Here is a 55,525-nt window from a genome sequence, read left to right as displayed (position 1 = left end):
GAGGTAATCCTCCATCATCGTCAGGACGCGCGCCGCGCCGCCGGTGGTGGTGGTGACGTGGAACAGGTCGGGTGACAGCCGACCGATCACGCCGTCGTCGCGGATGAAGCCGTCCTCGCCCAGCAGCAACCCGTAACGGCAGCGGCCCGGCGCGAGCTTGGTCCAGGGGTTGGTGTACATGCGGTTCATGAATTCGACCGCGTCGGGGCCTGCGACCTCGATCTTGCCCAGGGTCGAGGCGTCGAAGATGCCCAGCGACGCCCGCGTGGCCTTGCATTCGCGCAGCACGGCGGCGTGCATGTCCTCGCCCGGTTTCGGGAAATACCAGGCGCGGCGCCATTGGGCGACGGGTTCGAAGACCGCGCCGTTCGCCTCGGCCCAAGGGTCGATGGGGGTCTTGCGGGTCAGCTGGAAGGTCTCGCCGCGCAGGTAGCCGCAGAAGGCGCCGAAGCTGGTCGGCGTATAGGGCGGGCGGAAGGTGGTCAGGCCCACCTGCGGCGGCTGTTTCCCAAGCGCATCGGCGGCGATCATCAACCCGTTGATGTTCGACATCTTGCCCTGGTCGGTCGCCATGCCGTTGGTGGTGTAACGCTTGACATGCTCGATCGAGCGCATGCCTTCGCGCACGGCCAGGCGGATGTCCTTGGCGGTCACGTCGTTCTGGAAGTCGATGAAGGCGCGCGCCTTGCCCGCATTGCCGTCGGTCGGCAGTTCGGTGTGGCTGACCCCGGTGCCGGGGCGGTCGTTCGCCACCGTGAAGCGCCCCTCGTGGCCCGCACGACCCAGCCCTTCAAGGGCACGCAGCCCCGCCGCCGCGCCGTCGGCCAGAACCGCTTCATAACCCCAAAGGCCGCGACCCGCGCCCGCGATCTCGCATTCCTCGGTCTTGCGGTCGGGCAGGAAGGTGTTGCTTGCGCCGTCCCAGGCCAGCGAGCCCTTGGTGTGGGAAAACAGATGCAGCGAGGGCGTCCAGCCGCCCGACATCAGCAGGCAGTCGCACGGGATGGAACGCCCGGTGCCGACATGGGTGCCACGCACAGGTGCGGCACGGACGGATTTCACGCGCAACCGGCCCTTGGTCGTGGTGACGGTGTGGCCGTTCAGAACCTCGATCCCGCGCTTGCGGGCGCCTTCAGCCAAGTCGGGGCGCACCGAGTCGCGCGTGTCGATGATCGCCGCCACCTTGGCGCCGTTGTCGGACAGGTCAAAGGCCGCATACCAGGCGCTGTCATGGCTGGTGATAACCGCCGGGTTATTGCCGACCTTGACGCCATACTTGTGCAGATATGTCTGCGCGGCACTGGCCAGCATCACGCCAGGGCGGTCGTTGCCGTCAAAGACCAGCGGCTTTTCCAGCGCGCCCTGCGCCAGCACCACCTGGCCCGCGCGCACCCGCCACATGCGTTCGCGCGGCGCGCCCTTCGGCGGGTTGTCCAGGTGATCCGTCAGCCGCTGGCACAGCCCCACCATGTTCTGGTGATAGTATCCGATCGCCGTGGTCCGCGTCATCAGCCGCACGCCGGCGGCGCGCAGGCGGCCCAGTTGCCCCTCGACCCAGTCCCAGGCGGGCTTGCCATCGATCTGCACGGCAGGATCGGACAGCAGCGATCCGCCCATCTCGGGGTTCTCATCGACCAGCGTCACGTCGGCGCCCGACTGCGCCGCCGACAGCGCCGCAGCGATCCCCGCCGGACCCGCGCCGACGATCAGCACGTCGGTATGGAGGTAGCGGCTGGCATAGTGGTCGGGATCGGGCTCGGTCGGCGACTTGCCAAGGCCCGCCGCGCCCCGGATCACGGGTTCATAGATCTTGTCCCAGAACGACTTGGGCCACATGAAGGTCTTGTAGTAGAACCCGGCCGAAAACAGCATATAGGCCCGGTCGTTGATCGCGCCCACGTCGAAGGACAGGTTCGGCCACTTGTTCTGGCTTTCCGTGACCAGGCCCGCGCGCAGTTCCTGGACGGTGGCGCGCGTGTTCGGCTCAAACCGGCCTGCGCCGCGGCTGGTGCCGATCAGCGCGTTCGGCTCCTCGGACCCGGCGCTGACTGCGCCGCGCGGGCGGTGATACTTGAAGGACCGGCCCATCAGGTGGACGCCATTGGCCAGCAGGGCGGATGCCACCGAGTCGCCGCGCAACCCGCGATAGGTCTTGCCGTCGAAGGTAAAGGAAACGGGCGCGGAATGATCGACGCGGCCCTTGCCCGGAATGCGATAGCGGCTCATTCGGCGGCCTCTTGGGTCAGGGTGGGACGGGCTTCGCCCGCCTTGTAGGTCATCAGGAAGCGGTCGCTGACCGTGTCGCGCAGCGCGTTGAAGAAGCGCCCGCAACCGACATGGCGCCAGCGTTCGTAATGCGGCCCGCGCGCGTTGGTGCGGATGAACAGGAAGTCGCGCCATTCCTCGTCCGACAGGGCCGAGGGGTCGGCGGGCCGGGCGATATGCGCCTCGCCCGCATAGGTGAACTCCAGTTCCGGCAGGGTGTCTTCGCAATAAGGGCAATGGATCAGCAGCATGGCGGGTTCCTCAATGCGCGACGGCAGCGGCGGCGGCTTCGTCGATCAGACAGCCGGTGGTGAAGCGTTCCAGCGTGAAGGGCGCGTTCAGCGGGTGCGGCTCGTCCTTGGCAATCGTCCAGGCCAGCAGATGCGCCGCCCCCGGCGTGGCCTTGAAGCCGCCCGTGCCCCAACCGCAGTTGACGTAAAGCCCCTTGACCGGCGTCTTGCCCAGGATGGCGCTTCGGTCGGGCGTCACGTCCACGATGCCGCCCCATTTGCGCAGCATCCGCATCCGGGTGAAGATCGGGAAGACCTCGCAGATCGCGGCCACGGTATGCTCGATCAGCGGCAGCCCGCCGCGCTGGCTGTAGCTGGTGTACTGGTCGGTGCCCGATCCGATCACCAGCTCGCCCTTGTCGGACTGGCTGATATAGGCGTGGACGGTGTTCGACATGACCACGCAGGGGAAGATCGGCTTCACGGGCTCGCTGACTAGGGCCTGCAGCGGGAAGCTTTCAAGCGGCATCCGCAGCCCGGCGCTGTCCATCACGACACTGGTGTTCCCGGCGGCAGACACGGCGACCTTCTTCGCCCGGATGAAGCCCTTGGCGGTATCGACGCCGATCACCGCGCCGTCCGGCCCGCGCCGGATCGCGTTGACCGCGCAGTTCTGGATGATGTCTACGCCACGGGCGGCCGCCGCGCGGGCATAGCCCCAGGCCACCGCGTCATGCCGCGCCGTGCCCGCCCGCATCTGCAGCGCGCCGCCCATCACCGGATAGCGGGCATCGGGGCTGATGTTCAGCGGCGGGCAGAAGGCCTTGCATTCCGCCGCGGTCAGCCAGCGGTTGTCCACGCCGTTCAGGCGGTTCGAATGGACGTGGCGCTGGAAGGACTGCACGTCATGGACGTTGTGCGCCAGCATCAGCACGCCGCGCTTGGAATACATGATGTTGTAGTTCAGCTCCTGCGAAAGGTTGTCCCACAGGTCCAGCGCGTGGTCGTAGAGCTTGGCGCTTTCGTCATAGAGATAGTTCGACCGGATGATCGTGGTGTTGCGGCCCGTGTTGCCGCCGCCCAGCCAGCCCTTGTCGATCACCGCGACATTGGTGATGCCGTGTTCCTTGGCCAGGTAATAGGCCGCGCCCAACCCATGCCCGCCCGCACCGACGATCACCACGTCGTATTCGGCCTTGGGCTGGCTGTCAGGCCATTGTTCGCGCCAGCCCTTGTGGCCGTTGAGCGCCTGTTTCAGCAGCGAGAAGGCGGAAAAATGGGTCATGCGGGGCGAACCTTCTGGGCGATTCCGGGATGTCCTGGAAAATGCCAGAAAGGACGCTTCGCCGACTGGATCCCTGCGCCAGTGCAGTGTTACATTTGCGTCATGCGCGACACTCCTGCCCCCCATGATTCCCTGCGGCTGCGCGTCGGCTTTCTGCTGGCGCGGCGCTTCACCCTGTCGGCCTTCGCCAATTTCGTGGACGTGCTGCGGCTGGCTGCGGATGAAGGCGACCGATCCCGCCCGATCCGCTGTTCATGGCGGGTTCTGGCGACCTCGGGCCAGCCGGTGCAGTCAAGCTGCGGCATCAGCGTCACCCCGGATGAAAAGCTGGGCGATCCGGCGCGCTTCGACTACATCGTCGTGGTCGGCGGCCTGATCGACGAGATCGAGCGGCTGGAGCCGGAATACACCGCCTTCCTGCACCGCGCCGCCAAGGCAGGCGTGCCGCTGGTCGGCGTCTGCACCGGCGCCTTCATCCTGCACCGCGCCGGGCTGATGAACGGATACCGCTGCTGCGTCAGCTGGTTCCACCACGAGGATTTCCTGGAACAGTTCGACGGGCTGCGCCCCGTATCCGACCGCATCTTCGTGGTGGACCGCGACCGGCTGACCTGTTCCGGCGGGGCCAGTTCCGCGCATCTGGCGGCCTTTTTGATCGACCGGCACATCGGCCGGGCTGCGGCGCAGAAAAGCCTGCACATCATGATCATCGACGAGGCGATGGCCGCCGACGATCCCCAACCTGGCCTGCCGCTGGAGCTGAAGACCCAGGACACGCTGGTCCGCCGCGCGCTGCTGATGCTGCAACAAAGCATGGATTCGCCCCCCGCCGTGGCCGATGTCGCGGCCCAGTTGCAGGTCAGCCGCCGCAAGCTGGAGCGCCATTTCGCGGCATCCCTGTCCATGTCGCCCGCCGAGGCCTTCATGCGCATTCGCTTGTCCCAGGTGCGGATGCTGCTGGCGCGTCCCGACCGCACCATCAGCCAGATCGCCGCCGAGACGGGCTTCTGCGACGCGTCCCACCTGATCCGCGTCTTCCGCGACATGATGGGCGTGACGCCGGAACAATGGCGCAGAGGCGCGCGGGAAACCGCTTGAAGGCTGGCGCCCGCCGGCATCGGTAGGGTGGGGTGAAACCCTACCCTACCGATGCTTGCCCGTTCCGTAGAATCTAGCTTGCCAACGCCAGCACCGGCCCCGCCTCGGCCCTGCCCGGCATTGCCACCACCGCCCCCTTCTGCACCCCGCGTTCGCGATAGGGCGACGTCCCATAACGTTCCCGGTAGCATTTCGAGAAATGCGAGGAACTGGAAAATCCGCAGGCAATGGCGATCTCGATCAGGGGCAGGTCGGTGTTCAGCAGCAATTGGCGCGCGCGGGTCAGGCGAGCTTCCAGATAATAGCGTTTCGGGCTGCGGTTCATATATCGCATGAACAGCCGTTCAAGCTGACGGGTGGACATGCCGGCGTCAGCCGCCAGTTGCGAAGGGCTGACGGGATTTTCCAGGTTCGCCTCGATCCGGGCGACCACGGCGGCCAGGCGGGGATGGCGGATGCCGATGCGGGTGGCGATGGACAGCCGCTGGTGATCGCGCCCGGTGCGGATGGTGGTATGCAGCATCTGGTCGGCGATCTGGGACGCAAGATCCGCCCCCTGCGCCCGGCCGATCACATGCAGCATCATGTCGATCGAGGATGTGCCGCCCCCCGCCGTCAGCCGCGCACCGTCATCCACGAAGACCTGCCGGTGCAGACGCACCTCGGGGAAGGTTTCGGTGAAGGAATCGTGGTTTTCCCAATGGATCGTGGCACACCGTCCATCCAGCAGCCCCGCCTTGGCCAGCACATGCGCGCCCGTGCAGACGGCGCCCAGCGTCACCCCCGCCCGCGCCTGTCTGCGCAGCCAGGCCAGCACCGGCCGCGTCGCCTGTGCGGTGATCGCATCGCCGCCGCAGACGATCACCGCGTCGTCGCGCCCCAGGGCGATATCATCGCCGAATCCGCCATCAAGCCGGATTTGCGAGCCGTTGGAGCAGGTGGCGAACCCCCCTTCGGCCCCGATCAGACGCCAGTCGTAAAGCCGGGCGCAGGCCATCTTGTTGGCCAGACGCAGCGCATCCAGGGCCGCAGCGAAGGGCAGCATGGTAAAGCGGTCCAGAAGCAGGAAGGTGAAGCGCCGGGGGGTAGAAGACTGTGCCATGGATCCTCTGTCGCGGGATGCTGCGGACCGTTCGTGACGCGAGCGTGACAGAGAGCGCCGCCGATGCGATGGATATTCGCGGCAGATCCATATGAAGCTTGCGGCAGAGCCCCTCGGACCGCAGATGCGTTAAGGTCCATGATGCCCCAATGGACCTCTTGGCCCTGCTGCTGTGCGGCCATACCCAACAGGCTGACCTCTGACCAGGCGGCGGATCTTGGCGGGTCCACAACCTGACCCGGGGCGACTAGCGCAGCACGCGCCGCAACCCGTCCTGCACCTTCAGAAGCGGCTCCAGATACAGGCGCGGCAGTTCGCCCGCATCGGCCTGCACCGCCGCCACCCCGGTGTTCAGCGCGGCCACCACCCGGCCATGCACGGAATGAAGCGGGACCGCGATCGACCGCAGGCCCAGTTCGACCTCCTGGTCGATGACCGCGTATCCGTCCCGGCGGGCGGCATCGACGCGGGCCATGATCTCGGCAGGGTCGGTCAGGCTGTGGGGGGTGCGCGGCGTCAGGTCCGAGGCATCGATGACGGCGCGTGCCCGGTCGGGGGGCAGGGCCGCCAGCAGCACCCGGCCCATCGACGTGCAATGGGCGGGCAGGCGCGATCCCGGCATCAGGCCGATGGACATGACCCGCCGCTGCGCCGCGCGGGCCAGATAGACGATCTCGGTCCCGTCCAGGATCGACACGGAGGTGGACTGTCCGATCCGGTCCGACAACTGGTCCAGCCAGGGCTGCACCATCTGCGCAAGCGGCATCGCGGCCAATGCCCCCATGCCCAGACGCAGCACGCGGGCGGTCAGCGTGAAGAACTTGCCGTCGTAATCGGCATAGCCCAACTGGTGCAGGGTCAGAAGGCAGCGCCGCGCCGTGGCGCGGTCCAGTCCCGTGGCATCCGACATATCGGAAATCGACATGCGGGGGTTCTCGGCGCGGAACGCCTCGATCACGCGCAGGCCCTTGGCAAGCGATCCGATGGTGTCCTTGTTCGTCATGCGCACAGGTTCATGCGCATTGCGGACAAAAGTCAAGATGCGCACAAAATGGTTGTCCGTTGTGTCCTTGAAGCCCTAATGCGGTCCAAACGCAGGAGGACCCATGGACAAGCGCATTGCGACCCTGGCCCAGGCCGTGGCGGAGATTCCCGACGGCGCATCGGTCATGATCGGCGGTTTCGGGGGATCGGGCGCGCCGATCGAACTGATCCACGCCCTGATCGACCGATATCTGGCGACCGGCAGCCCCCGGAACCTGACGGTCATCAACAACAACGCAGGCAATGGCCATGTCGGCATCGCGGCGATGATCGAACAGGGCATGGTGGCAAAGATGGTCTGTTCCTTTCCCCGGTCTGCCGATCCCCGCGTCTTCACGGAAAGATACCTGGCCGGAGAGATCGAGCTGGAACTGGTTCCCCAAGGCACGCTGGCCGAACGCATCCGCGCGGGCGGGGCAGGGATCCCGGCCTTCTATACCCCCACGGGCTTTGGCACGGATCTGGCCCACGACAAGCCGGTCGCGGAGTTCGACGGACGCAGCTATGTCCAGGAACGCTGGCTCAAGGCGGATTTCGCGCTGATCAAGGCGGAAACCGGCGACCACCTGGGCAACCTGACCTATCGCATGGCCGCGCGGAACTTTGCGCCCCTGATGGCCATGGCTGCGGCGCGCACGGTCGTGCAGGTCAGCCATGTGGTCGAACCCGGCGGCATCGACCCCGAGGCGGTCGTCACCCCTGGCATCTTCGTGGATGCCATCGTGACTGTTCCCCACCCAGCGCAGGAAGAAGACCTGAACCGCGCCAACGCATATTACCCAAAGGTGACGGCATGACCGCCAAGCTTTCGAACGCCCAGATCGCCTGGCGCGCGGCCCAGGACATCCAGGACGGCGCCTATGTGAACCTCGGGATCGGCTTTCCCGAAGTGGTCGCCCGTTTCCAGCCGCCCGGACGGCAGGCGATCTTTCACACGGAAAACGGCATCCTCGGCTTTGGCGAGGCGCCCGCGCCGGGCGAGGAAGACTGGGACCTGATCAACGCGGGCAAGAAGGCCGTGACGATCAAGCCCGGCACCGCCTTCTTCCACCATGCCGACAGCTTTGCCATGGTGCGGGGCGGGCATCTGGACGTGGCGATCCTGGGCGCCTATCAGGTCGCGCAGAACGGCGATCTGGCGAACTGGTCCACGGGGCCGAAGGGCGTGCCCGCCGTGGGCGGCGCGATGGATCTGGTCCATGGCGCAAAACGCGTGGCGGTCATCACCGATCATGTCACCAAGGACGGCAAGCCGAAGCTGCTGGAGGCTTGCACCCTGCCGCTGACCGGGGTGGGTTGCGTGACCCGTGTCTATACCAGCCTTGCCGTGGTGGACATCGTGGATGGCCGCTTCGTGCTGCGCGAAAAGCTGGCCGCGCTGTCCTTCGACGACCTGCAATCCCTGACTGGCGCCGCCCTTCACCTGGATGGTGACGTGGCCGACCTGACCTGTCCCGAGGTGTGACATGACCGACGTTTTCATCTGCGACTACATCCGCACGCCGATCGGCCGCTTCGGGGGTGCGCTGGCGATGGTGCGAGCCGACGACCTGGGCGCGGTTCCCCTGCGGGCGCTGATGGCGCGGAACACGGGCGTGGACTGGGCGGCGGTCGATGACGTGATCTTCGGTTGCGCCAACCAGGCGGGCGAGGACAACCGCAACGTGGCGCGCATGTCCTCGCTTCTGGCGGGCCTGCCGGTCGAGGTGGGCGGCACCACCATCAACCGGCTTTGCGGCTCGGGCATGGACGCGGTGATCGGGGCCGCCCGCGCCATCAAGGCGGGCGAGGCCGATTTGATGATCGCGGGCGGGGTCGAGTCGATGTCGCGCGCGCCCTTCGTGATGCCCAAGGCGGAAAGTGCCTTCTCGCGGTCGAACGCGGTCTACGACACCACCATCGGCTGGCGCTTCGTCAATCCGCTCATGGAGGCGCAATACGGCGTGGACTCGATGCCCGAGACGGCCGAGAACGTCGCGGAAGATTTTTCCATCAGCCGCGAAGACCAGGACGCCTTTGCCCTGCGCTCGCAGCAGAAGGCGGCGGCAGCCCAGGCCAATGGCCGTCTGGCCCAGGAAATCACCCCGGTCGAGATCGCGCAGCGCAAGGGCGATCCGAAGATCGTGGACCGCGACGAACACCCGCGCGAAACGACGTTGGAGACGCTTGCCGCGCTGAAGGCGCCCTTCCGCAAGGGCGGCACGGTGACGGCGGGCAATGCCTCGGGCGTGAACGACGGGGCGGCGGCGCTGATCCTGGCCTCGGAAGCGGCGGCACGAAAGCACGGGCTGACGCCGATCGCGCGCGTCCTGGGCGGGGCACGGCAGGCGTTGCGCCCCGCATCATGGGCTTCGGCCCGGCGCCTGCGTCCAGAAAGCTGATGGCGCGGCTGGGCCTGGACCAGGCAGACTTTGACGTGATCGAACTGAACGAGGCTTTCGCCAGCCAGGGCCTTGCCACGTTGCGCGATCTTGGCATCGCCGACGACGACCCGCGCGTGAACCCCAACGGCGGGGCCATTGCGCTTGGGCATCCCCTGGGCATGTCGGGCGCGCGCATCACCGGAACGGCGGCGCTTGAACTGATCCGCACCGGGGGCAGGCGGTCATTGTCCACGATGTGCATCGGCGTGGGCCAGGGCATCGCCATCGCCCTGGAACGGGTCTGAGGCGCCGGGGCGGGGTTGCATGCCCGCCCCGGACAAAAGGTCAGACTGCGGTGGCAGTCATCTCATAGGCGAAGGACTTGGCGTCCAGTTCGTCCAGCCGGTCCGACCCGACCTGGCCCTGCGGATACATCAGGAAAGGCAGGGTGCCGCCCGCCCCGCCGGGCAGGGTCAGGTCGCTGGCGCTGTTGAAGGCCACCCAGTTGCCTTCCCAACTGCCCTGCAGCGCGGCGTTCACCGGGGCGACAAGCGGATCGGCGGGATCCTTGATCCAGGTGTCGGCTTCCGCGCGCATGACCTTCAGCACGTCCGCCGGGTCCATGGCCACCCAGCCCAGGCCCGACAGCCAGACCTCGGCCCGGCAATGCTGCGCCGCCGTCACGCTGGGGCTGTTTGCGCCCAACTGCTTGTAGCCGAAATCCGACGGCGCCACCCGCACGCCATAGATGTCGCGCGCAGGCACCCCCGAGGCGCGCGCAAGCCCCACGAACAGCCCGTTCAGGTCGGCGCATTTGCCGCCGAAATTCGCCGTCGTCACCGTGGCCCGGATATCGCCCGACCCGCATCCCGCCACGTCCATGTCGCGGTGGCAGGTCCGGGCGATCCAGGCATAGATCGCGGCCACCTTGTCCCGATCGGTCCTGGCACCCTGGGTAATGCGGGCGGCCAAGTCGCCCACCACCCCGTCCAGAGGCTTCAGCGCCGTGCCTTGCAGCGCGGCCTGCAGGACGGCGGGGTCTTCCTGCGGTTCGGCTGCCGCCGACCAGTCGGTCGCGCGGCCACGCGTCTCGACCCGGCTGGTCAGTTCGACCGTCGGCCGGACGGTGTCCGCGTCAAATCGGGCGTGCAGCATCCGGGCGCCGGTCCCGGGATCGGTCACGATCTCGGCCTGCGCGGCATTGCCGGTGAAACTGTCCCCGACCGACCGCTGCCAGTCGGTCTGCACCGAAGGCACCGGCAGCCACACCTGCGCGGGGCCACCCTGGGCCAGGGTGACGCGGGTGCGCAGGTCGAAGCCGCGCCATTCGCCCACCTGCGGGGCATAGACGGGACCGGCCAGGGCCGGGCGCAGGATCCCGGGAATGGCAGGCAACAGCCCTGCGGCCAGTGACAGCTTCAACAGGGAACGGCGGGAGGGATGGGGCATGGGAAAGGCCTTTCGTGGTCGCTTTCCCGTCATGATGCGTCATTTCTTGCAAGTTCGAAAGCGCGGAACACGCATAAACGCTGGAAAGCACAGCCGTCGCTGGTATGCTGGCGACAGGCCGCGATGCAGGACAACGGCGGCCACGCTCTCCCCCCCCCTGAAAAATAAATTGCATTTTATTGTGAAGTTGTGCACCCTTGTTCGGATCGCACATATGCGACATCAGGGAGGATACAATGACGTTCTTTCGTTCCCGGCTGGCCGCAGCCTGGCTGATCGCGGCTGGCGCCGCATCCTTCGCCCCTGCTGCCATGGCACAGGATCTGGAATTGACCATCATGGCCCCCGCGGGCGCCGGCGGCGGTTGGGATTCGGCGGCGCGTGCCCTGCAAGAGGTGATGATGGCCACCGGCAACGCCCGCAGCGTGCAGGTGGTCAACGTCCCCGGTGCCGGCGGCACGGTCGGCCTGGCGCAGTTCGTACAAAGCGCAGAGGGCAGCCCCAACCAGCTTCTGGTCGGCGGCATCACCATGGTCGGCGCGATCATCACCAACAAGGCGCCCTATGACCTGACCGCCGTCACCCCCCTGGCGCGGCTGACCGGCGATCCCCTGGTGGTGGTGGTCCCTGCATCCTCGCCCTATCAGACGATGGCCGACCTGATGGAGGGCATCAAGGGGGATGTCGAACGCACCATCTGGGCGGGCGGATCGGCGGGCGGCGCCGACCACATGCTGTCGGCGCTGATCACCCAGGCGGCGGGCGCGGACCCGGCCAAGGTGAACTATGTCGCCTATTCCGGCGGGGGCGAGGCCCTGGCCGCGATGCTGGGCGGGCAGGTCACGGCGGGCATCTCGGGCTATGGCGAATGGCAGGGCCAGATCGAATCGGGCGACCTGCGCGCGCTTGCGATTTCCTATCCCGAACCCATCGAGGGGATCGAGGCCCAGCCGCTGAAGGCGCAGGGCATCGACATCGAACTGGTGAACTGGCGCGGCATCTTCGCCGGACCCAATATCAGCGACGAGGACAAGGCAAAGCTGGAACAGGCCATCGCCCAGACCGTCCAATCGCCTGAATGGCAGGAACTGCTGAAGGCGCGTGGCTGGTCCGACTATTATGCGCCGTCGGAGGAATTCGCGGCCTTCATCGCGTCCGAATCCGAACGTGTGAAGTCCATCCTGACCTCGATCGGCCTGGCCGAATGACCGCAGCGGGGGCCTTGCGCCCCCGTTTGCCTTGACCCATTGGGGGACCGTCCGTGACCACACCGACCGCACGGGGCCTGCACCGGCCAACGCTTGTCATCGGCCTGGCCTTGTTCGCCCTGGCCTTCATCACCTGGCGCGACGCCAGTGCCATGCAGATCCGCGCCACCTATGGCATGGGCGCGGATGCCGCGTCCTATTTCGTGGCGCTGTTCCTGGCGCTGATGGGGGCGGGCCATCTGGTGGCCGCCTTTCGCTGGCAGGACGATCCCGGCCCTACCGACTGGAAGGCCGTGGGCTGGGTGGCCCTTGGCCTGGGCAGCCTGATCGCCGCGCTGTGGTTCGGGGCGGGGTTCATCATCGGATCCACCCTGCTGTTCGTCTTTACCGCCCGCGCCTTCGGGCGCCGGGCGTGGCTGGCCGACCTGGCCCTGGGCCTGATCCTGGCGACCGGGATCTTCCTGCTGTTCAACAAGCTGCTGACCCTGTCCCTGCCGATGGGACCGGTCGAGCGGCTGTTCTGAGGAGGTCGGGCCATGGAATCGCTGACCTTTCTGATGCAGGGCTTCGGCACCGCGCTGGATCCGATGAACCTGGCCTTCGCGGCCATCGGCGTGCTCTTGGGCACGGCGGTGGGCGTGCTGCCGGGCATCGGGCCTGCGCTAACCGTGGCGCTGCTGCTGCCCATCACCTTCAAGCTGGATCCCGGCGGGTCGCTGATCATGTTCGCGGGCATCTATTACGGCGGGATGTATGGCGGATCGACCACGGCGATCCTGCTGAACACGCCCGGCGAAAGCGCATCCGTCGTCACCGCGCTTGAAGGCAACCAGATGGCCCGGCGCGGGCGGGGCGGCCCGGCGCTTGCCACCGCCGCCATCGGGTCTTTCGTGGCCACCCTGATCGCCACGATGGGCCTGGCCTTCTTTGCGCCCCTGCTGGTCAAGGTCGCGATCCAGTTCGGACCTTGGGATTACTTCGGGCTGATGCTGATCGCCTTCGTGACGGTGTCGGCGACCTTTGGATCCTCGCCCCTGCGCGGGCTGACCAGCCTTGCCATCGGGCTGTGGCTGGGCCTGATCGGCATCGACCAGCTGACCGGACAGGCGCGACTGGCCTTCGGCGTCCCGAACCTGCTGGACGGGGTCGAGGTCACCACCCTCGCCGTGGGCCTGTTCGCCATTGGCGAGGCGCTGCATGTCGCGTCCCGCCACCTGTTCAACGACGAAAAGCCCATCGCGATCAAGGGGTCCATCTGGATGTCGCGCCAGGACTGGAAGCGGTCTTGGAAACCCTGGCTGCGCGGCACCGCGATCGGCTTTCCGATCGGCGCCTTGCCCGCGGGCGGTGCCGAAATCCCGACCTTTCTGTCCTATACCACCGAACGCAAGCTGGCCGAAAAGCCCGAGGAATTCGGCCAGGGCGCCATCGAGGGCGTGGCAGGACCCGAGGCCGCGAACAACGCATCCGCCGCGGGCACGCTTGTGCCGCTGTTGACGCTGGGGCTGCCCACGTCGGCCACGGCGGCGGTGATGCTGGCGGGGTTCCAGCAATACAACCTGCAACCCGGCCCGCTGCTGTTCGTGCAGCACCCGGCGCTTGTCTGGGGCTTGGTCGCCTCGCTGTTCATCGCCAACGTGATGCTGCTGGTCCTGAACCTGCCTTTGGTGGGGCTTTGGGTGCGGCTGCTGAAGATCCCTCTGCCCTGGCTTTATGCGGGGATCCTGGTCTTCGCCTGCATGGGCACGATCGCCGCCAATCCGTCGGTGGTGGAGTTGATGATGCTGGTGGCCTTCGGGGTGCTGGGCTTCATCATGCGGCGATACGACTATCCCATCGCGCCGGTGGTCGTGGGCCTGATCCTGGGACCGATGGCCGACAGTGCCCTGCGCCGGTCCCTGCAGATGAGCCTGGGCGACCCGATGGTCCTGCTGCAGCATCCGGGATCGGCCATCATGATCGCCATCGCCGCCGTGGCCCTGCTGGCGCCCTTCGTCTTCAAGGGCCTGGCGCGGTTCCGCCACGACGAGGACTGATCCTGCAGGGCGGCGCGGTCGCGAACCGCGCGGCCCGTTTCCAAGGGGGGTTCCATGGCACGCGCCAGTCTTTCGCCTCAGATCATGGCCCGGATCGTCGAGCATGTGCGGCAGACCGACATGAAGGCGGGCCAGCACCTGCCCGCGCAGGCCCTGGCCGACAGCTTCAAGGTGTCGCGCCAGCCCATCGTCAGCGCGCTGAAGAAGCTGCAACAGATGGGCATCGTCGCAGCCGCGCCCAATCGCGGCTATTTCCTGGCCTGCGATGCCAACGAGATCCCGGACCTTGACTGCGACGCGGCGGGCGATGACGTCCTGTATGACCGCATCGCTGCCGACACCCTGGCCGGCCACCTGCCCGAGCGGCTGAGCGAGAACGAACTGATGCGCCTTTACGGCGTCACGCGCGGCCGGCTGCTGCGGGTTCTGCGCCAGATCGCGGACGAAGGCTGGATCGAGCGGCTTCCCGGCAATGGCTGGGAATTCCGCGAGATCCTGACATCGCGCAAGGCCTATGCCGACGCCTATCAGTTCCGCGCCGCGACCGAGATGCAGGCCCTGCTGCTGCCAAGCTTCCGCATCGACCCGGACGCCTTTGCCGCCGCCCGCCGCCATCAGCAGCAGCTTCTGCAAAGCTATGACGGCGAGTCGCGGGAAAAGGTCTTTGGCACCAACATCGAATTCCATGAAATGCTGATGACCTGCGCCAACAACGATTTCTTTCTGGACGCGGTCCGGCGGATCAACCGCGTCCGGCGGCTGATGGAATACAGCATCACCCATGACCGCAGCCGGATGCCGCAGCAATGCCGCGAACATCTGCAGATCCTCGACCTGATCGAGGACCGCGACATGCAGGGCGCCGCCACCTTCCTTTACCGCCACATCCGGGAAGCCGGGAACATCAAGTCAGCCCTGTTCACCTGATTGCATTTAATGTCGAAGTAATGCTATATTGTCCCTGTTTTGGGGGCATGGCCATGCAGTTTGCGGTAACATTCGACGGACGAACGATCATCGACCTGCCCCAGGCGGCCGGGGATGCGCTGCGCCGCCTGCCGCATATCCACCGCCTGCTTCTGGAAAACGTGCTGCGGGCGGGAAATGACCCCCAGGCCGGGCGTGCCGCGATCCTGGCCTGGCTGGCTGCGGGCCGCAGCACGGCCGAGATCGCCTTTCAGCCGGGCCGCGTGCTGATGCACGACACGACCTGCGGTCCCGCGCTTGTCGATATCGCGGCGATGCGGTCGGCCCTGGCCGAGGCGGGGCATGACGCCACGCTTCTGAACCCCGTTCTGCCCGTCGATGTCTCGACCGACCATTCGCTGGCGGTCGATGCCTATGCCCGCCCTGACGCGATGGCCCGCAACATCGAAAACGAATACCGCCGCAATGCCGAGCGGTATCGCTTCATGAAATGGGCCACGAACGCGCTGTCGAATTTCCGCGTCCATCCGCCCGGCACCGGCATCATGCACACGCTGAACCTGGAACGGCTGGCCACCGTGGTGACGGCGCGCGACGGCTGGATCATGCCCGACACGCTGATCGGCACCGACAGCCACACGCCCATGATCAACGGCATCGGCGTGCTGGCCTGGGGCGTCGGCGGGATCGAGGCCGAAAGCGTCTTCTTCGGGATGCCCGTGATGCTGCGCGTCCCCGACGTGATCGGCGTGCGCCTGAGCGGCCGACTACCCGAGGGCGTGACGGCGACCGACCTGGCGCTGACGGTGACGGAACGGCTGCGCCGCGTCGATCTGGCCGACCGCTTTGTCGAGTTCTTCGGGCCGGGGGTCGCCACCCTGTCGGCGGGCGACCGGGCGGTGATCGCCAACATGACACCGGAATTCGGGGCCAATACGGGCTTCTTCCCCGTGGATGCGGCGACCGTGGTCTATCTGCGCCAGACCGGGCGCAGCGCCGATCATTGCGCCCTGGTCGAAGGATACTGCCGCCGCCAAGGCCTGTGGTTCGACCCGCATGAGACGCCGGTCTTCACCGATGTCGTGGACCTGGACCTGTCGGGGGTTCAGGTCAGCGTCGCCGGTCCCCGCCGTCCCCAGGACCGCATTCCGGCCCAGGCCACCGCCCAGGCCGCGGCGGCGATGCGCGGCGTGCCCAAGCCCGCGCCTGCGGGCCATGCCCCCGACGGCGCGGTCGCCATCGCGGCGATCACCAGTTGCACCAACACCAGCGACCCGCGCCTGCTGGTGGCCGCCGGTCTGGTCGCGCGCAAGGCCCGCGCCCTGGGCCTGGCACCGCCGCCCCATGTCAAGACCTCGCTGGCGCCGGGATCGCCGACGGCGGAACGATATCTGCGCCGCGCCGGTCTGCTGGAGGATCTGGAGGCCGTGGGCTTCGGCATCGTCGGATACGGCTGCACCACATGCATCGGCAATTCCGGCCCCTTGCCCGACGCCGCCGTCCAGGCCCAGGCCGAGGGCCGGTTGCAGGTCGCGGTGCTTTCGGGAAACCGCAACTTCCCGGGCCGCGTGCATCCGCAACTGGAGGCGGGCTTCCTGGCCTCGCCCCCCCTGGTCGTGGCCTTCGCGCTTGCAGGCGATGTCGAACGCGACATCCTGGCGGATGAGATCGCGCCGGGCGTCCGCCTGTCCGACCTGTGGCCCACGGGGGCCGAGATCGACGCAGCCCTTGCCCTGGCCCAGGACAGCGCCGATTATGCCGCTGCCTATGATCAGGCCGAGGCGAATGAACGCTGGCGCGATCTGGACGCACCTGCGACGCCGCTTTTTCCCTGGAACGAGGAATCGACCTATATCCGCCGCCCGCCCTTCGCCGATTTCGCCGCGCCGCGAGACAGCCATATTTGCGCGGCCCCGATCCTGGTTCTGGGCGACGACATCACCACCGACCACATCTCGCCCGCAGGGGCGATCCCGAAGGACAGCGAGACGGGCCGGTATCTGATCGAAAACGGCGATGCCCCGCATGACCTGAACGTCTTTTCATCCCGGCGCGGGAACTGGGAAGCCATGCTGCGCGGGCTGTTCACCAACGGCGCGGTCACGAACCTGCTGGCCCCCGGCATACCCCCCGGCAGCACGATCCTGCCCGACGGAGAGGTCCTGCCCTTGTGGCAGGCGGCCCGGCGGTATCGGGACATGGACACCCCCGTCGTGATCGTCGCGGGCGAACGCTATGGCATGGGGTCGTCGCGCGATTGGGCGGCCAAGGGGGCCGCGCTTCTGGGCACGCGGGCGGTGCTGGCGGTCGGCTTCGAACGCATCCATCGGTCGAACCTGATCGGCATGGGCATCCTGCCCCTGCGCCTGCCCGATGACGTCACGCCAGGATCGCTGGCCCTGACCGCGCAGGACAGGATCGAAATCGACCTCGATCCCGCCCGCCTCGCACCACGCGCACCCGTCCGCGTGCTGCTGCACCGGCCGGGTCGCCCGGCCGAGGGTCTTGACGCGACGGCTGCCATCGAAACCAGCCTCGAAATCGAAACGCTGGCCAGGGGCGGGTTGATGCCGCTGATCCTGGACCGGGTGACGAGAGGGAAGGCCGGCGCCTAGGCCCGGCTGGCCGCGAACATCGGTCCGCCGCGCCAGCGGGGAAAGCCATAGCCGTGGATTTCCACCAGGTCGATGTCGGCGGGGCTGGCGGCGATGCCTTCGTCCAGGATTGCCCGGCCCTCGGCGGCCATTTCGCCGACCAGATGGCGGGCGATGGCTTCAGGGTCCATTTGCGTGCGACCGGTGATCCGGTCCGCCAGCAGCTCCGCCACGGCGGCAGATGGCTGCGGCCTGCGCTCGCCCGGGGCATAGTCGTACCAGCCGCCGCCGGTCTTTTGCCCTTTGCGATTTGCGCGGACCAGGATGTCGCCCAGGGTTTCCGGCACATCCTGCCCCGCCGCCCGCGCGCCTTCGCGTTGCAGGAAGGCGATGTCCAGGCCCCCCAGATCCTGCGCCTCGAATGGTCCCATGGCGAAACCATAGGCGCGCATGGCGGCGTCAATGTCGGCGATGGCGACGCCTTGACGGACCAGCGTCTCGGCCCCGGCGCGGTATCGTTTCAGGATGCGGTTGCCGATGAAGCCTTCGCAGATGCCGGACTGCACGGGGACCTTGTTCAGCATTCGGCCAAGCGCAAAGCCGGTTGCCAGCGTCCGGTCGGATGTTTCCGGCACCGGCACGATCTCCAGCAGGCGCATGACATTGGCAGGGCTGAAGAAATGCAACCCGATGAAGCGATCCGGGTGGGGCAGCCCCTCGGCGATCAGTCGCGGGTCGAGGTAGGAGGTGTTCGTGGCCAGCACCGCATCAGCGCGGCAGGCCGTGGCAAGCCGGTCGAAGACGGCGCGCTTCACGCCGATCTCCTCGAACACCGCCTCGATCACCAGGTCGGCGTCGGACAGGGCGGCATAGTCGGTGGTGGCGGTGACGCCTGCCATGTGGGCCTCGGCCTGCGCCTCGGACAGCTTGCCGCGCTTGACGGCGCCGTCGAAGATGCCGCGCAGGTTGGCCATGCCACGGGCAAGCGCCTCGTCGTCGCGCTCGATCAGGGTGACGGGGATGCCGGCGTCGCGCAGGGCCGCCGCGATGCCGGCGCCCATGGTGCCGCCGCCGATCACGCCCGCGCTTCGCAGCGGCAGGGGGTCCGCGCCCTTTAGATGCGCAGGCCGGGGCGCGGCGCGTTCGGCGAAGAACACGTGGCGCAGCGCGGCCGCCTGATCGGACGCGCGCAGGTCGAGGAAGGTCTGGCGTTCAAAGGCCATCGCCTCGGCAAAGGGCGCTTCCGCCGCCTTGCGCAGGCAGTCGAGCGCGCGCAGCGGCGCCTCGGCCCCCTTGGCGGCTTTCGCCACCGCCTTGCGCTTCTCGTCCCAGAAGGCGGCATCCGGGGCGGCCACAGGCCGGGCCAAGACAGGGGGCGGCAACTCGCGGGTCAGCGCGTCGCGCGCGAAGGCTAGGGCATTGGCTTGCAGGTCACCTGCGAAGACCGCATCCACAAGACCCAGCGACAGGGCCTTTGCAGCCTTCACCGGCTTGCCGGACGTGACCAGATCCACCGCAGCCTCTACCCCCGCCAGACGGGGCGTGCGCACGGTGCCGGATGCGCCCGGCACGATGCCCAATGACACCTCGGGCAGGCCGACCGAAGCGCCTTCGACCGCCACCCGGAAGCGGCATCCCATCGCGACCTCGAAGCCGCCGCCCAAGGCGGAACCGTGGATCGCGGCCACCCAGGGCTTCGCGGCAGCCTCAATCCGGTCCACCAGGTCGGGCAGGTGCGGCTCAAGCGGGGGCTTGCCGAACTCGGTCACGTCGGCCCCGGCGATGAAGGTGCGGCCCGCACAGATCAGCACTACGGCGCGGACCTGGGGGTCAGCGTCCAGCGTTTCCACTGCATCCCACAGCCCTCGCCGCAAGGCCTGCGACAGGGCGTTCACGGGCGGGTTGTCCACGGTGACAACGGCGATGTCGCCGTTTCGGCTGATGGTCACGACTGACATCTCAGATCCCCAGGTAAGCTTCGCGGATGCGCGGGTCGGCGATCAGGTCCGCCGCCGCGCCCGACATGGTGATGCGGCCGGTTTCCATGACGTATCCCCGGTCGGCGATCTTCAGCGCACCGAAGGCGTTCTGTTCGACCAGCAGCACCGTGACCCCAAGCGCCTTCAGCCCGCTGACCACGTCGAAGATCTGCTGAACGATGATCGGGGCCAGGCCCATCGACGGCTCATCCAGCAAAAGGCAGGACGGGCGTCCCATCAGCGCGCGGGCCATGGCCAGCATCTGCTGCTGCCCGCCCGACAGCCCGCCCGCGGGCAGGTTGCGTTTCTCGCGCAGGATCGGGAACATCGCGAAGGCGTCCCCCATGTCCTTCTCCACCCGGTCGTCGGTGAACAGGTAAGCGCCAAGGCGCAGGTTCTCCTCGACCGTCAGGTTGGTGAAGATCTGGCGGCCTTCGGGCGATTGGGTCAGCCCCCGCGCCGGGCGGCGATGCGCGGGCACGCCGGTCAGGCTTTCACCCCGGAAGGTGATGGTGCCGCCCGACACGGGCTGGGTGCCCGACAGGCATTTCAGCAGCGTCGTCTTGCCCGCGCCGTTGGCGCCGACCACCGTGACGATCTCGCCCGACTGCACGGTCAGGTCGATGCCGTGCAGCACCTCGATCCGGCCATAGCGCGAGCGCAGCCCTTCAACCGTCAGCATGGGCGGCCTCCGTTCCGAGGTATGCGGCGATGACAGCCGGGTTGCGGCTGACGCTGGCGGGGTCGCCCTCGGCGATCTTTTCGCCATGGTCCAGCACGACGATGTGGTTCGATATGCGCATGACCATCTTCATGTCGTGTTCGACCAGCAGGATCGCCACGCCGGATTTCGCGACCTCGGCGATCAGGTGGTCGATCTCCTCGGTTTCGACCGCGTTGCAGCCGGCGGCGGGTTCGTCCAGCAGCAGGATCCTGGGCGACAGTGCCAGGGCGCGTGCGATTTCCAGCCGTTTCAGCGCGCCATAGGACAGGTTCCCGGCTTCACGCTCCGCTGCGCGGTCCAGGCCCACGCGGGCCAGCAACTCGCGCGCGCCTGCCTGTGCCTGGGCCGCGCGGCGGCGGGACGAGGGCAGGTTGAACAGATCCGCCAGCACCGGCCCGCGTTCCCGGAGGTGATAGCCCGAGATGGCGTTTTCCAGCACGGTCATGGACTGGAAGATCTGCAGGTTCTGGAAGGTCCGCGACATGCCGCGCCGGGCCAGCAGATGCGGGGCCATGCCGGTCACGTCCTCGCCCCCCAGGACCACGCGCCCGCTGCCGGGTTGGTAAACGCCCGAGATCATGTTGAACAGCGTGGTCTTTCCCGCGCCGTTCGGCCCGATCACGGACGTGATCTCGCCCGGTTCAACGGTGAAGCTGACATCGTTCACGGCCTTCAGGCCGCCGAAGCTGATGCCCAGCCCTTCGACTGACAGAAGCGCGGTCATTCGTCTTTCCCCCGGACCTTGCGCAGGATCGACGGCAAAAGCCCCTGCGGCAGGAAGATCATCACCAGCATCATCACCAGGCCCAGAACCAGTTGTTCATATTCGGCGAAGACCGTCAGCACCTGCGGCAGCAGCGTGAGGACCGCCGCGCCAAAAATCGCGCCCAGGACCGATCCCACGCCGCCCAGGACGGCCATGGTCACCATCTCGATCGAGTGCATGAAGCCTGCGACATCCGGCGTAATGAACTTGTTCTGCAGCGCCAGAAGCGACCCCGAGACCGAGGCATAGACGGCCGAGATCACAAAGGCCTGCAGCTTCAGCCGGGCCACGTCCACGCCCACGGTGCGGGCCGCGACCTCGGACCCGTGCAGCGCGCGCAGGGCGCGGCCGGTGGGGCTGTTGTAAAGGTTCAGGGCCAGCCAGGCGGCCAGGATCAGGACGATGCCGCAGAAGAAATACCAGAACTGGCCGTTGGTCAGATCCAGCCCGGCGTCCTCCAGCAGCCCGCGCAGGCCCAGTTCCGGCACCTCCATCCCGTCGGGACCGCCGGTCAGCTGGCGTTCGTTGTTCAGCACCATCGACACCAGGATGCCGAAGCCCAGGGTGGCGACGCCCAGGTAATAGCCCTTGAGCCGCAGGATCGGGCGGCCGACCAGAAAGGCCAGGACAGCGGAAATGGCGGCACCCAGCACAAGCGCCAGCGACGGGTGCAGCCCCAGATGGACCGGCGCCAGGGCGCAGGCATAGGCACCGATCCCGGCGAAGCCCGCGTGACCCAGGCTGATCTGGCCCGCATAGCCGGTCAGGATCACGATGCCGGTGACGGCGATGGCGTTGACGAAGATCAGCGCGCCTACGCGGTAGTAATAGCCCGAGGGGAACAGCACCGGCGACAGCAGGATCAGGACGACCAGGACCAGCAGCGTGGCGGATTTGGCGGAAATCTTCATGGTCACACCCGCTCGGTCGATTTGCGGCCGAACAGGCCCTGGGGCATGAAGAACAGCACCAACAGGATCACGACGAAGGCTGCGGCGTCCTTGTATTGCGAGGACAGGTATCCCGCCGTCAGCGCCTCGATCAGGCCCAGCAGGAACCCGCCCGCAAGCGCGCCCTTGGGATTGCCCATCCCGCCCAGCATGGCGGCGGCAAAGCCCTTGAGCGCAAAGGCCAGCCCCACGTCATAGGAGGTCAGGGTGATCGGCGTCGCCAGCACGCCCGCAAGCGCGCCGATGCCCGCCGACAGCGCGAAGGACAGCGTCATCACGAAGCCGGTGTTGATGCCGACCAGTTGCGCGGCCAGGCGATTGTTCGACGTGGCCAGCACCGCGCGGCCCGTCAGCGTGCGGGTGAAGAACAGCCACAGGCCCACGAAGACCACCACCGCGCCGCCGATCACCCACAGGCTTTGCGGCAGGATCGTGGCACCCCCAATACGCAGGGGCGTGTCGCCCGAGAATGCCGGAAAGCTGTGGATCTGCTTGCCGAACAGCAGTTGCGCGGCCCCCCGGATGAAGATGGACGCGCCGATGGTGATGATGATCAGCGACACGACGGGGGCGCCACGCGCAGGCTCGATCGCGAGCTTGTTCATGGCGACGCCGATGGCGGATGTGGCGGCGATGGCGATCAGCGCGGCCAGGGGCAGCGGCAGGCCCGCCGCGTGGCAGACAAAGGTCAGCATCCCGCCCAGCATGACGAATTCGCCTTGTGCGAAGTTCACCACGTCGGATGCGTTGTAGATGATCGTGAAGCCAAGCGCGACAAGCGCATAGACCGCGCCCACCGTCACGCCCGAGAACAGGAATTGCAGCAGTTCCGCCATGGCGACCCCAAAGCTGTCAGGTGGTGCCGCGCCCGTGAAGGGGCGCGGCGGTCAGCGGATCATTCCACCACGGTCCATTCGCCGCCCTTGATCTCCAGCATGCGGAAGGCGGAGAGGTCGAGGCCCAGGTGATCCTCGGCAGACATGTTGTAGATGCCGGTGGTTCCTGCCAGGCCCGAGGTCGCCTCGATGGCGTCGCGGATCGCCTGCGGCTCGGCGCTGCCGGCGCGGGTGATGGCGTCGGTCAGGATCAGGAAGGCATCATGGGCATAGCCGCCGAAAGTGCCGACCGAGGTGCCGGTCTTTTCCTCGAAGGCGGTCTTGTAGGCGTCCACGACCGGTTTCTGCGGGTCGTCCGCACCCAACTGGTCGGCGATCAGAAGGGCGGTGCCGGGCAGGCGCACGCCTTCGGCCGCTTCCGCACCAGCCAGTTCGATGAAGCCGTCGGACGCCACGCCATGCGACTGGTAAAGCGGCAGGTCGATGGCCAGCTGGCGATAGTTGCGCGTCACAATGGACGGGCCTTGGCCGAAACCGGGGTTCAGCACGGCCTGCACGCCATCCGTGTTGCGGATCTTGGTCAGTTGCGTGGTCATGTCGGCGTCGGTCGGGTTATAGGTTTCGTCCGCCAGAACCTCGATCCCGTATTCGCCGACCACCTCTTTGCACTGCGCCTGCATCGATGCGCCGAAGCCGTCGGTGCCCGAGATCATGCCGATCTTCGTGATGCCCTGCTTCTGCATGTCCTCGAAGATCTTCTGGCAGGCCATGCGGTCGGTATGCGGGGTCTTGAAGGTGAAGGGCTTCACCGGGTCGATGATCTCGATGGCGCCCGCCAGCGAGATGAAGGGGATCTCGTTATCCTCGGCGACCGACAGGATCGACATGGACGTGCCGGTGGTCGATCCGCCGATGATCGCCACGACCTCGTCATCCTCGATCAGGCGGGTGGCGAAGGTGCGCGCCTTGTTGGGGTCGCCGCCGTCGTCATAGAGCGTGAGCGCGATCTCCTCGCCGTTGATGCCGCCCTTTTCGTTGATCTGCTCGACCAGCATTTCCAGCGTCTTCGCCTCGGGGTCGCCCAGGAAGGCGGCGGGGCCGGTGGCCGAAACGGACGCGCCGATGCGGATTTCGGCGGATGCGGCGGTGGCGCCCAGGGCCAGCAGCGTGGCAAGGGCCGTGGTGGTCAGGGTCTTCTGCATTGTCGTCTCCTCCCCAGAGAACTTGGTCAAGCGGTGGCAGCGGCCGGCCTGCGCCACATCACGCGGCGAAAGCGGGTCGCGACAAAGGCGGTGTCGGTCAGGCTGGCGTTTCCGGCGGGGTTGGCCCCGGTGACGTGGAAGTCGCTGAAGGCGGCCGACTGGTTGACGAAGATGGCGCCGGTCAGGTTGACCGACAGGTTGACGCCCGCGCGGGCGAAGGCCTGCACCGCGCGGCGGATGCGGGCATCGTCGGTGTCGTAGAGCGCTGCGGTGATGGCGCCCTTGGTCGCGGCCAAGTGTGCTGCGCGGGCGATGCCGTCGTCGGCGTCCGTGCAGGGAATCACGAAGGCCACCGGGCCGAAGCATTCGTCCTGCGCCACGGGGGCGTCGGCGTCCACGGCCAGCAACAGCGGCGTGCCGTCGCGGATGACGCGGCCCTGGGTGCGCGCGCGCGCTACCCGGTCGCGTGTGGCGGGATTGGCGATGGCGCCGCAGACGCCCGCCGCCTGCTTCGGGTCGGCCAGCAGGGTGTCGATGGCCTGGGCCAGCCCGTCTGCCACCTGATCGAAGGTCTTGTGTCCTTGGTCCGTCTCGATCCCGCACTGCGGCACATAAAGGTTCTGCGGCGAGGTGCACATCTGCCCGGAATAGAGCGAGAGCGAAAACGCCAGGTTCGCGCACATGCCGTCGAAATCGTCGGTCGCGGCGACGACCACGCTGTTGACACCGGTTTCCTCGGTGAAGATCTGCGCCTGCCGGGCATTCTCGCGCAGCCAGCTGCCGAAGCTGGACGAGCCGGTATAGTCGATCAGCCGCACGGCGGGATCGGAGGCCAGTTGCTTGGTGATCTCGGCCCCCGGCTCATCGACGGCCAGCAGGATCGCGTCGGCGGGCAGGCCAGCCTCGGCCAGGACCTCGCGCGCGACCTGCACGGTCAGGGCCAGCGGCAGGATCGCCGCCGGGTGCGGCTTCACGATCACCGGGTTGCCGGTGGCAAGGCTGGCGAAGATGCCGGGATAGCTGTTCCAGGTCGGGAAGGTGTTGCAGCCGATCGCCAGCGAGATCCCGGCGGGCACCAGCGTCCAATGCTTGTCGATCACCAGCGGCGCGGCCTTGCCCTGCGGCTTTTCCCAGCGGGCGCTGTCGGCAAAGCGGGTCATTTCCGTCCAGGCGACCGCGACCGCCTCCAGCCCGCGATCCTGCGCGTGCGGACCGCCCGCCTGGAAGGCCATGGCGAAGGCCTGCCCTGTGGTGTGCATCGTCGCGTGGCCCAGCAGGAAGCTGATCCGGTTCAGCCGCGACAGGATCTCCAGGCAGACGCCGACGCGGGCTTCCACGCTGGCCGCTGCCAGATCGTCAGCCGCCCCCTGGGCCGCCGCGATCATCGCCGGCGCATCTGCCGCCGGATAGGTGATTCGCAGGGCATCGCCCCAAGGGGACACCTCGGCGCCCATGCGGCGCCGCTCGGGGTGGCCGGGCAGGGTGAAGGTCTGGCCCAGCAGCGCGGCATAAGCTGCCTCGCCATCCGCCTTGGCGGTCTCGCCATAGATCTTGCCGCTGGGCACCTCGGGGAAGGGGGTCCAGAAGCCGCGCTCCTGAAGGGCGTTCACGGCGTCATCCAGCATCTGGCGATGGCGGGCAAACAGGTCGGTCATGGGCTCCTCCGCCGGTTCCTCCTCCGGCTTGCGAATATCATTGACCGACCGGTCGGTTTATGCAACAGATTTCTTCGAGGAGGCCGAGAAATCGGCGCGAAGGGAGAAACACCATGACCGCATCCCCCACGGTGCTGTCGGCCTTGGCCGATGGCGTGCTGACGCTGACGTTGAACCGTCCTGAAAAGCTTAATTCCTTCAACGAGGACATGCACTTGGCGCTGCGGGAAGGCATCCAGCGGGCGCATGACGATTCGGCGGTCCGCGCCGTATTGGTGACGGGGGCGGGACGCGGCTTCTGCGCGGGCCAGGACCTTGGCGACCGCGATCCGCGCAAGGGCGGACCCGCGCCGGACCTGGGGAAGACGCTGGACACCTTCTACAACCCGACGCTGCGGCTGATCCGCAGCTTGGAAAAGCCGGTCGTCTGCGCGGTCAACGGCGTGGCGGCAGGGGCAGGGGCCAACATCGCCTTCGCCTGCGACATCGTGCTGGCCGCGAAATCGGCGAAATTCATCCAGGCCTTTGCCAAGATCGGCCTGATCCCCGACGCTGGCGGCACCTGGGCCCTGTCGCGCATCCTGGGCGAGCCCCGCGCCAAGGCCCTGGCCCTGACCGCCGAGCCTTTGACGGCCGAAAAAGCTGCCGACTGGGGCCTGATCTGGAAGGCCGTCGAGGACATCGACCTGATGGCCGAGGCGGAAACGCTGGCACGCTCACTGGCGGCTGGCCCGACCCTCGGCCTTGGCCTGACCAAGCGCCTGATCCAGGACGCCGCGACCAACAGCCTCGACCAGCAGCTTGACGCCGAACGCGACGCGCAACAGCAGGCGGGCCGCAGCGCCGACTATGCCGAGGGCGTCACCGCCTTTCTGGAAAAGCGCCCGGCAAGGTTCAGCGGCCAATGAAGCCCGTCAGCGAGATGACCCCGCAGGAACTGGCCGAAGCCTCGGCCCAGGCCATGTGGAACGACGATTCGGCCAGCCAGCGGCTTGGCATGACCCTGGACCATATCGCACCCGGCCGGGCCACGCTGTCGATGACCATCACGGATGCCATGTCGAACGGGCACGGCAACTGCCACGGCGGCTATATCTTCACACTGGCCGACAGCGCCTTCGCATTCGCCTGCAACAGCTACAACCAGATGGTCGTGGCGCAGCACTGCTCGATCACCTACCTGATTCCTGGCCGCATCGGCGACCGGCTGACCGCCATCGCCACGGAGACGTCACGCCGGGGCCGGTCGGGCATCTACGACATCCGCATCACCAACCAGGACGGGGCGCATGTGGCCGAATTCCGCGGCCATTCGCGCACCGTCAAGGGCACCCACCTGCCCGCCTGACCGCAACCCGAGGGAGGAGACCCATGGAAGACCTGACCCCGAACCCCAAGGATCTCGACCCCATCGAGACCGCGTCCCGCGACGAGATCGAGGCCCTGCAATTCCACCGCATGAAGCGGTCGCTGAAGCACGCCTTCGAGAACTCGCCCTTCTACCGCAAGAAGTTCATTGAGGCCGATGTCCACCCCGAGGATCTGAAGACCCTCAAGGACATCGCCAAGTTCCCCTTCACCGTGAAGCAGGACCTGCGCGACTGCTATCCCTTCGGCATGTTCGCGGTGCCGCAGTCCAAGCTGGTGCGCATCCACGGATCGTCGGGCACCACCGGCAAGCCGACCGTGGTGGGCTATACCCAGGCCGATATCGACCACTGGGCCAACCTGATCGCCCGTTCGATCCGCGCGGCAGGCGGGCGGCCCGGCGACATGCTGCACAACGCCTATGGCTATGGCCTGTTCACCGGAGGGCTTGGCGCGCATTACGGGGCCGAGCGGCTGGGCTGCACGGTCGTTCCCATGTCGGGCGGCATGACCGAACGGCAGGTGACGCTGATCAACGACTTCAAGCCGCGCATCATCATGGTGACGCCCTCCTACATGCTGTCGATCCTGGACGAATTCCGCCGCCAGGGCCTCGACCCGCGCCAGTCCTCGCTGCAAGTGGGCATCTTCGGCGCGGAACCCTGGACCAACGCCATGCGCCAGGAGATCGAGGAGGCCTTCGACATGCACGCCGTGGACATCTATGGTCTGTCCGAGGTCATGGGACCGGGCGTGGCCCAGGAATGCGTGGAAACCAAGGACGGGCTGCACATCTGGGAAGACCACTTCTATCCCGAGATCATCGACCCTGTGACCGGCGAAGTCCTGCCCGACGGCCAGATGGGCGAGCTGGTCTTCACCACGCTGACCAAGGAAGGCCTGCCGATGGTGCGGTATCGCACCCGCGACCTGACCCGCCTTCTGCCCGGCACCGCGCGGTCCATGCGCCGGATCGAGAAGATCACCGGCCGGTCCGACGACATGATCATCCTGCGCGGCGTCAACGTCTTCCCGACCCAGATCGAGGAGCAGATCCTGAAATGCGCGGGCCTTGCGCCGCATTTCCAGATCGAACTGTCCCGGTCGGGCCGCATGGACACGATGACCGTCCATGTCGAATGCGCCGAGGATCAGGCCGCAGCCGACGCCCGCGCGGCATCGGCCAAGGAACTGGCGCACCATATCAAGTCGGTCGTGGGGGTTTCGACCCGGATCGAGGTGCGCGATCCCGGCGGCATTGCCCGGTCGGAAGGCAAGGCCAAGCGGGTGATCGACAACCGCCCGAAAGAATGATGCCCAGGCCGGGGGTGGTGGTGACTTTGCCACAACCCCCGGCTAAAGCGGCACACGACCCAACAGGAAAGTGACCCCATGGCGCGAACGCGGGCACAGGACTTCGAGGAAAAGAGCCGCATCATCCTGGATCATGCGGCGCTTGTCTTTGCCGAACAGGGGATGGACAAGGCCTCGATGGCGCAGATCGCGCAGCAGGCGCAGGTCAGCAAGGCCCTGCTGTATCACTATTATCCGTCCAAGGACGCGCTGATCTTCGCGATCATCATGACCCATCTGGAGGAGCTGCAACTGGCGATCGAAGCCGCCGACGATCCCACGCTGCCGCCCCATCAGCGCCTGCGCCGGCTGGTCGGCGCGGTGCTGGAAGGTTACCGCGGGGCCGACAACCAGCACAAGGTTCAGCTGAATGGCACGGCGGCGCTGACCGACGACCAGAAGGCCCAGATCATGGCGGTGGAGCGCAGCATCGTGAAGCGGTTCTCGATTGTGCTGGACCAGATCAACCCGGACCTGAACACCCGCGAACGCCCGCTGCTGATGCCCGTCACCATGTCGCTGTTCGGCATGATGAACTGGGTCTACATGTGGTTCAAGGACGGCGGCCGCATCTCGCGCGAGGATTACGCGGATGTCGCGACGACGCTGATCCTGGAAGGGATCAAGGCGGTGCGGTGACAAGGTGCATCAGGCGTGGTATGAATTCCCCATACCCGCCCGGAGAGACCCATGGCCACCGTTGAAAAGCGCACCGTCAGCCTGCCCCCCGAACATGCCGCCTTCATCGACGACCTTGTCGCCTCGGGCAGCTATGCATCGGCCAGCGAGGTCGTCCGGGCGGGATTGCGCGCCTTGCAGGAACGCAACGCCGCCGTCGATCGCTGGCTGCGAGAGGAGGTCGCGCCCGTCTATGACGCGATGGAGGCCGACCCCGCGCGCGGCCTGTCGGCGGATCGGGTGTTCGAGGCCATCCGCGCCCGTCATGCCAGGGCGCTTGCAGGCCGCTCGTGAAGGAACGCCAGGTCGTCTTCGCGCCCGAGGCGGCCGAGGATCTTGCCACGCTTTACGACTGGATCGCCGATGCTGCATCGCCCCAGGTCGCCATCGCCTATCTTTCGCGGGTCGAGGGCTTTTGCAGGCGGTTGGGTGTCGGATCTGAACGCGGGCATCTTCGCGCCGATATCCGCCCGAATCTGCGGATCATCGGCTTCGAGCGCCGGTTGACCGTGGCCTTCATCGTGGGTGACGAAACGGTGACGATCCTGCGGATTTTCACGGCGGGCCGGGATTGGGAGGGCGTTCTGTAGGGTGCGTGCTTGCACGCACCATCCTGCAGCCTACCGAAACGGTGCGTGCAAGCACGCACCCTACCGATCAAAACCCTTCCGCGCCATGACCAGCGGATCATATCGCGGCGCCTCGGCCCGCCGCCGGTCCGGCTCAATCTCGGACAGCGCCACCGCCGGGGCCAGTTTCGTCTTTGCCTCGATTGCAAGCTGCTGATAGACGCCGGTGCCCTGGCGCTTCCAGGCGATCTCGTCCGCCGACAACTCGCGCACCACCTTGGCGGGCGATCCGACCGCCAGCGAGTTCGGCGGGATCTGCGCCCCGGCCTTCACGAAGGCCATGGCGGCAATGATCGTGTTCTCGCCCACCACCGCCTCGTCCATGACCACGGCGTTCATGCCGACCATGGCATTCCGGCCGATATGGCAGCCGTGCAGGACGGCACCGTGGCCGATATGGCCTGCTTCCTCGACCACGACATCCTTGCCGGGAAAGGAATGGACCACGCAGGTTTCCTGCACGTTCGATCCCGCGTGCAAGATAATGCGCCCGAAATCGCCGCGCAGGACGGCGCAGGGGCCGACATAGACGCCGGGATCCACGATCACGTCGCCGATCACCACGGCTTCGGGGTGGACGAAGGCCTGCGGGTCGATCACCGGCACGATGCCGTCCCAGGAATAGACCTTGGCCATCATTCCACCGGCGGCCAGGTTTTCGCGACCATGGTCAGCACGTCGTACTGCGCGACCACTTCTTTCTTCTGGTTCGTCACCTGGCAGTCCCAGCGGACTTCTCCGTGGCCTGCATTTTCGCGCGGGTTGATCTCCTTGCAGGTCAGGCGGACCTGCAGCGTGTCGCCGAAATAGACGGGGGTCAGGAAACGCAGGTTGTCCACGCCGTAATTCGCCAAGACCGGGCCGGGATTGGGTTCCACGAACAGCCCGGCGGCGAAGGAGGCGATCAGATAACCATGGGCTACGCGGTCGTCGAAGAAGGGGTTGGCCTTGGCGGCCTCGGCGTCCATGTGGGCATAGAAGGTGTCGCCGGTGAAATGGGCGAAATGCTCGACATCCTCCTGCGTGACTTGCCGCGCCGCCGTGACCAGTTGGTCGCCGATGCGCAGTTCCGCCAGCGACTTGCGGAAGGGGTGTTCCCCCTGTTGCGTATCCGCCCCTTCGATCCAGCGGCCTGTCACCGCCGACAGCAGGCGCGGCGCGCCCTGGACGGCGGTGCGCTGCATGAAGTGCTTGACGCCACGGATGCCGCCCATCTCCTCGCCGCCGCCCGCGCGGCCCGGACCCCCATGGACCAGCGGCGCCAGGGGAGAGCCATGCCCGGTGGAGGACTTGGCCGAGGCGCGGTTGCCGATCAGCACCCGCCCGTGGAAGGGCGCGACGCCCAGAACCACGCGTTCGGCCACGTCCTTGTCGTCGGTGAAGACCGAGGACACCAGTGAGCCACGCCCCCGCGCGGCCAAAGCCACGGCTTCGTCCAGATCGTCATAGGCCATGACGGTGGAAACCGGGCCGAAGGCCTCGCAATCATGGACCGCCGCCGCCTCGAAGGGCTTGTCGGCGTAAAGCAGGACCGGGTTCAGGAAGGCGCCCTTTTCCGCATCGCCGGACGCGATCCGCACATCGTCGGGGTTGCCCGCGACGATCTCGGCCACCGCCTGCAATTCGCGGATGCGCGCCCGCACCTCGTCCCGCTGGCCGAGGCTGGCGAGCGGACCCATCCGGGTCCCTTCGTCGCCCGGCATCCCCAGGGCCGTCTTCTCCAGCCGGTCGCGCAGGGCGGCGATCAGCGCGTCCACCTGCCCGCGCGGGGCGATGACGCGGCGGATGGCGGTGCATTTCTGGCCCGCCTTCGAGGTCATCTCGCGCGCGACCTCCTTCACGAACAGGTCAAACTCGGGCGTGCCCGCCACCGCGTCGGGGCCAAGGATGGTGGCGTTCAGGCTGTCGGCCTCCATCGTGAAGCGGACGGAATGCTGCACGATCGCCGGATGCGTCTTCAGCTTGCGCCCCGTGTGGGCGGACCCGGTGAAGGTCACGGCGTCCTGTTCGGTCACGTGGTCCAGCAGGTCGCCCACCGATCCGCAGACCAGTTGCAGCGCGCCATCGGGCAGGATGCCCGTGTCGATGATGCGGCGCGCCACCAGTTCGGTCAGATATGCGGTCTGGCTGGCGGGCTTCACCAGGCAGGGCACGCCCGCCAGCAGCGTCGGCGCGATCTTTTCCAGCATCCCCCAGACGGGAAAGTTGAAGGCGTTGATGTGAATTGCAACCCCATGCAGCGGCGACAGGATATGCTGGGCGCTGAACGTGTTGTCTTTGGACAGCAGTTCGACATCGCCGTCAGTCAGCACGCGGGTATTGGGCAGTTCGCGGCGGCCCTTGGAGGCGAAGGTCAGCATGGTGCCGATGCCGCCCTCGATGTCCACCCAGCCATCGGCGCGGGTGGCGCCGGTATGCAGGCTCTCAGTGTAGAAGTCTTCCTTCTGGGCCATCAGCGCCAGGCCAAGCGCCTTCAACATGCCGGCGCGTTCGTGAAAGGTCATGGCGCGCAGCTTCGGCCCGGCCTTTGTCCGGCCATAGTCAAGCGCCGCCGCGAAGTCGATGCCGGTGGAATCGATGGTCGCCACCGGCGCGCCGGTGGCCGCGTCCAGAAGGGTCTGCCCTTCTTTCGCGCCGGGCACCCATTCCCCGCAGACATGGCTTTCCAGGCGGCGCGGAGCGCGAAGCGTGATGGTCATGGCTTGTCCTTCCAGTTCTTCAAAAGCCGCCAGGGTCAGAGACCCAGGGCGGCCAGATGTTCGTCGGTCAGCTGTTCCCAGCGGGCCAGCAGCGTCTCGTTCGGGGTATGGCGGATGCCGAAACGCGCCTGCGTGTCATAGCGGGACGAGTTCGCTGCACCGAAGCCCGCCGCCACGCGGGGGCGCCAATAGGCGATGCTGGCCTGCGCCTGCGCGCGGCCCGCGTCGGTTTCCACGATCCGCCTCAGCCCTTCCAGACCCAGTTCGGCGTGGCGCGCCTCGCGCGGGGCGATCGCGCGGAAAACCTCGGCCAGGGGGGCATAGGAGACGCGGCTCAGTTCTTCCATCTGAACGCCGGTGGCAAGGCCTTGCAGCACGTTCATCACCACCGCATCGGTCCAGCCGGTGATCGGATAGTGGAAGACCGACAGGCGCATGTCGCCTTCCCGGCGCGTGGCGCCCAGGTCGCTGTCGCGATCAACCCGCGCGGCCCAGTCGTGTTGCATCTGATAGCGGCGCGTGTCGGTGCCGAAATCGCCCATCACCGCCAGCACGCGTTCCGCATGGTCGGCCTTTTCCAGGGTAATCCGGCTGGCCGCGATGCGTTCCTTGATGCCCGGCGCGAAGTTGATCGAGGACGCAAACCCGGCCGAGGCCGCCAGTTCGCTGTCCACGAAGGACGACATCAGCCGCATCAACTCGCCGCGATAGCGGGCGGGCACGTTGCCGGGCGCGGTCAGCATGCCGCCCTGGGCCAGATAGTCCTCGATGTTCATCGTGTCGGACATTGCACCCTCACTCGTCATAGGTGACGACCACGCGGTCGGTCAGCGGATAGGACTGGCAGGACAGGACATAGCCCGCGCGGACCTCGTAATCCTCAAGCGCGTGGTTCACCGCCATCTCGACCTCGCCTTCCAGGACCTTGCAACGGCAGGTGGAACAGACGCCCGCCTTGCAGGAATAGGGCGCGTCCAGGTTGGCGGCGATGGCGGCGTCCAGGATCGTCTGGCCTTCGCGCGGCATGGTGAAGACGCGGGTGGCGCCGTCCAGGGTGACGGTGGCCTGCGTTCCCTCGCCCGCATCCGTGGCCTTGGACACCGGACGGGCCTTGGCGCGGCCTGGCTGGCTTGATGCGAACAACTCGAACCGGATCTGGTCGTCGCGCAGCCCATGGTCGCGCAGCGACTGCGCCACGGTCAGCATCATCGGTTCCGGCCCGCAGATGAAGGCGGCATCCACCGATTTGGCGTCGATCCAGCGGTCGAACAGCGCAGTCATCTTGGCGGCGTCGATGCGGCCGGTGAACAGGTCGATCTCCTGCGCCTCGCTTTCCAGCACATGCAGGACCGAGAAGCGGCCCAGGTGCAGGTTCTTCAGATCCTCCAGCTCCTCGCGGAACATGATGCTGCTGATCTGGCGGTTGGCATAGACCAGGGTGAAGCGCGACTTCGGTTCCCGCCGCAGCACGGTCTTCACGATCGACAGGACCGGCGTGATCCCCGATCCTGCGGCAAAGCCCACGTAGTGACGCGCGGCGTCCGGGTCCAGCGGCATCGAGAACTTGCCCATCGGCGGCATCGCCTCGATCATGTCGCCCGGGGCCAGGTTCTCGTTGGCCCAGGTGGAGAAGGCACCGCCATCGACGCGCTTGATGCCCACCTGCAGGCAGCCGTCATCGACGCCCGCGCAGATGGAATAGGACCGGCGCAACTCCTCTCCGTCGAAGCTGCGGCGGAAGGTCAGGTATTGCCCTTGGGTGAAGTCGAACAGCGCGCGGTCTTCCTCGCGCGGGGCAAGGGTCACGACGACCGCATCGCGGGTTTCGCGGCGCACATCGGTGACCTTCAGGGGCAGAAAGCGTGCCATCGGGGTGTCTTTCCTTGGGCGTCTAGGGGGAGTGCAGTCAGATGCACTTGAAATAGTCGAAGGGTTCCAGACAGTCGGCGCAGCGATAGCTGGCCTTGCAGGGGGTCGAGCCGAACTGGCTGACCTTTTGCGTATGCGTCGATCCGCAGCGCGGGCACTGGATGGTCAGGTTGTTGCCCATCAGACGCGACACGCGTCCCGCCAGCACCCCATCCGCCGCCGTGCCATCGACGGGGGGCGCGATGCCATAGGCGCGCAGCTTCTCGCGCCCCTCGGCGGTGATCCACTCGGTCGTCCAGGCGGGGGAAAGCTGGCGCTTCAGTTCCAGCTTCTGAATCCCGTGGGCGCGCAGGGCGGACTCGATGTCCAGGTTGATGATGCCGGTCGCGGGGCAGCCTGAATAGGTGGGCGTGACCGTCACGACCAGGGTATCGCCCTGCCATTGAACGTCCCGGATGATGCCCAGGTCGGTCAGGCTGATGACCGGGATTTCCGGGTCCGGCACCTGCGACAGCCATTCCCAGATCTGGTCGGTATGGGGCAGCGTCGTGGTTGCCATTGCATCACCACTTGGCGCCGGGATAGGCGCGCTGCAGGAACTGCATCTCGGCCAGGATATAGCCCAGGTGTTCGGTGTGGATGCCCTTTTTCCCGCCCTTGTGCTGCCATGCGCCAGTTGGCGCAGCCAAGGTCGCCTCGTCCAGAACCGCCGCGACGGTCTTGTCCCAGGCGGGTTGCAGCGAGGACGGCAGGGGCGCGATCCCGGCATCCGCCATGGCCTGATCGACGGCGTCGTCGAGGAACATCTCGCCCGTATAGGACCACAGCTTTGTCAGCGCGGCCTGCATTCGCTGATGGCTTTCGTCCGTGCCGTCGCCCAGCCGGATCACCAAGTCGGCCGAGCGTTCCAGGTGATAGGCGACCTCTTTCTCGGCCTTGGCGGCGATGTCCGCCACGCGGTTGTCGGATGACGTTTTCAGCGCCCGCAGAAGTTCAATATGGAAGGCGTCGAACAGGAACTGGCGCATCAGGGTCACGCCGAAATCGCCATTCGGCAGTTCCACCAGCAGCAGGTTGCGGAAGGCCCCCGCGTCGCGCAGATAGGCCAGCGCATCGGCGTCGCGGCCCTTGCCCTCGACCTCGGCGGCAAGGCCCAGCCACAACTGGCACTGGCCGATCAGGTCAAGCGCCTGGTTGGCAAGCGCGATGTCTTCCTCCAGCACCGGGGCGTGGCCGCACCATTCGGACACGCGATGGCCCAGGATCAGGCAGTTGTCGCCCAGCCGTTGCAGCCACTCGGAAAACTGTTCCTGCCCGGCATCGGGGGCGGGCACCTGAACATGGCCGCTGTCGGCCAGGGCCTGACCGGCAAGTGCCGTCAGGTTCGGGGTGGTCATGTCGGGAAGGGACGGCATCACATGTGCCCCACTTCGTCGGGAATGTCGAAGAAGGTCGGGTGGCGATAGACCTTGCTGTTCGACGGGTCATAAAGCGGCCCCTTTTCCGAGGGCGAGGACGCGGTGATGTCGTTCGACCGCACCACCCAGATCGACACCCCTTCGTTCCGGCGGGTATAGACGTCGCGGGCGTTGCGGATCGCCATCTCGGCATCGGGCGCGTGCAGGCTGCCGACGTGCCGGTGGTTGAGGCCGTGCTGGCCCCGGATGAAGATTTCCCAAAGCGGCCATTCGCTGGACATGATGGCTCCTCCCAAAGATGCGGGTTGTGGCTGGGCGCGCGGGGGCGCGTTCCTATTCTGCGGCGTGGCGGGCGGCGCGGGCGCGTTCATCGGCCTTGGCGGCGTGCGCCATCAGGCCGTCGCGGAACCATGCGCCGTCCTCCCAAGCCTTGACGCGGGCGCCCAGGCGTTCGGCGTTGCAGGGGCCATTCCCTGCGATCACCGCGAAGAACTCCGACCAGTCGGGCTCGCTGAAATCGTAGCCGCCCTTTTCCTCGTTCCACTTCAGGTCGGGGTCGGGAACGGTCAGGCCCAGGTATTCGGCCTGCGGCACAGTCTGGTCCACGAACTTCTGGCGCAGTTCATCATTCGTGTTCATCTTGATCTTCCACGCCATCGACTGCGCGGAATGGACCGAGTCCTTGTCCGACGGCCCGAACATCATCAGCGCCGGATACCAGAAGCGGTTGAGCGCATCCTGCGCCATCGCCTTCTGTTCCGGGGTGCCCGCGCACATCTTCATCATGATGTCGTAACCCTGCCGCTGGTGGAACGATTCCTCCTTGCAGATGCGGATCATCGCGCGGGAATAGGGACCATAGGACGTGCGCTGCAACGGCACCTGGTTCATGATCGCCGCGCCGTCCACCAGCCAGCCCACCGCGCCCATGTCGGCCCAGGTCAGCGTCGGATAGTTGAAGATCGACGAATACTTCATGTTGCCGCTGTGCAGCTTTTCCAGTAGCTCGTCGCGGCTGACGCCCAGCGTCTCGGCGGCGCAGTAAAGATACAACCCATGCCCCGCCTCGTCCTGGACCTTCGCCAGCAGGATCGCCTTGCGTTCCAGCGTGGGCGCGCGGGTGATCCAGTTGCCTTCGGGAAGCTGCCCCACGATCTCGCTATGCGCATGTTGCCCGATCTGGCGGATCAGCGTCTTGCGATAGCCCTCGGGCATCCATTCCTTCGGCTCGATCTTCTCGTTCCGGTCGATACGCTCCTGGAAAGCGATTTCCTCGGGCGTCATCTCGTCGCGGGATTTCGAACCCTCGGATTTGACCATCTGTGCATACATGGCAGTTCCCCCTCAGACGCGTTCGATAATGATGGCGATGCCCTGGCCCACGCCGACGCACATGGTGCAAAGGCCGTAGCGCCCGCCGCTGCGGATCAGCTGGTACATCGCGGTGGTGACAAGGCGTGCGCCGGACATGCCCAGCGGATGCCCGATGGCGATGGCCCCGCCATTCGGGTTCACGCGCGGATCGTCGTCGGCAATTCCCAGGTCACGAAGCACGGCCAGGCCCTGTGCGGCAAAGGCTTCGTTCAATTCTATCACATCCATCTGGTCCAGCGACATCTTTGCGCGGGCCAGGACCTTGCGCACCGCAGGCACCGGGCCGATGCCCATGATGCGCGGCTCGACCCCCGCCGCCGCCATGGCGACGATCCGCGCCTTGGGCGTCAGGCCCTGGGCGCGGGCCGCGTCCTTGGACAGGATCGCAAGGGCGGCCGCCCCGTCGTTCACGCCGGATGCGTTGCCCGCCGTCACCGTCAGGTCGGGGCCGTTCACGCCCTTCAGCTTGGCAAGCGTTTCGACCGTGGTGCCGGGGCGCGGGTGTTCGTCGGTATCGACGGTAAGGTGATCGCCCTTCTTCTGGGGCACATGCACCGGCACGATCTCGTCCCGGAAGATTCCCGCAGCCTGCGCGGCAGCCCAGCGGTCCTGCGACCGGGCGGCAAAGGCGTCCTGGTCGGCACGGCTGATGCCGTAATCGGCGGCCACGTTATCGGCGGTTTCGGGCATCGAGTCGGTGCCGTAAGCCTTGCGCAGCGCCGGGTTCGGAAAGCGCCAGCCGATGGTCGTGTCATAGACGGCGTTGGCGCGCGCAAAGGCAGTTTCCGCCTTGGGCATCACGAAGGGCGCGCGGGTCATCGACTCGACCCCGCCCGCGACCATGAAGTCGCAGTCGCCCGCCCGGATCGCCCGCGCCGCCATGCCGATGGCATCCATCCCCGACCCGCACAGCCGGTTGACCGTGGTGCCCGGCACGCCGATGGGCATTCCCGACAGCAGCACGGCCATGCGCGCCACGTTGCGGTTATCCTCGCCCGCCTGGTTGGCGCAGCCCAGGATCACGTCGTCCACGGCGGACCAGTCCACATCGGGGTTGCGCGACATCAGCGCCTGCAAGGGCAGGGCGGCCAGGTCGTCGGCGCGGATCGTGGCAAGCGCCCCGCCGTAACGGCCGACCGGCGTGCGGATCGCATCGCAGATGAAGGCTTCGGACATGCAGACCCCCAGTAATTTTCAGATGAAGCCGATGATTCTCCCAATTCATCGACCGATTGGTCAGCTTATAGCAGGCCACACATTACATCGTAAACAGAAATGTGCATTCTGGTGTAATGTTTCAAGCAAGCGCGGAAAGTCGGGCCTGCGTGCGGGGGGTGGCTTCGGGCAGGGGGCCGTCCTCGCCCTCCATCACGCGGGCGACATGCGCTTCGGCAAGGGGGGTCAGGGCCGCATAAAGGTCGCGGAACAAGGCCTGCGCGTCCGTTCCCGGCCAGTCGGCAGGCAGGGCATCCGGCGGCAAGCCGGGGTCGCGCAGCAGGACGCCGCGATAAAGATGCACCAGCAGCAGCCGGGTGATCAGCGCGTCCTCGGGCGAAAAGCTGCCATCTGCAAGGGGTCCGAAACGGTCCAGAACCATGCGATAGCCCTGGGCAAGGGCATCCAGATCCCAGAACCCCGCCAGCCGGGGCAACTGGTCCGTTCCCGCCACGGGAACGGCGCGCAGGACCAGCCCGCCACCGTCCGGCACATCGTCGCGTGCCGGGCAGATCCACAGATCGCCCCCCAAGCGCGCCATGCGGTGACGTCGGGCCAGCCCCTCGGGCATGTCGGGATGCAGAATCACCAGCCAGTCGCCCGAAGGCCGGGGCCGCGCGTAAAGCAGCCGCGCGGCATCCGCGAATTCGGCGCGGGCGGCGGGGGCCAGGCGATAGAAGCTGCGCCGCCCGACCCGCTCGCCCTCCAGCCGTCCCCCGGCGACCAGGCGCGACACGGCGGTGCGCACCAGGTTTTCGCTGATCCCGATGCGGGCGCAGATGTCGATCAGGCTGCCGATCCACAAGACTTCGCCGCGCGGCACCACCACGTCGCCATAGACGGTGACGATGAAGGACCCGGCGGTGATCGGCAGGCCCGCCGTCAATCGCTGGATCAGGTCGGTCTGGGTCATCGGCGGATCCGGTCTGGGCTTCGCAGCCTTGGGCCTAGGGGCAGGGCGGGGGGATGTCAAACCGGGTCGGTGGGGCAGATGCCTGCGGTGAACAGAACCTCGCGGGCGATGGCGCGCAGGTGGCCGCGCATGATGATGCCCGCCTGGGCCTCGTTGCGGGCGCAGATCGCCTCGACCAGGGCGCGGTGTTCGTGCCTGGCCCGCCGCCAATACTCGGCCTGCTCGGGCCACAGGGGCCAGATCGGTGCAAGGCGCGACCGCAGGTCGGCGCAGACCCGGCCCAGTTCGGCGTTCTTCGTCATCCGGCAGATACGGTCGTGCAGGTCCAGGCCCATCCGCCGATAGGCGTCGGGACCCACATCCTGCATCTGGCCGACCAGTTCCTCGATCGCGATCATGTCGGACGAGGATGCGCGGCGGGCCGCAAGGCTTGCGCACAGGCCCGAAATTTCGCCCAGGGCCTCGAAGCGGTCCAGAAGCAGCACGGGGTCGGGGACAATGACCCGCACCCCCAGATCGGGATGGCGTTCCGCCATGCCGCAGGCGCAGACCTGATCGAGGGCCGCGTCCATCAGGGCATCGGCCGGGTGCGGACCGGGCGGATCAAGGCGCGTGCCGGGGGCAAGGCTGCCCTCCAGGATTGCCTGGATGATCTGTTCTGCAAGAAGGGTCGCATCAAGGGACATCATCCCCTTTTGGATTGCATCCGCCCGACTTATACAAGCCGCAGAGCCGGAAAGTCCGAAGGAGTGGTTAATGTCCCTGCGCAGGGCCGAGGCCGTGCTGGCCCGTTTCGGCTTCGACCGCTACATGCTGATGCTTGTGCTGACGGTGGTGCTGGCGACCGTTCTGCCCGCGCGGGGGGCCGGTGCGGCCATCCTGTCCCATGTGACCTACTGGGTGATCGCGCTTCTGTTCTTTCTGTATGGCGCCAAGCTGTCGACGGCGACCATCGTGGCGGGACTTGCGAACTGGCGGCTGCAACTGTCGGTGCTGGCGCTGACCTTCCTGCTGTTTCCGGTCCTGGCCCTTGCGCTGAAGCCGCTGTCGCTGATCTGGCTGCCCACGGCCATCGGGGTGGGGTTCCTTTATATCGGCTGCCTGCCCTCGACGGTGCAAAGCTCGATCGCGTTCACGGCCGTGTCGGGCGGCAATGTGGCCGGGGCGGTCTGCGCCGCGTCCATTTCCAACCTGATCGGGGTGGTGCTGTCGCCCTTGCTGTTCGCGCTGCTGATCCCCCAGGGCACCGGCTATGGGATCGAGCCTTCGGCGATCTGGAAGATCGTCCAGCAGATCCTGCTGCCCTTCGCGGCAGGGCAGTTGTGCCGCCCGCTTCTGGCCGGGTGGCTGGCGCGGTATCGCAGGCCCGCGATGATCGTGGACCGCGGCTCGATCCTGCTGATCGTCTATGCGGCCTTTTCGGCCGGTGTGGTGAATGGCATCTGGCAGGTGATCTCGGGCCCGTCGCTGGCCGTGCTGGTGGCGCTGTGCCTGGCCTTGCTGGCCGCTGTGATGGGCGCGGCGGTGATGATCGCGCGCATGGCGGGGATGGGCCATGCCGATCTGATGGCGGTCCTGTATTGCGGATCGACGAAAAGCCTTGCCACCGGGCTGCCCATGGCGGGGATCCTGTTTGCAGGGCAGGACATATCGCTGGTCATCCTGCCCTTGATGGTGTTCCACCTGCTGCAACTGGCGGTCTGCGCGGTGATTTCGCAGCGCATGGCAGGGCGGCTGGATCTGAGGGCGGCGCAATGACCCCCCGCATCACCCTGATCACCACCGGCGGCACCATCGCCAGTCAGCAGAACGCCGATGGATCCAGCACCCCCAGCCTGGACGGGCAGGCGCTGCTGGCCCGGCTGGGCGATCTGCCGCCGGTCCGGCTGCGCGTGGCCGATCTGATGGCGCAAGATTCGTCCACCCTGACGCTGGCGGACATGCAGGCGATCAGCGACGCGGCGGGGGCGGAACTTGCCGGCGGTGCTGCGGGCGTGATGATCCTGCACGGCACCGACGCGATGGAGGAAACGGCCCTGCTGCTGTCCTTGCAGCATCCCGGCGCGCCCGTGGTGCTGACCGGGGCGCAGTTCACCGACGACCACCCGCAGGCCGACGGACCCGCCAACATGGCCGCCGCGATCCGGGCGGTTCTGGACGGCGGGGGCGTGCGGCTGGCCTTTGGCGGGCGGCTGCTGCCAGCCTGGGGGCTGGTCAAGCACGCGACCGACAGCGCAGACGCCTTCCGCCTGGCGGCCGAGGCCGTGGCGCCTGATGTGACGCTTCGCGCCCCGGTGGACAGGGTGCGGGTGGATCTGGTGGCGATCCATCCCGGCGCTGATGCCACGCATCTGGACGCCAGCCTGGCGGCGGGTGCGCAGGGCATCGTGCTGGCGGCGCTTGGGTCCGGCAACGCATCCGCTGCGATCAGGGACGGGGTGGCGCGCGCCCATGCGGCGGGGGTGCCGGTGGTGATCTCCAGCCGGGTGCCGATGGGGCGGCTTGCCGCAAGTTATGGCGGGGGCGGGGGCGGGCATGACCTGGTCCGCGCCGGGGCGGTGCTGTCGCGCGTGTTGCGGCCCGGGCAGGCGCGGGTGCTGCTGGCCGCGCTGATTGCGGCGGGACAGGTGGACCGGGCAGGAGAGTTGTTCGGATAGGCATCCTTTGCCGATCGCGCCATGCCGGACGATGATTGGCGCGGCCAGATGCCTATTCTTTCGCCATTTGCCTGCCCCGCCCCCGTCCGCCTCACACCCGGCATTGCGCCCGGCCCGTGGCCCGTGCAAGCAGGATCCATGTCGAAGCGCCTTTTAATCGTCGTCGTCGAACCCGACCCGGAACGGGCGCAGCCCATTGCAGAGGGATTGAGGGATGCGGGCGACCATGACATCCGCATCATCGCCGAACAGTCGGGCCTGGCCCGGCAGGTGGCCGATCTGCGCCCCGACGTGGTGCTGATCGACATCGCCAACCCGTCCCGCGACATCCTCGAGGAACTGGCCCTGGCATCAGGCCCTTCGGAACGGCCCGTGGCGATGTTCGTGGACCGGTCCGACGAAGGGCTGACCCGCGCCGCGATCGAGGCCGGGATTTCCGCCTATGTCGTGGACGGGCTGCGCCCCGAGCGGCTGAAGCCCGTCCTGGACGCGGCCATCGCGCGGTTTCACATCTTCCAGCAGATGCGCGCCGAACTGGCGGCAACCCGTGCCGCATTGGAGGAACGCAAGATCATCGACCGCGCCAAGGCGGTGCTGATGAAGGCCCGCGGCATCGACGAGGAAGCGGCCTATGCCCTGCTGCGCAAGACCGCGATGGACCAGGGCAAGCGCCTGGCCGACATCGCGCAGCAGCTTGTCATGGCGGCGGGGCTTCTGGGCAGATGATGACGCTGCGCCTGGGCTATGTTCCCCTGATCGACGCCGCGCCCCTGATCGTCGCGCAGGAGCTTGGCTTCGCGGCCGAGGAAGGCCTGGCCTTTGATCTGGTGCGACTGGGGGCCTGGGCGCAGGCGCGTGACATGCTGGGCGCGGGGCTGATCGACGCGGCGCAGATGCTGGTGCCGATGCCGGTGGGGCAGGCGCTTGGGCTGGGACCGGCGCTGCCCGCGATGGATCTGGTGATGTTCCTGTCCCATGGCGGACAGGCCGTCGCCGTCAACCGCGACCTGGAACGGCGCCTGCGCGGGGCGGGTCACGATTTCGCCTTCAACGACGCTCGCGCGGCAGGCGAGGCCGTGCGCGCGGCGGTAACAGGGCGGCTGCGCGTCGGGGTGCCGTTTCCTTTGTCCACCCAGTCCGAACTGGTGCGGCACTGGCTGTCCGCCTGCGGCCTTGCGGCGGGAGAGCTGGACCTTGTCACGGTGCCGCCGCCGATGATGGCCGATGCCATGGCACGCGGCGATGTCGACGCCTTCTGCGTGGGCGAGCCCTGGGCCAGTGTTGCCGTCGAACGGGGCGTGGCCGCCCTGCTGCTGCCGGGCACCGCGATCTGGGCCGCGCCGCCCGAAAAGGGGCTGGTGCTGCTGCGCGACTTTGCCGAAGCGCGCACCAGCGAAACCGGCGCCCTTATGCGGGCCGTGTGGCGGGCGGGACGTTGGCTGGACGATCCCGATCATCGCTGCACGGCGGCGGAAATCCTGTCGCGCCCGGCCTATCTGAACCTCCCCCCGGAACTGGCCGAGCGGGGCCTGACAGGGCGCATGACGATTTCCGGCAACGGCGAGTTGCGCGACACGCCGGGCTTCTTGGCGTTCAACGCGGGCGGGGCCTCTTTCCCCTGGAAAAGCCTGGCCGCGCTTTTTGCACATCGCATCGCCGCCCGGCACGGGCTGGATCCGCAAACGGCGGCGTCCCGTGCCATGGCCCGCTTCCGCACGGATCTGTATCGGCAGCACCTGCGCCCGGCGGGCGCGCCCCTGCCCGGCGCATCCCAGCGGGTCGAGGGCGCCTTGCCCCAGGATCGCAGCGTCGCCGCCGAACGCGGCGGGATGATTCTGCGGGCGGATGCGTTCTTCGACGGTTTCACCTTCGATCCGGCATCCGCGAACTGACCAAAAGCCGGGCAACGCGCGCAATCCTTCCGCGCACGCCCCTTTTCGCGCCCTGTCCCCGCGCCTTGGGGCTTGGCAAGACTGCGCCGCCGGGCGACGCTGCATCCATGGCCCGGCGCAACGGCGCGCCAGCGGCCCGCCCGCAACGATGCGGCCCTCCTGAAAGCGACGATTGCCCGCCCCCCTCCTTGGGGCCTGGTCCCGCGCTTTCCGCCACCGCCGTATCGCCTGAAAGGAACCCCCATGTCCTATGTCACCCCCTCCGATTTCGCCAGGAAGATGATCGACGCCGGAGAGGCGAAGGTCTTCATGTCCACCAAGGACACGCTGATCCGCGCCTATATGGCGGGCGCGATCCTGGCGCTTGCCGCAGCATTCGCCGTGACCGTCACCGTGAACACCGGCGATCCGCTGATCGGCGCGCTGCTGTTCCCCGTGGGATTCTGCATGCTCTATCTTCTGGGCTTCGACCTGCTGACGGGCGTCTTCACGCTGGTGCCGCTGGCGCTGATCGACAGGCGGCGCGGCGTCACGGTGAAGGGAATGCTGCGCAATTGGGGGCTGGTCTTCGCGGGCAATTTCGCTGGCGCCTTCACCGTCGCGATCTTCATGGCGATCATCGTGACCTTCGGCTGGTCCGAGGCCCCGAACGCCGTGGGCGAGAAGATCGGCCATATCGGCGAGGGACGCACCGTCGGTTACGCCGCCCATGGTGCCGCCGGGATGCTGACGCTGTTCGTGCGCGCGGTGATGTGCAACTGGATGGTGTCCACCGGCGTGGTGGCCGCGATGATGTCCACCAGCGTGTCGGGCAAGATCATGGCGATGTGGATGCCGATCCTGATCTTCTTCTACATGGGCTTCGAACATTCCATCGTGAACATGTTCCTGTTCCCGGCGGGCCTGCTGCTGGGCGGCAACTTCACCATCATGGACTATATGATCTGGAACGAGATCCCGACCGTGATCGGCAACCTGGTCGGCGGGCTGACTTTCGTGGGCGCGATGATCTATGCCACCCATCACAAGACCTCGCCCGAACTGGACCGCGACAGGACACCTGCCCCCGTTGCCGTTCCGGCGGAATAGACGGGTTTCAGGGCGGCGAAAGCTGGATGCGCCACCCGCCCGAGGCATCGACCTGAACGCGACAGGTGCCGGGCGTCTCGATCAGGAAATGCCCGGTTCCCGCGCCGCCGGGATCCAGGTTTTGGACCACCGCGCCGGTGGCGTCATCCAGAAGGCAGGCCACCAGGATCGCATCATCGCTGGCAAAGCCCAGCATCTGCGGCCGGGCAGACGGTTTCCAGGTCGATGCCCTTGGCCCAGGTGATCTGGTCCACAAAGGGAAGGCGCTCAGCCGCGCGATGCGGGTTGCCGTCCTTGTCGGTATAGTCGGACAGGATGATCTCGTTGTTGCCGGAAAAGTCCCAGGCGTCGTTCGGAGTATGCTGATAGACGCCCACGACCGCGCCCAGGTGTTCCAGGGCACGGGGTTGCCGGTGGGCGTGCTTTCCGCGCCCGGCAGCCTGCCCTTGTCGCCTTCGACAAAGGGGCGCATCCACAATTCCTCGCCCGCATCGGGGGTCGCGGGCGTAAAGGCGGCCGATGACGCCGAATTCGTCGCCCGAGGAACCCTGGATCAGCAGCACCTTGCCGGATTCCTGGTCCTTGATGATGGTGGGGCGCCGCTCATCGTATGGCCGACCTTGTGATCGGCGCATTTCTTGCGCCATTCGACCTTGCCGGTGCCCTTGTTCAGCGCATAGACGCTGGAATCCAAGGCGCCGAAATAGACCTTGTCGCCATAGATCGCGACACCCCGGTTGATGACGTCGCAGCAGGGGACCACGGTCAGCGCCCCAGGGGTGCCAAGCGTCGCCCGCCATGCCGCGATATCGGCATCGGGAAAGCTGGGCGCGCGGTCCAGAACAGCAGGTTGCCCGCGATCAAGGTGCCGGTTCGCTGGTCGATCAGCGCCAGATCGGCCCGGGTGTGCCCCGACAGCGCCATGACCGTCAGGACGCGTCCGCCCAGGGTCAGGTCGCCACCCTTCATGGCGGCCGTGGCAGGCTGGGGCGCCGTGCCCTTCATCCACGAACCCGAGGGGCCGGTACGCCCGTCGGTCAGCGCCTGCGCCCCGACCCTTTGCGCGGCGATGGTGCCGCCGGTATCGACGACAATCGCGCCCTGCGGCGTTTCCAGCATCGCCACGTTGCAGATCGCCCCGCCATTGCCGCGCGTGATGCTGTCCCGCGCCCCCTCGGACAGCCGGACGCCCTGCGCCACCTGCCCGGGCGCCGGCCGGTATTCCGGCGCGACCATTCCAGAAAAGCGGAAGCCACCGGTGTCGCGCGCGGTGATGCCGTCCGGGACTTGCGCCAGGTTGCGGGGCAGCAGAAAGGTCAGGACCGGGTTTCCTCCAGCGGCTCGTGGGTTTTCAGTCGGGCGATCTCGGCACCCTGCGCATCCGTCAGGGTCCGGTCGGTCAGGTGATGGGCGGGGATGCCGTCGGCAAGGCCCGTGTCCATCGGATGACGGATGCTTACGCGCAGCCGCCTGCTGTAAGGCCAAAGGCGCGCGAGCATTTCTCCGAAGCCCTCCTGCCAGTCGGGACGCGCATGGGTTGTGGCGGGCGGGGACAGCCGCCGCCCATGATCCGTTCCGCCTCCGTCAGCGCGGATGCCCGGATCGGTCCGGCGATTTCGTATTCACGCCGAAACCCAGCAGGGGCAGGGCGCGGCCGGGATGAAAGACCAGGGCCAAGGGAAAGGGGCTATAGTCGATGGTGACGACCATGCGGTCCACGGGACCAAGCCCGGTCGCATCTGCCAGCACGGGGACATGGCGTGCATCCTCGCCCGCCGCGACCAGTTCGGGGGCAAGCGCCGTGGCCTTGTCCTGCGGCTGTTCGGGCAGGCCGGTCGTGTCCACCGACTGCGGGGCGGCGTCCCCATGACCAAGCGCCGCCGCCCGCAGGATGATGCCGAAGCCGGCCAGATCGTGCCTTGCGCATTCCGTTTTCCCCCTTGTTCATCGTTCGGCACGGGATCGGGGCAGGGGGCGGTTCTGGGCAATTTTCCAACGGTCCCTCCGGTAGGAAGTCTTAGGCTGAAGGTCGAATTGGTGGGGGCCGGCCGGTGTGAAAGGCTGGACGCATGAGCCTGCCGCGCCTGATCCCCGCCGCGCTGATCGCGCTGATGCCCCTCGCCGCCGGGGCCGAACAGGCCTTTGATGCCACCACCGGACCGCGCATCGCGGACTATCGCGCGCCGGTCCCCGGCAGTGTGCCGGGATGCCGCGTGCCGGACGCCGAAACGGTCGCCGCAATGACCGGTGGCGGCGCACTGCTGATCGACGCGATGGCCGCGCCGGGTCATGCCATCACATCCGACGGCGCCTGGATCATTGCCGCGCCGCACCAGACCATCCCCGACGCGCACTGGCTGCCTGAAATCGGACGCGGCCGTGCCGACCCGCGCATTGCCGCTGGGCTGCGGAAGTCGCTGGAAGGCTGCACGGGCCGGCCCCTCGTCCTGTTCCGCAACACCGGCTGCTGGATAGGCTGGAATGGGGTCCAGCATGGCGCCGCCTTGCGACAGCGGGACATCGGCTGGTATCCGGGCGGCGTGGACGACTGGGCCGATGCGGGACGCGCCTTGCAGCCGGTGGACCCCTTGCCCATCGGCGCCAGCCTCTGCGGCATGGACGCCGCCCCCCGACCGGCCCTAAACTGACCGAAACCGCGAAGGGCATCCGCCATGACCCAGACCTACCGCCCCATCGCCTCGGTCCTGATCGTCGAGGATCATCCGCTGTTCTCGGACGCGCTGTCGATCACGCTTCAGATCGTCGGCGGCATCAGCAGCGTGCGCACCACCAGCTCCATCGCGGACTGCCTGCGCCAACTGGCCGTCGGGCCGCCGCCCGACGCGGTGTTTTTGGACCTGAATCTGCCCGATGCCGACGGATTGGACGGGCTGATGAAGGTGCGCAAGGCCGCACCCCGGGCGGCGCTTCTGATCGTGTCGTCGCTGACCAGCCCGGCCATCGTGAATGCCGCCATCGATTTCGGGGCCTCCGGCTATGTCCCCAAGCACAGCCAGCGGCAGGTGTTCCAGGAAGCCCTGGCTCGGATCAGCCGGGGCGAGATCTATCTGCCCGAGGGCTTCGTGGCCTCGGACCCCGGCGGCAAGCCGATGGCCCTGACGCGGGATCGGCTGGAAAGCCTGACCGCACAGCAGTCGAAGATCCTGGCGCTGATATCTGAAGGCAAGCTGAACAAGCAGATCGCGCATGACCTGGACATCGCGGAATCGACCGTCAAGGCACATGTGACGGTGATCATGCGCAAGCTGGGCGTGCAGAACCGCACGCAGGCCGTTCTGGCCGTGCAGTCCGCGCGGTTTGACAGCCTTGCAGCGCGGTGACATCCTGCCCGCCCGAGGGGCGCGGACAGGCGATGGCAGGATGGACGGAGGGGATCCGACAGCCGCCCTGACGGGGGCGGACATGGGCACAGGCGCCACCGGACGGGTTTTGCGGCGCGGCCAGGCCCCGGCGGGCGATCCGGCGGCGATGCTGCATCTGGCGGCCGATCTGGGGCCGGGCCTTGCGCTTGTACTGGTCTTTGCCTCGCCCACGGCGGACTTCGGGGCGACCATGGCGGCGGCCGACCGGCTCTTTGGCGAGACCCCGGTGCTGGGCTGCACCACGGCGGGCGAGATCGCGGGCGGCTATGTCGAGGATCGGATCGTCGCCGTGGGTTTTCCCGCACGCGACTTCGCCGCCGAAACCATCGCCATCGAGGATCTGGACCGGATCGAGCCTGCCATCCTGATCGACCGGATGATCCGCGCCCGCCAGCGGCTTGGCGCGCAGCATCCGGGTTTCGCCCATGAATTCGCCTATCTGATGGTCGATGGCAGCACCCTGCGGGAAGATGCGCTGATGGCCGTCCTGGGCCACGGTCTTGGCCCCGTGCCACTGTTCGGGGGATCGGCGGGCGACGGCACGCGGTTCGGCCAAGGCTATGTCGCCCAAGGCGCGCAGGTGCGCACGAACGCGGCCTTCCTGACCTTCATCCGCACCCGATGCCCGGTCAGGGTCTTCAGCTTCGACCATCTGGACGCGGGCACGGGCCAGATGGTCGTGACCGGCGCCGATCCGGCGCAGCGGCGGGTGCATGAAATCAATGCGGCCCCCGCCGCCACGGAATACGCGCGCCTGCTGGGCAAGCCCGCCGGGCAGCTGGATCCCTTCACCTTCGCCGCGCATCCGCTGGTCGTGCGCGTCGGCGGCCGTTACCACGTCCGGTCGATCCAGCGGGTCGAAAACGGCACGGATCTGGTGTTCTTCAGCGCCATTGACGAAGGCGTCGTGCTGACGCTGGCGACGCCGGGCGACATCGCCCGGTCGCTGGAAGCCAGCCTTGCCGGGCTGGGGGTAGGGGGGGCGCCCGACAGCATCCTGGCCTGCGACTGCATCCTGCGCCGGATCGAGGCGCAGCAGAAGCAGCAGTTGCGCGCCGTGTCCGAGGTTCTGGCCCGCCACAACGTCACCGGCTTTTCGACCTATGGCGAACAGTTCGGCGCCATGCATGTGAACCTGACCATAACCGGGGTGGCCATCTATGCCCCCGAGGGCGAATGATGGACAACCTTGTCGATCCCGCCGAACCCCTGGATGTGCAGATCGCCCGCCTGAAAAAGATCAGCCAGGTGCTGATGCGCCGCGTCGAAACCCAGACCGACCGCGACGGCGCCGCCTATTCCCAGTTCGAACGCGCCGTGGTGCTGGAAGACCAGGTCCGCCGCCGGACCGAGGAACTGGAACGCGCCCTTGCCCTGCTGAACGAATCGAACGCCCGCCTGTCCGCCGCCAATGTCGAGATCGAGGCCGCGCGCCGGGATCTGGCAAGCGCCATCGAGGCGGTTCAGGAAGGCTTTGCCCTGTTCGGCGTCGATGACGTCCTGCTGCTGTTCAACGGCCGCTTCTGCTGGCAGATGCCCGATGTGCGGGCCAGGCTGCATCCGGGCATGACCTTTGCCGACTATATCCAGGTCGTCAGCCGTTCGGCGATGCTGCGCCTGCCTGCGGGCCAGACGCCCGAGGATTGGGCCGAGACCCGGATGCGGCGGCACCGGCGCGATCATGTGATCTTCAACCTGGCGCTGACCGACGACCGCTGGATGCAGGTTTCGGAACATCGGACGGCGAATTCCGGCACCGCCATCGTGCAGACCGACGTGTCGGACCTGATGCGCGCCGAACGCGAACAGCGCGAACGCCTGCTGGACAACCAGGGCCGGATCATCCGCGCGACGCTGGATCATCTGGCGCAGGGCGTCGCGATCTTCGATGCCGAAGGCCTGCTGGCGGGCTGGAACCGCCGGTTCCGCATCCTGACCGGCCTGCCGCCGCAGACCTTCACCCTGGGCACCCGGTTCCAGCGGGTGACCGACCAGATCCAGCAATCCTTCCGGCTGGCCGACAGCCAGTCCGCCGCCCGGATAGCCGCCTGGATGCAGGACCGGGCCGGGCGCGGCGCGTTATCCTTTGAGCTGACGCAAAAGGACGGCGCGATGACGCTGGACGGGTTTGCACAGCGCCTGCCCGATGAAGGCTTCGTGCTGTCCCTGACCGATGTCACCGCCGAACGCGACGCCCTGCGCCGCCTGGCCCGCGCGAACGAGGAGCTTGAGGCCCGCGTCGCGGCCCGCACCGACGAATTGCGCGATGCCCTGGCACGGGCGGAACGGTCGAATGCGTCCAAGTCGCGTTTCGTCGCGGCGGCAAGCCACGACCTGTTGCAACCCCTTTCGGCCGCCAAGCTGTATCTGTCCGCCGCCGACGCCGCCGGTACCAACAGCAGCGTGCAGAAGGCGAGCGAGGCGCTGACCAGTGTCGAACGCATCATCGAGGCCCTGCTGGACATATCCCGCCTGGAAACCCAGGAAGAACAGCTTTCCCAGGGCGATCTGGCGCTGAACGACATCCTGTCGTCGCTGGCGTCAAGCTTTGCCCCGGCGGCGGCGGCCAAGGGGCTGCGGTTCCGCGTTCGCCCGACGGACGCGCATGTGGTCAGTGACGGGCTTTATCTGCAGCGGATCGTGCAGAACCTGATCTCCAATGCCATCCGCTATACCGACCGGGGCGGGGTCTTCGTGGGCGCGCGCCGGCGCGGCGACCGCATCCGCATCGAGGTCTGGGACAGCGGCCCCGGCATCCGGCCCGAGGATCGGGACGTGATCTTCCAGGAATTCCGCCGGTTGCACCGCCGCGCCTCGGCCAGCGAAGGGATGGGACTGGGACTGGCCATCGTGGAACGGGCCTGCGCCCGGCTGGGGCATGGGCTGGACCTTCTGTCCCGCCCCGGCCGGGGCAGCGTCTTCCGCGTGACCGTGCCGATAACCACGGCGCGGCCGGGCGGCAGCGAAGACAGCGGCGATGCGCGCCGCCTGCCGTCGCTGGCGGGGACGGGGCTTCTGGTGCTGCTGGTGGATAACGACCACGAATTGCGCCGCGCCATGGTGGCGCTGCTGGAAGGCTGGGGCATCACCGTCCTGGACGCCGAAGGTCCCGAAGACGCCATCGCCCTGATCGACGAGATGGATTTCGTCCCCGACGCGATGCTGATCGACTATCAGCTGAACGATGACGTGGACGGGCTGGATCTGGTGGCGATGCTGCGCAAGCGGTTCGGCTGGCGCCCGGCGCGCATCATCTCGGCCGATCGCTCGCCGGTGCTGCGCGAACGCTGTGCGCGGATGGGTCTGTTCCCGATGTCGAAGCCCCTGGATACCGAGGCGCTGTTTCATTTCCTGTCGAACGTGAACCCCGCGATTGCCTGACTTGTGATCCCCTGACGATCGCGTGGCCCGGAACGCTTGGCCTGCCTGGCGGTTGTGCCTTGGCACGCCAGTCGCAAAGGGCAGATCATGCAGCCAGCCGTCCGCTACTCCTCTGACGTCGAAACCGTCACGCTTGACGAGCCGCAGGTGATCCGCGCCCTGTCCGACACCCTGCGCGACATCCTGGAAACCACGTCCAAGGACTACGGCCATGCCGTCCGCGCGGTCCATGCCAAAAGCCACGGCATCCTGCGGGGCGAACTGGAGGTCCTGCCGGACCTGCCCACCGAACTGGCCCAGGGCATCTTCGCCAAGCCAGGGCGGCATGGTGCGATCATCCGCATCTCGACCAATCCCGGCGATCTGCTGCACGATTCCGTCTCGGTCCCGCGCGGGCTGGCGCTGAAGATCATCGGGGTCGAGGGCGAGCGACTGGAAGGGGCCGAGGGGACAAACCAGGATTTCATCTTCGTCAACGGCCCTGCCTTTCCCGCACCCGATCCGGCGGCATTCCTGAAGAACCTCAAGCTTCTGGCCGGGACCACCGACCGCGCCGAATGGGCCAAGCGCGGGCTGTCGGCGGTGCTGCGCGGGGCAGAAAAGGCGCTTGAAACGGTAGGCGGCGAAAGTGCGACCTTGCAGACCCTGGGCGGCGCGCCGAACGTGCATCCGCTGGGGGAAACCTATTACACGCAGACGGCTTTCCGGTTCGGCGACCATATCGCCAAGCTGTCGCTGGAACCCGCCTCGGACAGCCTGACCCGCCACACCGGACAGGTCATCGACACCAAGGGCCGCCCCGACGCGATCCGCGAAACGGTGGCCGCAGACATGCAGACGGGCGATGCCGTCTGGAACCTGCGCGTCCAGCTTTGCCGCGACCTGGACCGGATGCCGGTCGAGGATCCCTCGGTCCTGTGGGACGAAAGCCTGTCCCCCTTCGTCACGGTGGCGCGCCTGCACGTCCTGGCGCAAACCGGCTGGAGCGAGGACGCAGCCGAACTGGTCGATGAACACATGCGCTTTTCCGTCTGGACGGGCGTCCAGGCGCATCGCCCGCTGGGCGCCATCAACCGCGCCCGGCGCGAGCCTTACCGGATGTCGTCCGACTTCCGGTCCGAATTCAACGGCTGCCCCATCCATGAACCCGCCCGACAGGATACGACATGACCCAGGAACGCGATCAGGATCCGACCACGCCTTATTACGATCAGCCGACCGGTGGATGGGGGTCGCTGAAAAGCGTGCTGAAACATGCCGCGAAGGACCGGATCGGCCTGGGCACCCTGGACACGCTGCGCCGCCAGAACAAGCCAGGCGGGCACATGTGCACATCCTGCGCCTGGGCCAAGCCGCCATCCCCCCATCTGGCCGAGTTCTGCGAGAACGGCGCCAAGGCCACCATCTGGGATCTGACCCGCAGCCGCTGCGGTCCCGACTTCTTCGCCCGCCACACCCTGACCGAACTGCGGACCTGGTGCGACCACGACCTTGAGGCGGCGGGCAGGCTGACCCACCCGATGCGCTATGATCCGGCGAGCGACCGTTATGTCCGTACGACCTGGGGGCAGGCCTTCACGGCGATCGGCCAGGCGCTGAGGGACTTGGACCCGAAATCCACCATCTTCTATACCTCGGGACGCGCCAGCCTTGAGACGTCCTATCTGTATCAGCTTTTCGCGCGGCTTTATGGGCACAACAACCTGCCCGACAGTTCCAACATGTGCCACGAGACGACCAGCGTCGCGCTGAAGCGGACCATCGGCGCGCCGGTCGGCACCTGCGTCCTGGACGATTTCGACCATTGCGACCTGATGCTGTTCTTCGGCCAGAACACCGGCTCGAACAGCCCGCGTTTCCTGCATCCCATCCAGCAGGCGGTCAAGCGCGGCTGCAGGATCGTCACCTTCAACCCGGTCCGGGAACGCGGCCTGGTGGAGTTCATGAACCCGCAAAGCCCGACCGAGATGCTGTCGGGCAGGGCGACGCCGGTCTCCGACATCTATCTGCAACTGCGCCCGGGCGGCGACATCGCGGCCATTGCGGGGATCTGCAAGCACCTGTTCGACAAGGGCGCCCTGGACCGCGACTTCATCGCTCGCCATTGCCACGGCTTCGATGGGTTCGAGGCATGGATCCGCGCCCAGACCTGGGACGGGATCGAGGCGACCTCGGGCCTGCCCCGGCAGGATCTGATCGAGGTGGCCGAGCTTTACGCCAAGTCCAAGCGGGTGATCGGCGTCTATGGCATGGGGCTGACCCAGCACGTCCATGGCGGCGACAGCGTGGGGATGCTGGTGAACCTGCTGCTGATGGGCGGCAATATCGGGCGAGAGGGGACCGGCATCTGCCCGGTGCGCGGCCATTCGAATGTCCAGGGCCAACGGACGGTGGGCATCGCGGAAAAGCCTGAACTGGTGCCTTTGGACAAGCTGGCCGAGCTGTTCGGCTTCGAACCCCCGCGCGACACCGGCATGACCACGGTCGAGGCGGTCGAGGGCATGATCGACGGCACCGTCCGGGGTTTCATCGGCCTGGGCGGCAATTTCGGCCGGGCGATCCCCGATCTGGCGCGGGCCGAGCCGGCATGGGCGGGGCTGGACCTGAACGTGCAGATCGCCACCCGCCTGAACCGCACGCATGTCCTGGCCGGTCCTGGCGCCTGGCTGCTGCCTTGCCTGGTGCGGGCAGAACGCGACAAGCAGAAATCCGGTCCGCAGATGGTCTCGATGGAAGACAGTCTCAGCCATATCCACGGATCCATCGGCAAGCGTTCGCCGGCATCGCGGCATCTTCTGTCGGAACCCGCCATCGTCGCAGGCATGGCCAAGGCGACGCTGCCGCCAAACCCGCAGGTCAAATGGGATGACTGGATTGCGGATTACGGCCGCATCCGCGACCTGATCGAGGCGACCTTTCCCGACCAGTTCGCCGATTTCAATGGCCGCATGAACCAGCCCGGAGGCTTTTATCGCGGCAATTCGGCGCGCGAACGGGACTGGCAGACCGAAAGCGGCAAGGCGGAACTCACGATCCCTGCAAGCCTGTCCGCGCTTGGCGGCGATCCCGCGCCCGATGCCTTCACCCTGATCACGTTGCGGTCGAACGATCAGTTCAACACCACCGTCTATGGCTTTTCGGACCGGTTGCGGGGGTTGTCGGGGGACCGGATGATCGTCCTGATCTCTCGGGAAGACATGGGACGGGCGGGGCTGGCGGATGGCCAGCGTGTTACCCTGGTTTCGGCAGCGGATGACGGAATCCTCCGCCGGGTCGAGGGGCTGAGCGTCGTGCCCTATGACCTGCCGCGCGGCTGCGTCGCCGCCTATTACCCCGAAGCGAACCCCTTGGTGCCACTGTCCCTGCATGACCAGGCCTCCAAGACCCCAGCCTACAAGAGCGCCCCGGTGCGGATCGAGACCTGAGCACCCATCGAGGATCGGAATCGGTCAACTGGTCTCTGATCCACGATTGTCATTGGATTTCGTGCCCAGGGGGTCGAAAACCCGCCTATGCTATCGGGATCAAGCGATATTCTTGTGCCCTGCCACGACCCCGGTCGAAACAAGGCGTGCTTCTATCGTGTGGAAATCGCCCTTGATCTGTTCGGCGGCGTGGTCCTGATTAGCAGCTAGGGGGGCTGCGGCCAAACCAGGCAGAAACGCCGCCACCGGTTCCCCAACCCTTCAGACCCCCGGCAGGAACAAGACATTTGGCTGCACTGCAAACTGCGCCGGGATGTCACACGAACGAAGCCGGGATTCAGGTTCCATAAGTCGGATTATCAGCCTTGAAGATATAGCCGCAAAGTTAAAATGTCTCACCTCTGCAATTCAGGAATGTCACACTCCCCTGGATGAGCATCGTGTCGATCCTTGGGAGCCAGGCATGGGA

Annotated in this window: 53 protein-coding genes and 2 pseudogenes (1 of these 55 cut by a window edge); 26 read left to right on the top strand and 29 right to left on the bottom strand. The window is 67.1% G+C overall.

Features of this window, described 5'->3' with window-relative positions; all coding sequences use genetic code 11:
• The 3 genes in view from RAH32_RS13905 to RAH32_RS13895 are tightly spaced (at most 10 nt apart) and all read right to left on the bottom strand, a layout consistent with a single transcriptional unit that may run on beyond the window.
• Positions 1-2,226, bottom strand: partial view of a sarcosine oxidase subunit alpha gene (locus RAH32_RS13905; protein ID WP_306608549.1) — the 5' portion only. 756 nt of this gene lie to the left of the window's left edge; only the first 2,226 of its 2,982 coding nucleotides appear in the window; the start codon lies at positions 2,224-2,226; its stop codon lies beyond the left edge, outside the window.
• On the bottom strand, positions 2,223-2,516 hold the full coding sequence (locus tag RAH32_RS13900; RefSeq protein ID WP_306608548.1) for a sarcosine oxidase subunit delta: 294 nt from the start codon (positions 2,514-2,516) through the stop codon (positions 2,223-2,225). The genes RAH32_RS13905 and RAH32_RS13900 overlap by 4 nt, the downstream gene beginning before the upstream one ends.
• A gap of 10 nt (positions 2,517-2,526) precedes the next feature.
• Positions 2,527-3,780 (bottom strand): sarcosine oxidase subunit beta family protein, encoded by a 1,254-nt coding sequence (locus RAH32_RS13895; protein ID WP_306608547.1) that lies wholly within the window; start codon positions 3,778-3,780, stop codon positions 2,527-2,529.
• A 102-nt stretch (positions 3,781-3,882) separates the two neighbouring features.
• Between RAH32_RS13895 and RAH32_RS13890 the strand changes: the two genes are divergently transcribed.
• Positions 3,883-4,878 carry a GlxA family transcriptional regulator gene (locus tag RAH32_RS13890; protein WP_306608546.1) on the top strand — a complete coding sequence of 332 codons (996 nt, stop codon included), beginning with the start codon at positions 3,883-3,885 and terminating at the stop codon, positions 4,876-4,878.
• 73 nt (positions 4,879-4,951) lie between these two features.
• Here the strand turns inward: RAH32_RS13890 and RAH32_RS13885 are convergent, their stop codons facing one another.
• Positions 4,952-5,980, bottom strand: coding sequence for a GlxA family transcriptional regulator (locus tag RAH32_RS13885; protein ID WP_306608545.1), 1,029 nt, complete (start codon positions 5,978-5,980; stop codon positions 4,952-4,954).
• Positions 5,981-6,227: 247 nt separating this feature from the next.
• Positions 6,228-6,983: an IclR family transcriptional regulator domain-containing protein gene (locus RAH32_RS13880; protein ID WP_306608544.1), complete on the bottom strand. Its 756-nt coding sequence runs from the start codon at positions 6,981-6,983 to the stop codon at positions 6,228-6,230.
• Positions 6,984-7,086: 103 nt separating this feature from the next.
• Here RAH32_RS13880 and RAH32_RS13875 point away from each other — a divergent pair, with 103 nt between their 5' ends.
• The 3 genes and pseudogenes from RAH32_RS13875 to pcaF (RAH32_RS13865) all read left to right on the top strand — a co-directional run bounded on the left by RAH32_RS13875 (position 7,087) and on the right by pcaF (RAH32_RS13865) (position 9,692).
• Positions 7,087-7,821 carry a 3-oxoacid CoA-transferase subunit A gene (locus RAH32_RS13875; protein ID WP_306608543.1) on the top strand — a complete coding sequence of 245 codons (735 nt, stop codon included), beginning with the start codon at positions 7,087-7,089 and terminating at the stop codon, positions 7,819-7,821.
• Positions 7,818-8,489, top strand: a complete 672-nt coding sequence (locus RAH32_RS13870) for a 3-oxoacid CoA-transferase subunit B (RefSeq protein ID WP_306608542.1) — start codon at positions 7,818-7,820, stop codon at positions 8,487-8,489. Before RAH32_RS13875 ends, RAH32_RS13870 begins: the two co-directional genes overlap by 4 nt.
• Position 8,490: 1 nt before the next feature.
• Positions 8,491-9,692 (top strand): annotated as a pseudogene (gene pcaF, locus RAH32_RS13865) (3-oxoadipyl-CoA thiolase).
• 40 nt (positions 9,693-9,732) lie between these two features.
• On the opposite strand, the gene RAH32_RS13860 reads toward pcaF (RAH32_RS13865), so the two are convergent.
• Positions 9,733-10,836, bottom strand: coding sequence for a transglutaminase-like domain-containing protein (locus RAH32_RS13860; RefSeq protein WP_306608541.1), 1,104 nt, complete (start codon positions 10,834-10,836; stop codon positions 9,733-9,735).
• A 236-nt stretch (positions 10,837-11,072) separates the two neighbouring features.
• Here RAH32_RS13860 and RAH32_RS13855 point away from each other — a divergent pair, with 236 nt between their 5' ends.
• Genes RAH32_RS13855 through acnA form a run of 5 tightly spaced genes read left to right on the top strand, consistent with a single transcriptional unit; the run spans position 11,073 to position 17,622 of the window.
• Entirely contained in the window at positions 11,073-12,044 is a 972-nt protein-coding gene (locus RAH32_RS13855; RefSeq protein WP_306608540.1) for a Bug family tripartite tricarboxylate transporter substrate binding protein, read from the top strand.
• A gap of 53 nt (positions 12,045-12,097) precedes the next feature.
• The gene (locus tag RAH32_RS13850) at positions 12,098-12,568 is read left to right on the top strand and encodes a tripartite tricarboxylate transporter TctB family protein (protein WP_306608539.1); all 471 of its coding nucleotides are present in this window, start codon (positions 12,098-12,100) and stop codon (positions 12,566-12,568) included.
• A gap of 12 nt (positions 12,569-12,580) precedes the next feature.
• Positions 12,581-14,080 carry a tripartite tricarboxylate transporter permease gene (locus RAH32_RS13845; protein WP_306608538.1) on the top strand — a complete coding sequence of 500 codons (1,500 nt, stop codon included), beginning with the start codon at positions 12,581-12,583 and terminating at the stop codon, positions 14,078-14,080.
• A 54-nt stretch (positions 14,081-14,134) separates the two neighbouring features.
• The gene (locus tag RAH32_RS13840) at positions 14,135-15,007 is read left to right on the top strand and encodes a GntR family transcriptional regulator (protein ID WP_306608537.1); all 873 of its coding nucleotides are present in this window, start codon (positions 14,135-14,137) and stop codon (positions 15,005-15,007) included.
• Positions 15,008-15,060: 53 nt separating this feature from the next.
• Positions 15,061-17,622: an aconitate hydratase AcnA gene (gene acnA, locus RAH32_RS13835; RefSeq protein ID WP_306608536.1), complete on the top strand. Its 2,562-nt coding sequence runs from the start codon at positions 15,061-15,063 to the stop codon at positions 17,620-17,622.
• Here acnA and RAH32_RS13830 read toward each other — a convergent pair.
• Genes RAH32_RS13830 through paaN form a run of 7 tightly spaced genes read right to left on the bottom strand, consistent with a single transcriptional unit; the run spans position 17,619 to position 25,713 of the window.
• Entirely contained in the window at positions 17,619-19,559 is a 1,941-nt protein-coding gene (locus RAH32_RS13830; protein ID WP_306608535.1) for a 3-hydroxyacyl-CoA dehydrogenase NAD-binding domain-containing protein, read from the bottom strand. The two genes, acnA and RAH32_RS13830, sit on opposite strands and share 4 nt — an antisense overlap.
• A gap of 1 nt (position 19,560) precedes the next feature.
• Entirely contained in the window at positions 19,561-20,262 is a 702-nt protein-coding gene (locus tag RAH32_RS13825) for an ABC transporter ATP-binding protein (RefSeq protein ID WP_306608534.1), read from the bottom strand.
• On the bottom strand, positions 20,249-21,028 hold the full coding sequence (locus tag RAH32_RS13820) for an ABC transporter ATP-binding protein (protein WP_306608533.1): 780 nt from the start codon (positions 21,026-21,028) through the stop codon (positions 20,249-20,251). The genes RAH32_RS13825 and RAH32_RS13820 overlap by 14 nt, the downstream gene beginning before the upstream one ends.
• A complete protein-coding gene (locus RAH32_RS13815) occupies positions 21,025-21,981 on the bottom strand; it encodes a branched-chain amino acid ABC transporter permease (protein ID WP_306608532.1) in 957 nt (318 codons plus the stop codon). The genes RAH32_RS13820 and RAH32_RS13815 overlap by 4 nt, the downstream gene beginning before the upstream one ends.
• A gap of 2 nt (positions 21,982-21,983) precedes the next feature.
• Entirely contained in the window at positions 21,984-22,856 is an 873-nt protein-coding gene (locus tag RAH32_RS13810) for a branched-chain amino acid ABC transporter permease (RefSeq protein WP_306608531.1), read from the bottom strand.
• A 59-nt stretch (positions 22,857-22,915) separates the two neighbouring features.
• Positions 22,916-24,058 carry an ABC transporter substrate-binding protein gene (locus RAH32_RS13805; protein WP_306608530.1) on the bottom strand — a complete coding sequence of 381 codons (1,143 nt, stop codon included), beginning with the start codon at positions 24,056-24,058 and terminating at the stop codon, positions 22,916-22,918.
• A 26-nt stretch (positions 24,059-24,084) separates the two neighbouring features.
• Positions 24,085-25,713, bottom strand: coding sequence for a phenylacetic acid degradation protein PaaN (gene paaN / locus RAH32_RS13800; protein ID WP_306608529.1), 1,629 nt, complete (start codon positions 25,711-25,713; stop codon positions 24,085-24,087).
• Between the two features lie 113 nt (positions 25,714-25,826).
• On the opposite strand from paaN, the gene paaG reads away from it, so the two are divergent.
• The 6 genes from paaG to RAH32_RS13770 all read left to right on the top strand — a co-directional run bounded on the left by paaG (position 25,827) and on the right by RAH32_RS13770 (position 29,702).
• The gene (gene paaG / locus RAH32_RS13795) at positions 25,827-26,621 is read left to right on the top strand and encodes a 2-(1,2-epoxy-1,2-dihydrophenyl)acetyl-CoA isomerase PaaG (protein WP_306608528.1); all 795 of its coding nucleotides are present in this window, start codon (positions 25,827-25,829) and stop codon (positions 26,619-26,621) included.
• A 14-nt stretch (positions 26,622-26,635) separates the two neighbouring features.
• Entirely contained in the window at positions 26,636-27,061 is a 426-nt protein-coding gene (gene paaI / locus RAH32_RS13790; RefSeq protein ID WP_306608666.1) for a hydroxyphenylacetyl-CoA thioesterase PaaI, read from the top strand.
• A 23-nt stretch (positions 27,062-27,084) separates the two neighbouring features.
• On the top strand, positions 27,085-28,395 hold the full coding sequence (paaK, locus tag RAH32_RS13785; protein ID WP_306608527.1) for a phenylacetate--CoA ligase PaaK: 1,311 nt from the start codon (positions 27,085-27,087) through the stop codon (positions 28,393-28,395).
• Between the two features lie 78 nt (positions 28,396-28,473).
• Positions 28,474-29,073, top strand: coding sequence for a TetR/AcrR family transcriptional regulator (locus RAH32_RS13780; RefSeq protein WP_306608526.1), 600 nt, complete (start codon positions 28,474-28,476; stop codon positions 29,071-29,073).
• Positions 29,074-29,124: 51 nt separating this feature from the next.
• On the top strand, positions 29,125-29,406 hold the full coding sequence (locus tag RAH32_RS13775) for a type II toxin-antitoxin system ParD family antitoxin (RefSeq protein WP_306608525.1): 282 nt from the start codon (positions 29,125-29,127) through the stop codon (positions 29,404-29,406).
• Positions 29,403-29,702 carry a type II toxin-antitoxin system RelE/ParE family toxin gene (locus RAH32_RS13770; protein WP_306608524.1) on the top strand — a complete coding sequence of 100 codons (300 nt, stop codon included), beginning with the start codon at positions 29,403-29,405 and terminating at the stop codon, positions 29,700-29,702. The genes RAH32_RS13775 and RAH32_RS13770 overlap by 4 nt, the downstream gene beginning before the upstream one ends.
• Positions 29,703-29,762: 60 nt before the next feature.
• Here RAH32_RS13770 and RAH32_RS13765 read toward each other — a convergent pair whose 3' ends face one another.
• From RAH32_RS13765 to RAH32_RS13715, 11 genes are all read right to left on the bottom strand, one after another.
• Positions 29,763-30,380: an acyltransferase gene (locus RAH32_RS13765; RefSeq protein WP_306608523.1), complete on the bottom strand. Its 618-nt coding sequence runs from the start codon at positions 30,378-30,380 to the stop codon at positions 29,763-29,765.
• Positions 30,377-32,440 (bottom strand): phenylacetic acid degradation bifunctional protein PaaZ, encoded by a 2,064-nt coding sequence (gene paaZ, locus RAH32_RS13760; RefSeq protein ID WP_306608522.1) that lies wholly within the window; start codon positions 32,438-32,440, stop codon positions 30,377-30,379. Before paaZ ends, RAH32_RS13765 begins: the two co-directional genes overlap by 4 nt.
• Before the next feature lie 35 nt (positions 32,441-32,475).
• Positions 32,476-33,228, bottom strand: coding sequence for a Phenylacetic acid catabolic protein (locus tag RAH32_RS13755; RefSeq protein WP_306608521.1), 753 nt, complete (start codon positions 33,226-33,228; stop codon positions 32,476-32,478).
• A gap of 7 nt (positions 33,229-33,235) precedes the next feature.
• A complete protein-coding gene (gene paaE / locus RAH32_RS13750; protein WP_306608520.1) occupies positions 33,236-34,309 on the bottom strand; it encodes a 1,2-phenylacetyl-CoA epoxidase subunit PaaE in 1,074 nt (357 codons plus the stop codon).
• Between the two features lie 37 nt (positions 34,310-34,346).
• Positions 34,347-34,868, bottom strand: a complete 522-nt coding sequence (paaD, locus tag RAH32_RS13745; protein ID WP_306608519.1) for a 1,2-phenylacetyl-CoA epoxidase subunit PaaD — start codon at positions 34,866-34,868, stop codon at positions 34,347-34,349.
• 4 nt (positions 34,869-34,872) lie between these two features.
• Entirely contained in the window at positions 34,873-35,724 is an 852-nt protein-coding gene (paaC, locus tag RAH32_RS13740; RefSeq protein WP_306608518.1) for a 1,2-phenylacetyl-CoA epoxidase subunit PaaC, read from the bottom strand.
• A complete protein-coding gene (gene paaB, locus RAH32_RS13735; RefSeq protein WP_306608517.1) occupies positions 35,724-36,008 on the bottom strand; it encodes a 1,2-phenylacetyl-CoA epoxidase subunit PaaB in 285 nt (94 codons plus the stop codon). Before paaB ends, paaC begins: the two co-directional genes overlap by 1 nt.
• Before the next feature lie 52 nt (positions 36,009-36,060).
• Positions 36,061-37,059, bottom strand: coding sequence for a 1,2-phenylacetyl-CoA epoxidase subunit PaaA (gene paaA, locus RAH32_RS13730; protein WP_306608516.1), 999 nt, complete (start codon positions 37,057-37,059; stop codon positions 36,061-36,063).
• A 12-nt stretch (positions 37,060-37,071) separates the two neighbouring features.
• On the bottom strand, positions 37,072-38,277 hold the full coding sequence (gene pcaF, locus RAH32_RS13725) for a 3-oxoadipyl-CoA thiolase (RefSeq protein ID WP_306608515.1): 1,206 nt from the start codon (positions 38,275-38,277) through the stop codon (positions 37,072-37,074).
• 121 nt (positions 38,278-38,398) lie between these two features.
• Complete coding sequence (locus RAH32_RS13720) at positions 38,399-39,229, bottom strand: PaaX family transcriptional regulator (RefSeq protein WP_306608514.1); 831 nt, start codon at positions 39,227-39,229, stop codon at positions 38,399-38,401.
• Positions 39,230-39,285: 56 nt separating this feature from the next.
• Positions 39,286-39,918: a GntR family transcriptional regulator gene (locus tag RAH32_RS13715; RefSeq protein ID WP_306608513.1), complete on the bottom strand. Its 633-nt coding sequence runs from the start codon at positions 39,916-39,918 to the stop codon at positions 39,286-39,288.
• Positions 39,919-39,985: 67 nt separating this feature from the next.
• On the opposite strand from RAH32_RS13715, the gene RAH32_RS13710 reads away from it, so the two are divergent.
• The 5 genes from RAH32_RS13710 (at position 39,986) to RAH32_RS13690 (ending at position 44,867) form a co-directional block, all read left to right on the top strand.
• Entirely contained in the window at positions 39,986-40,987 is a 1,002-nt protein-coding gene (locus RAH32_RS13710) for a bile acid:sodium symporter family protein (RefSeq protein ID WP_306608512.1), read from the top strand.
• Positions 40,984-41,886 (top strand): asparaginase domain-containing protein, encoded by a 903-nt coding sequence (locus RAH32_RS13705; RefSeq protein WP_306608511.1) that lies wholly within the window; start codon positions 40,984-40,986, stop codon positions 41,884-41,886. The genes RAH32_RS13710 and RAH32_RS13705 overlap by 4 nt, the downstream gene beginning before the upstream one ends.
• Before the next feature lie 138 nt (positions 41,887-42,024).
• Complete coding sequence (locus tag RAH32_RS13700) at positions 42,025-42,612, top strand: ANTAR domain-containing response regulator (protein ID WP_306608510.1); 588 nt, start codon at positions 42,025-42,027, stop codon at positions 42,610-42,612.
• A complete protein-coding gene (locus RAH32_RS13695) occupies positions 42,609-43,778 on the top strand; it encodes an ABC transporter substrate-binding protein (RefSeq protein WP_306608509.1) in 1,170 nt (389 codons plus the stop codon). Before RAH32_RS13700 ends, RAH32_RS13695 begins: the two co-directional genes overlap by 4 nt.
• Positions 43,779-44,021: 243 nt before the next feature.
• The gene (locus tag RAH32_RS13690; RefSeq protein WP_306608508.1) at positions 44,022-44,867 is read left to right on the top strand and encodes a formate/nitrite transporter family protein; all 846 of its coding nucleotides are present in this window, start codon (positions 44,022-44,024) and stop codon (positions 44,865-44,867) included.
• Positions 44,868-44,874: 7 nt separating this feature from the next.
• On the opposite strand, the gene RAH32_RS13685 is transcribed toward RAH32_RS13690, so the two are convergent.
• From RAH32_RS13685 to RAH32_RS13665, 5 genes and pseudogenes are all read right to left on the bottom strand, one after another.
• Positions 44,875-45,063 (bottom strand): hypothetical protein, encoded by a 189-nt coding sequence (locus RAH32_RS13685; protein ID WP_306608507.1) that lies wholly within the window; start codon positions 45,061-45,063, stop codon positions 44,875-44,877.
• Positions 45,056-45,624, bottom strand: a pseudogene (locus RAH32_RS13680) (outer membrane protein assembly factor BamB family protein); the annotation flags it as partial. The gene RAH32_RS13685 and the pseudogene RAH32_RS13680, both read right to left, overlap by 8 nt.
• Before the next feature lie 8 nt (positions 45,625-45,632).
• Entirely contained in the window at positions 45,633-46,067 is a 435-nt protein-coding gene (locus RAH32_RS13675) for a hypothetical protein (protein WP_306608506.1), read from the bottom strand.
• Positions 46,068-46,183: 116 nt separating this feature from the next.
• On the bottom strand, positions 46,184-46,366 hold the full coding sequence (locus RAH32_RS13670) for a hypothetical protein (protein ID WP_306608505.1): 183 nt from the start codon (positions 46,364-46,366) through the stop codon (positions 46,184-46,186).
• A gap of 85 nt (positions 46,367-46,451) precedes the next feature.
• A complete protein-coding gene (locus RAH32_RS13665) occupies positions 46,452-46,712 on the bottom strand; it encodes a hypothetical protein (RefSeq protein WP_306608504.1) in 261 nt (86 codons plus the stop codon).
• Between the two features lie 224 nt (positions 46,713-46,936).
• On the opposite strand from RAH32_RS13665, the gene RAH32_RS13660 reads away from it, so the two are divergent.
• From RAH32_RS13660 to RAH32_RS13635, 6 genes are all read left to right on the top strand, one after another.
• On the top strand, positions 46,937-47,515 hold the full coding sequence (locus RAH32_RS13660) for a rhodanese-like domain-containing protein (protein WP_306608503.1): 579 nt from the start codon (positions 46,937-46,939) through the stop codon (positions 47,513-47,515).
• 24 nt (positions 47,516-47,539) lie between these two features.
• The gene (locus RAH32_RS13655; RefSeq protein ID WP_306608502.1) at positions 47,540-48,208 is read left to right on the top strand and encodes a LuxR C-terminal-related transcriptional regulator; all 669 of its coding nucleotides are present in this window, start codon (positions 47,540-47,542) and stop codon (positions 48,206-48,208) included.
• 40 nt (positions 48,209-48,248) lie between these two features.
• Entirely contained in the window at positions 48,249-49,430 is a 1,182-nt protein-coding gene (locus RAH32_RS13650) for an FIST N-terminal domain-containing protein (RefSeq protein WP_306608501.1), read from the top strand.
• On the top strand, positions 49,427-51,631 hold the full coding sequence (locus RAH32_RS13645) for a hybrid sensor histidine kinase/response regulator (RefSeq protein ID WP_306608500.1): 2,205 nt from the start codon (positions 49,427-49,429) through the stop codon (positions 51,629-51,631). Before RAH32_RS13650 ends, RAH32_RS13645 begins: the two co-directional genes overlap by 4 nt.
• Positions 51,632-51,718: 87 nt before the next feature.
• Positions 51,719-52,801: a catalase family protein gene (locus RAH32_RS13640; protein WP_306608499.1), complete on the top strand. Its 1,083-nt coding sequence runs from the start codon at positions 51,719-51,721 to the stop codon at positions 52,799-52,801.
• Positions 52,798-55,056 (top strand): FdhF/YdeP family oxidoreductase, encoded by a 2,259-nt coding sequence (locus RAH32_RS13635; protein ID WP_306608498.1) that lies wholly within the window; start codon positions 52,798-52,800, stop codon positions 55,054-55,056. The genes RAH32_RS13640 and RAH32_RS13635 overlap by 4 nt, the downstream gene beginning before the upstream one ends.
• The last annotated feature ends 469 nt before the right edge of the window (positions 55,057-55,525 follow it).

Origin of the sequence: Paracoccus yibinensis, from assembly GCF_030846195.1 — a bacterium.
GTDB classification, from domain to species: domain Bacteria; phylum Pseudomonadota; class Alphaproteobacteria; order Rhodobacterales; family Rhodobacteraceae; genus Paracoccus; species Paracoccus yibinensis.
The sequence above is the reverse complement of the archived record's forward strand: the minus strand, read 5'-3'. Positions and strand labels throughout refer to the sequence as shown.

Bases quoted from the DNA above. Each gene is read 5' to 3' on its own strand.
- RAH32_RS13765 (WP_306608523.1), bottom strand. From the start codon at position 30,380: ATGATGGCCAAGGTCTATTCCTGGGACGGCATCGTGCCGGTGATCGAC.
- RAH32_RS13900 (WP_306608548.1), bottom strand. From the start codon at position 2,516: ATGCTGCTGATCCATTGCCCTTATTGCGAAGACACCCTGCCGGAACTG.
- paaB (WP_306608517.1), bottom strand. From the start codon at position 36,008: ATGTCCAGCGAATGGCCGCTTTGGGAAATCTTCATCCGGGGCCAGCAC.
- RAH32_RS13650 (WP_306608501.1), top strand. From the start codon at position 48,249: ATGGACGGAGGGGATCCGACAGCCGCCCTGACGGGGGCGGACATGGGC.
- RAH32_RS13815 (WP_306608532.1), bottom strand. From the start codon at position 21,981: ATGAAGATTTCCGCCAAATCCGCCACGCTGCTGGTCCTGGTCGTCCTG.
- RAH32_RS13885 (WP_306608545.1), bottom strand. From the start codon at position 5,980: ATGGCACAGTCTTCTACCCCCCGGCGCTTCACCTTCCTGCTTCTGGAC.
- paaC (WP_306608518.1), bottom strand. From the start codon at position 35,724: ATGCCGTCCCTTCCCGACATGACCACCCCGAACCTGACGGCACTTGCC.
- RAH32_RS13635 (WP_306608498.1), top strand. From the start codon at position 52,798: ATGACCCAGGAACGCGATCAGGATCCGACCACGCCTTATTACGATCAG.
- RAH32_RS13655 (WP_306608502.1), top strand. From the start codon at position 47,540: ATGACCCAGACCTACCGCCCCATCGCCTCGGTCCTGATCGTCGAGGAT.
- RAH32_RS13775 (WP_306608525.1), top strand. From the start codon at position 29,125: ATGGCCACCGTTGAAAAGCGCACCGTCAGCCTGCCCCCCGAACATGCC.
- paaD (WP_306608519.1), bottom strand. From the start codon at position 34,868: ATGGCAACCACGACGCTGCCCCATACCGACCAGATCTGGGAATGGCTG.
- RAH32_RS13640 (WP_306608499.1), top strand. From the start codon at position 51,719: ATGCAGCCAGCCGTCCGCTACTCCTCTGACGTCGAAACCGTCACGCTT.
- RAH32_RS13805 (WP_306608530.1), bottom strand. From the start codon at position 24,058: ATGCAGAAGACCCTGACCACCACGGCCCTTGCCACGCTGCTGGCCCTG.
- paaG (WP_306608528.1), top strand. From the start codon at position 25,827: ATGACCGCATCCCCCACGGTGCTGTCGGCCTTGGCCGATGGCGTGCTG.
- RAH32_RS13705 (WP_306608511.1), top strand. From the start codon at position 40,984: ATGACCCCCCGCATCACCCTGATCACCACCGGCGGCACCATCGCCAGT.
- RAH32_RS13860 (WP_306608541.1), bottom strand. From the start codon at position 10,836: ATGCCCCATCCCTCCCGCCGTTCCCTGTTGAAGCTGTCACTGGCCGCA.
- RAH32_RS13875 (WP_306608543.1), top strand. From the start codon at position 7,087: ATGGACAAGCGCATTGCGACCCTGGCCCAGGCCGTGGCGGAGATTCCC.
- RAH32_RS13820 (WP_306608533.1), bottom strand. From the start codon at position 21,028: ATGACCGCGCTTCTGTCAGTCGAAGGGCTGGGCATCAGCTTCGGCGGC.
- RAH32_RS13895 (WP_306608547.1), bottom strand. From the start codon at position 3,780: ATGACCCATTTTTCCGCCTTCTCGCTGCTGAAACAGGCGCTCAACGGC.
- paaA (WP_306608516.1), bottom strand. From the start codon at position 37,059: ATGTATGCACAGATGGTCAAATCCGAGGGTTCGAAATCCCGCGACGAG.
- RAH32_RS13840 (WP_306608537.1), top strand. From the start codon at position 14,135: ATGGCACGCGCCAGTCTTTCGCCTCAGATCATGGCCCGGATCGTCGAG.
- pcaF (WP_306608515.1), bottom strand. From the start codon at position 38,277: ATGTCCGAAGCCTTCATCTGCGATGCGATCCGCACGCCGGTCGGCCGT.
- RAH32_RS13685 (WP_306608507.1), bottom strand. From the start codon at position 45,063: ATGCTGGGCTTTGCCAGCGATGATGCGATCCTGGTGGCCTGCCTTCTG.
- RAH32_RS13690 (WP_306608508.1), top strand. From the start codon at position 44,022: ATGTCCTATGTCACCCCCTCCGATTTCGCCAGGAAGATGATCGACGCC.
- RAH32_RS13720 (WP_306608514.1), bottom strand. From the start codon at position 39,229: ATGACCCAGACCGACCTGATCCAGCGATTGACGGCGGGCCTGCCGATC.
- paaE (WP_306608520.1), bottom strand. From the start codon at position 34,309: ATGGCACGCTTTCTGCCCCTGAAGGTCACCGATGTGCGCCGCGAAACC.
- RAH32_RS13890 (WP_306608546.1), top strand. From the start codon at position 3,883: ATGCGCGACACTCCTGCCCCCCATGATTCCCTGCGGCTGCGCGTCGGC.
- RAH32_RS13810 (WP_306608531.1), bottom strand. From the start codon at position 22,856: ATGGCGGAACTGCTGCAATTCCTGTTCTCGGGCGTGACGGTGGGCGCG.
- RAH32_RS13755 (WP_306608521.1), bottom strand. From the start codon at position 33,228: ATGTCCGACACGATGAACATCGAGGACTATCTGGCCCAGGGCGGCATG.
- paaK (WP_306608527.1), top strand. From the start codon at position 27,085: ATGGAAGACCTGACCCCGAACCCCAAGGATCTCGACCCCATCGAGACC.
- paaN (WP_306608529.1), bottom strand. From the start codon at position 25,713: ATGACCGACCTGTTTGCCCGCCATCGCCAGATGCTGGATGACGCCGTG.
- RAH32_RS13710 (WP_306608512.1), top strand. From the start codon at position 39,986: ATGTCCCTGCGCAGGGCCGAGGCCGTGCTGGCCCGTTTCGGCTTCGAC.
- paaI (WP_306608666.1), top strand. From the start codon at position 26,636: ATGACCCCGCAGGAACTGGCCGAAGCCTCGGCCCAGGCCATGTGGAAC.
- RAH32_RS13695 (WP_306608509.1), top strand. From the start codon at position 42,609: ATGATGACGCTGCGCCTGGGCTATGTTCCCCTGATCGACGCCGCGCCC.
- RAH32_RS13645 (WP_306608500.1), top strand. From the start codon at position 49,427: ATGATGGACAACCTTGTCGATCCCGCCGAACCCCTGGATGTGCAGATC.
- RAH32_RS13780 (WP_306608526.1), top strand. From the start codon at position 28,474: ATGGCGCGAACGCGGGCACAGGACTTCGAGGAAAAGAGCCGCATCATC.
- RAH32_RS13660 (WP_306608503.1), top strand. From the start codon at position 46,937: ATGAGCCTGCCGCGCCTGATCCCCGCCGCGCTGATCGCGCTGATGCCC.
- RAH32_RS13700 (WP_306608510.1), top strand. From the start codon at position 42,025: ATGTCGAAGCGCCTTTTAATCGTCGTCGTCGAACCCGACCCGGAACGG.
- paaZ (WP_306608522.1), bottom strand. From the start codon at position 32,440: ATGACCATCACGCTTCGCGCTCCGCGCCGCCTGGAAAGCCATGTCTGC.
- RAH32_RS13670 (WP_306608505.1), bottom strand. From the start codon at position 46,366: ATGCTCGCGCGCCTTTGGCCTTACAGCAGGCGGCTGCGCGTAAGCATC.
- RAH32_RS13855 (WP_306608540.1), top strand. From the start codon at position 11,073: ATGACGTTCTTTCGTTCCCGGCTGGCCGCAGCCTGGCTGATCGCGGCT.
- RAH32_RS13830 (WP_306608535.1), bottom strand. From the start codon at position 19,559: ATGTCAGTCGTGACCATCAGCCGAAACGGCGACATCGCCGTTGTCACC.
- RAH32_RS13845 (WP_306608538.1), top strand. From the start codon at position 12,581: ATGGAATCGCTGACCTTTCTGATGCAGGGCTTCGGCACCGCGCTGGAT.
- RAH32_RS13880 (WP_306608544.1), bottom strand. From the start codon at position 6,983: ATGACGAACAAGGACACCATCGGATCGCTTGCCAAGGGCCTGCGCGTG.
- RAH32_RS13715 (WP_306608513.1), bottom strand. From the start codon at position 39,918: ATGATGTCCCTTGATGCGACCCTTCTTGCAGAACAGATCATCCAGGCA.
- RAH32_RS13825 (WP_306608534.1), bottom strand. From the start codon at position 20,262: ATGCTGACGGTTGAAGGGCTGCGCTCGCGCTATGGCCGGATCGAGGTG.
- RAH32_RS13870 (WP_306608542.1), top strand. From the start codon at position 7,818: ATGACCGCCAAGCTTTCGAACGCCCAGATCGCCTGGCGCGCGGCCCAG.
- acnA (WP_306608536.1), top strand. From the start codon at position 15,061: ATGCAGTTTGCGGTAACATTCGACGGACGAACGATCATCGACCTGCCC.